Below are 57,415 nucleotides of genomic sequence, written 5' to 3' on the forward strand. Positions count from 1 at the left end.
ACGTCGGCGAAACCGTACTTGGAGACCAGCATGATCAACGCTGAGGCGAAGCCGACCAGCGTGTGTGTGCGCAGTCCGGCGCTCTTCTGCCGGATCTCACGCTCCAGCCCGATCAGGGCGGACAACAGCAGGGCTAGGGCCAGTTCGCCTATCTGGACCCATCCCTGGCCCGTGAGTCCTCCTGCGGCGCTCGCCAATTCCACTCACGCCTGTATCCCCACATACGCCCCATTAACACCTTCGATCGACAGTTAGGTGGATATCACCGCCGAGCCGTGCTGGGCTCGTCCCGGCCTCCGCGGGCGTGTGCCGCACCCTCAGAAACGCGAGGAAGCGCCGGGCCCCGAAATTGTCCTAGCCCTCCGCCATGATGGCCCCTCTCGTACCCGCGCACGCGATCTCGAAGGAGCCGTCTTGCCCGCCAACGAAACCGCCGAATGGTCCGATCTCAGGTGGAATGCCTGGGACGACCTCGTCCTTGTCCGCGCCAGGCTCGACGCCGGGGCCGACCCGAACGAGGGGGCCCACACCTTCCTGCGACCGCTGCACGCGGCGGCTGAGTTCGGTTCACCGGAGGTGGTCGCCGAGTTGGCCGGCCGGGTCGATGACGTGGACGCGGAGTGCGAGGGCCGTACCGCGCTCTGGGAGGCGGTCTTCCACGACCGGCCGGACAACGTCACTGCCCTGGTCGCCGCCGGGGCGGACCCGTGGCGGCCCATGATGGGCGGCTGGTCGCCCGGCCGGCTCAGTCTGGCGGGCCCCACGCCCGGCCTGTTCTTCCCGTTCCCCCGGGGTCATGCCCGTCTGACGGAGGCCGAGAGCGCCGCCGTCGTGGAGGCCGACCGCCTGACCGGCGTGCTGGGCGGGTTCGGCTACGACGGTTACAGCCTCGCGTGCGTACGCGGTGTCAGCGCCGACGAGGCGGCACGGCGCTTAGCCGCCGAACCCGCCGACGAGGAGCAGCTGGAAGAGATCATGGAGGACCCGTTCGACGAGGAGGCCATGCGGTTCATCGGCCTCGCCGACGTGCCCGGCGGCTGCGTCGTCAGCCAGCAGTCCGGCTACATGGCCTCCACTCCCGGCGTCATGAAGGCGCTGTCGGCGGGCACGGTCGCCTACGGCATGTTCGCCAGCCCCAAGAGCGGCAACCAGGGCTGCGCCTACCGCGACGGCGAGGTCGTCGCCAGGGACACCCACCCGGGAGGCAGCCGCGTGCCCGGCGACGACCCGGCCGAGGAGGTCCTGCTCAAATACCTGTACGTGGGCTACGCCGTGGCCTACTGCTATGCCGGCGCGGGCCTGCGACCGGCCGACGACCACTCGTTCGTCGCCCCGGACACGCACGTACGACTGCCGGAAGGCGACTACTGGCACTGACCGGCCCAGCGGACAGCGGCTCGCCGGTACGGGTCAGCCGCCCAGATCGGACAGGTCGAGCACGAAGCGGTAGCGGACGTCGTTGCGCTGGAGACGGTCGAGCGCCTCGTTGACCCGTTTCGAGGCGACGAGTTCGATGTCGGCGGTGATGCCGTGCCGGGCGCAGAAGTCCAGCATGGCGGCCGTCGCCGGGAGGCCGCCGCTGCCCGCCGAGCTGAGCTTCTTACGTCCGGCGAGCAGGTCGAACATCTCCACGGTGACCTGTCCGAGGTGGCCGACGTGGCTGAGCGTCCCGTCCATGGCGACCAGCCGCAGATACGGGCCGAGGTCGTGCGGGACGGCGATGGTGTCGATGATGACGTCGAACCGGTCCCTGGCCGCGGCCATCTGCTCCGGATCCGTGGAGACGACGAGGTCGTGGGCGCCGAGCCGGCGGGCGTCGCCGGCCTTGTCCGCGGACCGGCTGATCACCGTGGTGACGGCGCCCAGCGCCACGGCGAACTTGACCGCGAGATGGCCCAGCCCGCCCAGCCCCGCCACGGCCACGCGGGTGCCGGGGCCCACGCCGAGGCTGTGCAGCGGCTCCCACACGGTGATCCCGGCGCAGAGCAGCGGCGCGGTAGCGGCGGGGTCGAGGCCGGTGGGCAGGGGGTGGGCGAATCGCTCGCGGACGACGTACTCGCGGGAGTAGCCCCCCAGGGTCGTCGATCCGTCGTGGCGGTCGGTGCCGCCGTAGGTCAGGGTCGGGAACTCGTGGCAGAAGTTCTCCTGGCCGGCCTCGCACATGGCGCACACGCCGCAGGAGTCGACGATGTTGCCGACCGCGACCTTGTCACCCACGGCGAAGCGGGTCACCTCGGGCCCGGCCTCGGTCACCTCGCCGGTGAACTCGTGGCCGGGCACCACAGACGCGCTTCTCTCGCCGTCGCGCAGGGAGTGCAGGTCGGTGTGGCAGACGCCGCAGTAGTCCACGCGTACGGCGAGGTCGTCGGGACGCAGGTCGCGCCGCTCAAGAGTCACCTGCCGCAACGTCGCCGCGCGGCCGTCCGCTCGCCATCCTGTGGTGGCTCTCATGTCAAGCTCCTCTATAAACAGACTGTTCGGTTTATTCAACCGTAGCCACCTCTCGGCCCCTAAAGCAAACCGACTGTTCTGTTTGGTAGTCTGACCGGCATGGCCGATCAGCCGCTGACCTCCCGTGGCGCCGCGACGCGCAAGCGCATCCTCGACGTCGCGACCCAGGAGTTCGCCGAGCACGGGATCGCCGGGGCGCGCGTCGAGCGCATCGTGGCCGCCGCGCGCACCAACAAGGCGCAGCTCTACGCCTACTTCGGCAGCAAGGAAGGGCTGTTCGACGCCATCTTCTTCGGCTCGCTCGAGCGGATCGTGAACGTCGTCCCGATCGACGCCACCGACCTGTCCGACTGGGCCGTGCGGCTCTACGACGAATATCTCCGCCGCCCCGACCTCATCCGGCTGGCCACCTGGGCCCGCCTGGAGCGCCGCCCGGCCGGCACCCTCGTCGAGGAGCACCAGCGCATGGACGACACCAAGTTGCGGGCGATCGCCGAGTCGCAGGCGGCCGGCATCGTGCGGCCTGGCGATCCGTTCGACGTGATGGCCATGGTCATCGCGATGTCCATGGCCTGGTCGCCGGTCAGCAACGTCTACGCCGCGACCGCCGACGAGGCTCCTGAGCTGCACGAGCAGCGCCGCGCCCTGCTCCGCGAGAGCGTCAGGCGCGCCGTGATGACCGGCTGAGAGTTTCCTCCTGTCGCCGGCGATCTGCCGCTGTCCGTACACATGATCGTCGCCGGCGATCTGCCGCTGTCCGTACACATGATCGCCATTCGTCCGGTCCAGGCTGCTGTCCTGAGCCCTATGAGTCGCGCCTGTTCAGCAGTTTGGGCAGGGCCGCCAGCGTGGCCGCGCCCGCGCCGCCGCCGCTGAGCAGGGCGCCCGGCCATTCCGCGCCGCCGGCCAGGACGAGCGCGCAGGTGATCGCGGCGATCATGAACGCCAGGGTGAGCGTGAGCAGTTGGTGCGTGGTGAACATCGTTCCTCTTCCTTCAGGTGAGGTCTTCGGCCCAGAAGTCGATGAGCTCTTCGGGGGTGAGGTCGTCAGGGCGTGCGGCGGGCGGGGTTCGTCCCGTCGCGAGCACCCAGGTCGTCAAGAGCGTCACCAGCAGGTGCTCGTCCGCGGGGCAGGGAGCGTCGGCGCAGTACGCGATGCTTGACGGGCGGGCCGTGAGTAACGCCATGGGACGATGGCCTCCCGAAGAGCGGTGATGAATGCGGCCAACCCTGCATCGCCGTGAAGGTCGCCGACCAGCCGTCCAAACGTGCTCGGACGGAGCCGGACAAGGCCGAAAACGAACCGCCAGCACGCAAATTTCCGATGTCGTCCGACTTCATCCGGATTTATCCGGAAACGGGGCCAGCGATTGGGGTAAAAACCCAGGCGGCTCGCCGGATCGAGGGCCGGAGCTGCTCTTGGGGCAGATGAGATGCCGGCGATCTGGAGTGGCCACAACGACCGGACGAGATGGAATCTGTGAACATTCGTAGATTGCGAGACTATTTCTGGAAACATGGCGGCATCGGATCTCCTTTCGACGCCACCAAGGACGATGACTGACATTCCTCGGGCAGGAGCCCATTTCGCCTTCATAGCCGCGCTCATCGAGCTGCGGGAATCGGCCGGCCAGCCGAGTTATTCAGAGATGCACCGGTTGTCACGCACGCCGGACATCCCCAAGGAGCTGCCTCCGAGCACCCTCAACGACATCCTCAACGGCAAGCGGGAACGCCTGCCCGACTGGAAGCTGGTCGCCTCCTTCGTGATGGTCTGTCATCGCCACGCCGAGCAGACCGGCCTGCCCACGTACGCGCTCGGCACCGTGGAGCAGTGGCAGACCCACTGGCGCATCGCCAGGAACAGGCCCCACGCCACCGGCTCGTACGATCTCTTCACGACGCCCGCCGACGAGGCCGAGCGGCGTACCACCAGAACCGCCGCGCTCCTGGTCCGCAGGTCGGCCGAGGGCGACGTCGAGGCCGCCTACCGACTGGCGATCATCAATGTGCTGACCGACGAGCCCGCGGCGGCCCACTACTGGATCCACATCGCGGTCGAGCACCGTCATCCCGGCGCCCAGGCCCTCGCACTCCATCCGCACCAGCTCGAGTTCGCCGCGAACGTGTCCTTCTCCTATGGGCGCGCCTACGAGCAGGAGGGGCCGGCCAAGCGCGACCTCGCCAGGTTCTACTACCGGCTCGCCGCCGAGCGTGGCCACCCGCGCGCCGCCGAACGCCTCCGGGTGCTGCGTGCCGTCCCGTTCGGCAAGCTGCTCCCCGCGCCCGTCGCCACCGAAGACCCGGCCCGGAGCTGAATGATCCCAGCGCCCCGTACTTCTTTTACCTGTGAAAGTTTCAGGGGTACAGGCACCAGACCACGGGCGGCCACCGCAGGTGGGAGCAGCGAGCAGGGTCGCGGAACCGAACGTGATCTTCATGCCCCTTCACCGTTCTCCGGCAGGTCTATAGCGTTTGGCACCCCCCAACCGCCTGCTTCGAGGTAGGTCATGAAGAGAAAGCTCCTCGCCTTGTGCGTCGCCGTGCTCGCGGCCGTCGCGTCGGTCCTGGTGGTGTACCTCCAGCCCGCATCCGCCGCCGCCGGCCTGCGCGTCAGCGGCACGAAGATCGTTGAGGCGAACGGCCAGGAATTCATCATGCGGGGCGTCAATCACCCCCACGTCTGGTACACCGGCCAGACCAGCTCGTTCGCCAACATCAAGGCCACCGGCGCCAACACCGTGCGCGTGGTGCTGGGCAGCGGCAAGCGGTGGGGCCCGTCCAACGACGTGGCCAACGTCATCTCCCTGTGCAAGCAGAACCGGCTGATCTGCGTACTGGAGGTGCACGACACCACCGGGTACGGCGAGGAAGGCGCCGCCGCCTCGCTCGACGAGGCGGTCAACTACTGGATCACCCAGAAGAGCGCCCTGGTCGGCCAGGAGAACTACGTCGTGATCAACATCGGCAACGAGCCGATCGGCAACACCAACGCCGCCCAGTGGACCGACGCCACCGCGAACGCGATCAAGAAGATGCGCGGCAACGGCTTCGAGCACCTGCTCATGGTGGACGCGCCCAACTGGGGCCAGGACTGGCAGTACGTCATGCGCGACAACGGCCAGACGATCCTCAACGCCGACACCCAGCACAACACGGTGTTGTCGATCCACATGTACGCCGTCTTCAACACCGCGGCGAGCATCGTGGACTACCTCAACCGGTTCAGGACCAACGGATGGCCGCTGGTCATCGGCGAGTTCGGCTGGCGGTTCAGCTCCGGCGAGGTGGACGACGAGACGATCGCGGCCGAGGCGCGGTCGCGGGGCCTGGGCTACATCGCGTGGTCGTGGAGCGGCAACACCGACCCGATCCTGGACATGGCGCTCAACTTCGACCCGAACCAGCTCAGCACCTGGGGCAAGAGGATCGTCGACGGCCCCAACGGCATCAGGGCGACCGGCAAGGAGGCCACGATCTTCGGCGGCCCCACGCCCACCATCACGCCGACCGTCACCCCGACGGTCACGCCGACGGTCACGCCGACGCCACCCACCGGCGCGTGCTCGGCCACCTACAAGGTGAGCGGTCAGTGGGGCGGCGGGTTCCAGGGCGACGTCCGGGTCACCGCGGGCAACGCGGCGATCAAGAGCTGGACCGTGACGTGGGCCTTCGCCAACGGCCAGGCCGTCACCAACGTCTGGAACGCCACGATCAGCAGCAGCGGGCCGAACGTGACCGCCCGCAACGTGGGCTACAACGGCAACCTCGGCGCCGGGGCGAGCACGACCTTCGGGTTCCTCGGGTCGTGGAACGGCAGTAACAACGTGCCCACGCTGTCCTGTACCGCGAGCTGACGACCGGAGGCTCACCCATCGGGTACGGAGGAAGACCGAAAACCCGGGGCGTCGTACTCAACCGCATCAGGGCGGCGCGCACGATCAGCCGGATCGAGCTCGCCGCCAGCTCCGGAGTGACCCCGGCGACCATCACGCACGTGGTCCGTGAGCTCATGGACCACGGGCTGGTCGTCGAGGCCGGGCGCGGCGCTTCGACCGGCGGCAAGCCACGGACGCTGCTGCGGCTCAACCCGGGCGGACGATACGCGGTGGGCGTCCTGTTCGAGCGCAACCTGTGCGTCGTCGTCATGGTGGACCTGACCGGCCGGCAGGTCGCGCGGACCTCGTTCCCCGGCACGTCGCTGCTGCCGCCCGAGGAGGCCCTCTCGCAGGTGGCCGCGCGGGTGGAGGACCTGATCGGCGCCGCCGGAGTGGAGCGGGACAAGGTGCTCGGGGTCGGGCTGGTGACCTACGGACCGCAGGACCGGCAGGCAGGCGTGCTGCTGACCCACCAGCCGACCGCCGACTGGTACGAGTACCCGGTCGCGCCCCGCCTGTCGGAGCTCCTGGGCCTGCCGGTGCTGCTCGACAACGACGCGGCGGCCGCGGCCATTGGCGAGTACTGGCTGGGGGCGACGCGGTCGAACACCTTCGCCTGCGTGTACATGGCCAGCGGGATCGGCGGGGGCGTCGTCCTGGACGGCGAGGTGTACCGGGGTGCCTCCTCCAACGGCGTCGAGATCGGCCACGTCACCGTCGACCTCGACGGAGGCCCGTGCGACTGCGGCAACTACGGCTGCCTGGCGAACTACGCGGACCCCCATGCGATGATCAAGCAGGCGGTGGCGACGCCGAGCCTCGGCCGCCTGCGGCTCGATCCCGCCGACCCTGACGTCATGACCGGTTTCGGGCGGATCGCGAGCGCGGCCGGCGCCGGGGACCCGGCCGCGCGTGCCCTCGTCGAGCGCTCCGCCCGTCATCTGGGCACCGCCGCCGTGACCATGATGAGCCTGTTCGACCTCGACCTGATCGTGCTCGCCGGGCCCAGCCTGGCCGCGGCGGGCCCGATCTACCAGTCGGTGGTCGAGGAGGAGGTGCGGCGGCGTACGTTCGCCCGCAGGGCGCATCCGGTGCGGGTGGTCACCTCGGTCAGCGGGTCGGACGCGGCGGCGATCGGTGGCGCCGTCCTCATGTTGCAGAGCGAGCTGACCTTCCTGGACCTGGACGTGCCGGGCTGAAGATTTCTTCGCGCGTGATGTCGATCCGCTCCCCCTCCGCTCGACGCGTCAGTGAGAGCACGACAACACATAGGAGATCTGATGAGCACCGTGGTGATGCACAACGTCGTATCGGTGGACGGCTTCATCGCCGACGCGAACGACGAGGTCGGCCCGCTGTTCGACTGGTACACCAACGGCGACACCGAACTCGCCGGGGGCATGAAGGCCTCGAAGGTCTCGGTCGAGTACGTCAGGCCGGTGTGGGACGGCATCGGCTGCATGGTGATCGGGCGCCACCTGTTCGACATGACCAACGGCTGGGAGGCCAGGCCGTCGGCGGGCGAGCACGTGGTCGTGGTGTCGCACCGGCCCAAGCCCGACGGCTGGCACCCCGAGGCGTCCTACCACTTCGTCGGCGACGTGACCCAGGCGATCGCCAAGGCCAGGGAACTCGCGGGAGATCGCAACGTGGCCGTGGCGGCGGGCGAGGTCGGCGGCCAGGCCTTCGCCCTCGGCCTGGTGGACGAGGTGGCGATGGACGTCGTGCCCGTGGTCTTCGGCTCCGGCAAGCGCTACTTCGGCTCGGCCGACGTCCAGCACCTGCTCGAAGACCCGCACGTGGTGATCCAGGGCGACCGGGTGCTGCACCTGCTCTATCGCGTCCGCCGCTAGCCCATGCGAATGTGCCCCCGGGTTCCGGAGGCACATTCGCGTTCGGCTAGGCCGCCACACGCTCTTCGACCCGCTCACCACGCTCCTGGACGGGAACCAGCCGGGCGCCGAGAGCACGGGCGGCGATCACCATCGCCGCCGCGGCCAGCACGATGTCCTTGAAGATGTACTGCGCCTCCAGCGTCGGCGCGCCGGGGAACAGGTCGGTGAAGAAGAGCACGTACGGTGCGAAGAACCCGCCCAGCGCGCCGGCCATCACCACCAGCCCGGTCTTCAGCAGCCTGCCGGTCACCAGCGTAAGGCCGATGAAGACCTCCATGCCGGCCACCACGAACTGGGCCGCGTATCCCGACAACATCCCCAGCGACAGCTTCTCCAGCGTGGCCACCGACAGCGCCTCCGCCGGGCTGACCCCTGGAAAGAACTTGAGCGTGCCGAAGGCCACGAAGACCAGCCCGAGGCTGACGCGCAGGATGTCGATGCTGTGCCGGGCCAGCCAGCCGGCCAGTCTTGAGATCATGGTGGTCATTTCGTACTCCCTGGTCGATGCCGTTTCGTCTTCGTTCAGAGTCGCGAAATCGGCGGCCGGGAACGTCCGGCTGAGGGAGACACTTTGCCTACGCCGTCGTATGTACGCCGGGGTAAGCGCATACCGCCACAGGCTTCAGGGATTCGCCCTAGGGGATGGAGAACCGCCACGTCAGAGGCTTCAGAGCGAGGTCCTGCGGCTGGGGTGGTGGTCCCTGGTGTCGTAGTCGAGACGGGCCTGCTCGACCTTGTCCAGGTTGACCGACCACTCGGAGAGCGCCGCGAACAGCGGGGCCAGGCTTCGTCCCAGGTCGCTGATCTCGTACTCCACCCGCGGCGGGACCTCGGGATGGTAGGTGCGCACGACGAGCCCGTCGCGTTCCAGCCGCCGCAGCCGTTCGGTCAGCACCTTCGGGGTGATGGTGGTGATGCGGCGTTCCAGCTCCACGAACCGATGCCGGCCGTATTCGTTGAGCACCCAGAGGATGGGAGTGGTCCAGCGGCTGAAGACGACGTCGACCACCGGAGTGATCGGGCACGCCAGCTCCGGGGCGACGTCGGTGGTTGTGTCGTTGATCACAATCAGCCCTTCTTCCCATTACTTTCCTCTAGGTACCTACTATCACAGCCCTAGTAGCTTCCACTCATCGACGACTGGGAGTGAACAATGATTGTGGTAACGGGATCCACGGGCAACGTCGGACAGCCGCTCGTGCGTGCGCTGGTCGCGGCCGGCGAAGAGGTGACCGGGGTGTCGCGGGGAGTCTCGCCGCAGCCGGCCGGGGTGCGTCACCATCAGGCCGACCTGGCCCGGCCGGAAAGCCTCAGGCCCGCCCTTCGCGGAGCCGAGGCGTTGTTCCTGCTGACCTCCGCCGACTTCATGGCGAACGGCGATCTCGGCGAGGTTCTGAGTGTCGTGCGGGAGGCCGGCGTACGGCGGGTGGTGTTGCTGTCCTCCCAGGGCGTGGGCACGCGACGCCATCCCTCGGACCTGGAGGACGCCGTCAAGCGGTCGGGGCTGGACTGGACGATGGTGCGGCCGGGCAACTTCGCATCCAACGCCTTCCAATGGGCCGATTCCGTCCGTACCGAACGGGTGGTCTCGGCGCCGTTCGGCGACGTCGCGCTGGCGGCCGTGGACCCGGCCGACATCGCCGAGGTCGCCGCCGTGGCGCTGCGCGAGCCGGGCCACGAGGGCGGCGTCTACACGCTGACAGGACCGGTGCCGATCTCACCCCGGGAGCAGGCCGCGGCGATCGGGGACGTCCTGGGCGAGCCGGTGCGGTTCGTCGAGCTGAGCCGCGCGGAGGCGCGGAGCCGGATGCTGACCTACATGCCCGAGCTGGTCGTGGAGGCCACCCTCGGCGTCCTCGGCTCACCGTCGGCCGAAGAGCAGCAGGTGAGCCCCGACGTGGAGCGGGTTCTCGGCCGTCCGGCCCGTCCTTTCGCCGAGTGGGTGGAGCGCAACGTCGCGGCCTTCAAATAGGCCCGCGTTGTCACAGATCGGTACCCTGTTCTGTCTGTCTGACGGACCGTATGTTCGCGGAGCGACAGGAGCATGAACCTTGCCATCACCCGGCACCACGATCCGGATCCGGGTCCGGATGAGCGCTCGTGCCATCGACGAGCCGCACCGCGCGTCGAGCCAGCTTGAGCTGCTGTTCGACCTCACCTTCGTGGTCGCGGTCGCGGCCGTCACCGCGCAGCTCGCGCACGGCATCGCCGAGGGTCACGGCCTGGCCGGGCTGGTGCCGTTCCTGCAGGTGTTCTTCGCGATCTGGTGGGCGTGGATGAACTTCACGTGGTTCGCCTCGTCCTACGACACCGACGACGTCCCCTACCGGCTGCTGACCATGGTGCAGATGGCCGGCGTTCTGGTCCTCGCCGCCGGAGTGCCCGCCGCGGCCGCTCACTCCGACTACGGGATCATCACGCTCGGCTATCTCATCATGAGGGTCGGGCTCGTCGCCCAATGGGTGCGGGCCGGTCTCGAAGACCCGGAGGGCCGCCGTACCGCGCTGCGCTACGCGGCCGGCATCAGCGTCCTGCAGGTGGGCTGGCTGCTCCGGCTTCTCCTCGCGGACACGGGCTTTCTGCCGCCGGCCGCCCAGGTGCCGTCCTTCGCCGCCCTGGTCGTCCTGGAGCTCCTGGTGCCGCGGTGGGCGGAGCGGGTCAGGGCCACCAACTGGCACCCGCACCACATCGCCGAGCGTTACGGGCTGTTCACGATCATTCTGCTCGGTGAGAGCGTGCTGGCCGCGAGCAGAGGGGTGGAAGGAGCGCTCGAAACGGGCGAGGTCAGCGGGCCCTTCCTCGTCATCGCCGGCTCCGGTCTCGTCCTGCTGTTCGCCCTGTGGTGGTTGTACTTCCTCGGCCCGGCGGGAGAAGGGCTCAGTGACCGCCGTCATCGGTCGTACCTGTGGGGGTACGGCCATTACGGCATCTTCGCGGCACTGGCGGGCCTCGGCGCCGGGCTAGAGGTGGCGGTGGAGCAGAGCGGGCACCACGTCGCGGCGTCGCCGACGGCGCTCGGGTACGCGATCGCCATCCCGGTCGGCGTGTACCTCGCCCTGCTGTGGACCGTGCACGTGCTGGTCATCGCCGAGCCCCTCATCTTCCCCGCCGGGGTCCTGAGCTGCGTCGCCGTCGTCCTGTCGCTGCCGCTCGCGGCACCCTGGATCGGCGTGGCCGCGGTGGTCGCGGCGATCGCGGCCATCTGCGTCCTGCTGCTCGTCGTCACGATCTGGAGCGCGACCGCCGGTTCACGATCGTGAGCCCTGGACGGACTTGGTCTCCAGATACTCCTCGAGGCCGTGCCGGCCGAACTCGCGACCGTTGCCCAGCACCCCCAGGTCGGCCTGCTCGAACTGCACTGCCAGACGCTGATCGACCCCGACCAGTCCCAGATGCTCGTCGTCTGCACCGCGTCATCGGGCGACGAGAGCGCCGGCAAACCGCGTCTGCAGTCCGTCATCGGTGAGCAACTCATCTAGTTGTCACAAATCACGCCGCTGCCTGGTCCTGCTTCTTGAATTGTTTTCGTCGGAGCGGTCAAAGGAGCACCATGCACTCTTCGGAGCGGCGGATCGCCACGTCGGTCCTGGTCATCGGCACGGGAGGGGCCGGGCTGCGGGCCGCCATCGAGCTCGCCGAGCGCGGGGTCGGCGTCCTGGCCGTGGGCAAACGGCCGAAGGCGGACGCGCACACCTCGCTCGCCGCGGGCGGCATCAACGCGGCGCTCGCCACGATGGACCCCGAGGACACCTGGCAGCAGCACGCCGCGGACACCCTGAAGGAGAGCTACCTGCTCGCCAACCCGGAGACGGTGCGCATCGTCACCGAGGGGGCCGCGCGGGGCATCGACGATCTCCAGCGTTACGGCATGCCGTTCGCCCGGGAGCAGGACGGGCGCATCTCGCAGCGGTTCTTCGGCGCCCACACCTACCGGCGCACCGCGTACGCGGGGGACTACACCGGGCTAGAGATCCAGCGCACCCTGATCAACCGGGCGGCGCAACTCGACGTGCCCATCCTCGACAGCGTGTACATCACGCGTCTCCTGGTCCGCGACAACGCGGTCTACGGCGCGTACGGGTTCGACGTCACCGACGGCAGCCGCTACGTCATCCATGCCGACGCGGTGATCCTTGCCGCCGGCGGTCACACGCGGATCTGGCGGCGCACGTCCTCCCGCAGGGACGAGAACACCGGCGACTCCTTCCGCCTCGCCGTCCTCGCGGGTTGCCGCATCCGTGATCCCGAGCTGGTGCAGTTCCACCCGTCCGGTCTCATCTCACCCGAGAACGCGGCCGGCACGCTCGTCTCCGAAGCGGCGCGGGGCGAGGGCGGGATCCTGCGTAACCAGCTCGGCGAGCGGTTCATGTCCCGGTACGACCCGGAGCGCATGGAACTGTCCACGCGGGACCGCGTCGCGCTGGCCGCGTACACGGAGATCAAGGAAGGCCGCGGGACCCCGGACGGCGGCGTCTGGCTGGACGTGTCGCATCTGCCGCGCGAGACGATCATGACGCGGTTGCCCCGCGTCTACCAGACGCTCCTCGAACTGCAGATGCTCGACATCACCAAGCAGCCGATCGAGATCGCGCCGACCGCGCACTACTCGATGGGCGGCGTCTGGGTACGCCCCGAGGACCACGGCACGGGCGTGGACGGCCTGTACGCGATCGGGGAGGCGGCCAGCGGGCTGCACGGCGCCAACCGCCTCGGCGGCAACTCGCTCATCGAGCTCCTGGTCTTCGGCCGCATCGTCGGGCAGGCGGCGGCCGAGCACTCCGCGGGCCTCGAAGCCCAGCGCCGCTCGGCCGAGGCGCTCGGCGCGGCACGGGCGGAGGTGGACGACCTCCTGGCCGCCGACGGCCCCGAGAACGTGCGGTCACTGCAGCGGACCCTGCGCGACATCATGACGGAGCACGCCGGCGTGGTACGCGACGAGAGCGGCCTGCTGAAGGGCGTGGCCGAACTCACCGCGCTGGAGGCGCGCATCGGCGACGTCGGTGTGCACCCGGACATCGCCGGTTTCCAGGACCTGGCGCACGCCTTCGACCTGAAGTCCGCGGCGCTGGCCGCCCGCGCCACGATCGAGACCGCGCTGGAACGCCGGGAGACCCGCGGCTGCCACAACCGCTCCGACTACCCCGAGCTCGACCCGGCGCTGCGGGTCAACTTCGTGTGGTCCGGTCCCGGATCGGTGGAGAGGGAGGACATCCCGCCGATTCCCGCCGAGATCGCGGCGCTCATGCGCGAGGTCTCGAGCGCCGGAAAGCTCGTCGAGTAGCGATCATGAAAGGACAGTCACGATGAGGCAGCCGCGGGCTCGGCGAGGTCGGCGGCCTGCTGCTCGGCGCCCACCACCGCCACGAGCTCAACGCGCTGATGCACGGCTCGGTCAGCCAGAGCGTCCTGCACCACGCCGCCTGCCCGGTGGCGGTCATCCAGGTCCTGCGGTAGGTCGCCGGTTCATCGTCGCAGGTCAATGGGTATGTCCCGGATCGTGCGTCATGGCTTCTTCGCGGCCTGAGAAGAATTTCGCGGCAGTTGTCACAAGCTCGGGCACTGCCTTGTCTTAGCTAGCGACCGGGTTGCGAGAGATGCCCCCCGGCGAACAGAAGGGGATCACCATGAAGATCGTCGTCATCGGCGGAACCGGCCTGATCGGCTCGAAGGTCGTGACGAAGCTGGGCGAGCACGGTCACGAGGCCGTGGCGGCGTCGCCGAACACCGGCGTCAACACCCTCACCGGCGAGGGCCTGGCCGAGGTGCTGACGGGCGCGCAGGTGGTCGTCGACGTGTCGAACTCGCCGTCCTTCGAGCCCGCCGCGGTGCTGAACTTCTTCGAGACCTCCACCGGCAACCTGCTCGCCGCCGAGGCGGCGGCCGGCGTCGGCCACCACGTCGCGCTCTCGATCGTGGGCACGGAGCTGATGCCGGAGAACGGCTACTTCCGCGCGAAGATCGCCCAGGAGCAGCTGATCGAGAAGTCGGGAATCCCGTTCTCCCTCGTGCACGCGACCCAGTTCTACGAGTTCGTCCGGGCCATCGCCGACGAGGCCACGGACGGCAACGAGGTCCGGATCGCGCCCGTGCGCTTCCAGCCCATCGCGGGCGAGGAGGTCTCGCAGAACGTCGGCCGGGTCGCGGCGGGCAAGCCGCTGAACGGCAGGATCGAGATCGCCGGGCCCGACCAGTACCAGATGGATGAGTTCTTCCGCCAGGCGCTGACCGGCCTGGGCGACCCGCGCGTGGTGGTCACCGACCCCAACGCCCTCTACTTCGGCACCACGCCGGGCGAGCGGACGCTGGTTCCCGGTGACGGCGCGACGCTCGGGACGATCCACTACCGCGACTGGGCAGCCGCCCAGAACGCCGCAGGAAGGTAGATCCCATGACCGGCAAGCCGAGATCCGACGCATGGAAGACGGCGCTGACCGTGGTGCAGGAGGCCGAGCCGCCGTACATCCCGGAGGGGGCGCACGCGACGACCTTGGTCATCGAGTACCCGCCCGGCGACCCGGGGGCGCCGCCGCACCGGCACTTCGGCCCCGCCTTCGGCTACGTCCTGGAAGGCGAGATGTTGCTGGAGCTGGAGGGCGAGCCGGAGCGGATCGTCCGCGCCGGTGAGGCGTTCTGGGAGCCCGGCGGAGACGTCATCCACTACCAGGACGGCAATGCCCGCGACGACGTGCGCCTCCGTTTCACCGTCACCATGCTGTGCGAACCCGGCAAGCCGATGCTCGTCCTGGTGGACGAGGAAGAACTCGCCCAGCGCGAGGACCGCCGGGCCCCGCGCCCGTCCTGAGCGAGGATCGACCCCATTGCCTGCGGGCCGACGCAAGAGTCTGCGACCGAACAGGAGTTGTGTGGTGACCGCGGTGGCGATGGTCGCTGAGTTCGACGACGTCGCGGGCTGGACCGCCGACGCCGTCGAACAACTCGGGGAACGGCACGCCATCCCCGCCACCTGCCGCGGCAGCGCGAGTCCGGCCGCGCTGGCCTGGCTGGCCGAGGCGTGCGAGTTGTCCCCGGGGATCAGCCTGCTGGACGTGGGCGCCGGCGCCGGCGGGCCGTCCGCCTGGGCCGCCGAGCGGTTCGGGGTCCGGCCGATCCTGCTGGAACCGATGCCGGCCGCGGGCCGCGCCGCCGCCCGCCTGTTCGGGCTGCCGATCCTCGCGGCGGACGGCCGGCGGATCCCGCTCCGTACGGGGTCGGTCGACGCCGCCTGGTGCCTGGGGATGTTGTGCACCGTCCAGGACAAGGCGGCGGTGCTGGAGGAGATCCACCGGGTGCTGAAGCCCGATGCCTCCCTGGGGCTCCTGGTGCTCCTCGCCCATGGCCCGCAGACTCATCCGGCCCCCGAAGGCAGCTACTTCCCCACCGAGCGAGAGCTCTCCGTGCTGCTCGACGACACCGGGTTCGAGCTTCTTGAGCAGATCGACCAGCCCGGCGAGGCCCCGCTGTCGTGGTCGCGACGTGCCGAGCAGGTGGCGGCGTTCGTCGCGACCCGCCACCGGACCGACCCCGCCTACACGCTGGCGGCTCATCAGGGTGAGCGCTTCACCCACCTGTTCGCCTCCGGCCAGATCGCCGTACGGCTGATCCACGCGATCAGCCGATCTGCCGGACATCCACTGAAGCCACGTATGGAGGAAAGATGAGCGCTCAGAACGGCGAGGACGAGGTCCTGTACGAGCTCAAGGTCGAGATCGAGGTCGAACTGGCCGAGGCCGAGGCGAGCCGTCCTGAGGAGGAGCTGGAACTGCCGGTCGCCGACTGGCTGTTCGACCCGACGGACGTCGAGCGCGAGGAGATCGGCCTGCGGGGTCTGCGCGACGCGGTCGAGGCGCTGGAGGACGACTCGCGACCGGGCGGTCACGTTGCCTGAGACGCGGATCGACACCCTCGACAGCCTGCGCGAGCACCTGCAGTGGGCGGTCGAGCTGGAGCACGCGACCCTGCCGCCGTACCTGTGCGCGTTGTACTCGCTGGACCCGGAGCGGAACCCGGCGGCCGTCGAGGTGGTGGGCAGCGTCTTCGCCGAGGAGATGCTGCACCTGGCGCTGGCCGCGAACCTGCTCAACGCCGTCGGCGGCCGGCCACGGCTGGACACACCGGAGATGTTGCCGCCACACCCCCGGCGGCTCCCCCACGGCTCCCTGGAACTGTCGCTGGTGCCCTTCGGCGCGGAGGCGCTCGACATGTTCCTGCGGATCGAGCAGCCGGCGCCGCCCAGCGCTCCGCCGGAGGGCGACGACTACGAGACGATCGGGCAGTTCTACGCCGCGATCGAGCAGGGACTGCGTCACCTGTGCGACCGGCTCGGCGAGCAGGCGGTCTTCGGCGGCGACCCGGCCCGCCAGGTGAGCGCCACCCACTTCCGGCACACCGCCGGGCGGCTGATCGCGGTGGACGGCCTGAAGTCCGCGCTGGCCGCGCTGGAGGAGATCGTCGAGCAGGGCGAGGGTACGGCGCGCGGCGAGGTCTGGGACGGCGACCAGGACATCTTCCACCCGGAACGGGACGAGGTCGCCCACTACTACCGCTTCCAGGAGCTCAAGATCGGCCGGCGGTACCGGCGGGGCGACACCCCGCAGTCCGGGCCCACCGGCGAGACGATCTGGGTGAATCCGGCCGGTGTTCTGCCGATGACGCGCAACCCGCGTCCGGCCGAACCGGGCAGCGCGGTGCGTACCGCGCAGGAGGAGTTCAACCACACCTACTGCGCCATCCTCCATCTGCTGGAGCAGGCGTTCAACGGCAGCCCGAAGCTGCTCGCGGTCGCCACCGGCACCATGTACGCGCTCAAGGCCCAGGCCAGGGCCCTGATGCGACTGCCCGACGGCGAGGGCACCACGGCGGGCCCTACCTTCGAGTACGTCACACCCGAGCGGCGTCAGTGGAGCGTCGGCGACGGGCAGCGGATCGTCGTCCTGCGTGACGGCCCGTATGTCGTGTACGGCGGCGTACCGCTCCGGCGCAAGCGCAAGATCGTCTCCTCGGCGAACAAGGACGCGCTGACCTGGAAGACGGGCGAGCCTCTGGAGACCGAGGACACCTACGCGCTGTGCCGCTGCGGCCGTTCGGGCTCCAAGCCGTTCTGCGACGGGACCCACGCCGTGATCGGGTTCGACGGCACGGAGGGCGCGGAGATGCGGCCGTACGAGGAGTCGCAGCACGTGCACGACGGGGTGGGCATCTCGGCCCAGCGGGTCGGGGAGCTCTGCGTCCACGCGGCCTTCTGCATCGGCCGCACCAGGCCGATCGCCGCGATGCTCGCCGACACCGAGGACAGCGACGTGCGCTCCGCCGTCATGGGCCGCATCGACCACTGCCCCTCCGGCTCCTACAGTTACGCGCTCGAACGCGGCGGCGAGACGATCGAGGCCGACCTACCGCGGGCCGTCTCGGTGCTGGCGGAGGAGGACGGTCTGGCCAGTGCGCTGTGGGTCACCGGCGGGGTGCCGGTGGTGCGGTCGGACGGCCGGCCGCAGGAGACCCGCAACCGGGTGACGCTGTGCCGCTGCGGCCACTCCGGCAACAAACCGCTGTGCGACGGAACCCACCGGGAGATCGGCTTCCGCGAGGAACCCTCGCCGTGAGCAGGCCTTGTTCCGTTTCCCGCGGGAGCGACTGAGGTAAGTTGATCTCAACGCAGCGACGACCCGGGTGGACATGAACGTGAACTCCTTGGACCAGGCGGCGTCCGCGTTCATCGAGTTGCGGCCGCACCTGTTCGGCATCGCCTACCGGATGCTGGGCAGCGCGGCCGAGGCCGAGGACATCCTGCAGGAGGTCTGGCTGCGCTGGCAGAACACCGACCGCTCCGCCGTCGAGAACCCGTCGGCGTTCCTGGCGACGATCACCACCCGCCTGGCCATCAACGTCGCACGGTCCGCCCGCGCCCGCCACGAGACCTACGTCGGGCCGTGGCTGCCCGAGGCCGTCGACACCAGTCTCGACCCCACCGTGGGAGCCGAACGCGAGGAGGCTCTCGAACTCGCGGTCCTGCTGCTGCTGGAAAGGCTCACCCCGACAGAGCGGGCCGCGTACGTGCTGCGTGAGGCCTTCGTCTACCCCTACACGCAGATCGCGGAGATCCTCCAGCTCAGCACGGCCAACGCCCGCCAGCTCGTCAGCCGCGCCCGCAAGCACGTGGCCGGGGCGCGGCACGAGCCCATCGACAAGGCCGAGCACCGCCGCCTCCTGAAGGTCTTCCTCGACGCCGCCCAGACCGGGAACCTCGGCGCCCTCGAAGACCTCTTCGCCGCCGATGTCGTCAGCACCTCCGACGGCGGCGGCATGAGAGGCGCGGCACGGATCCCCGTGATGGGCGGCGACCGGGTGGCGAAGTTCGTGAGGACGTTCGCGCCGCGGCTCTGGCCGGGCGAAGAGGTCACGTGGGTCGAGGCGAACGGGCGCGCCGGTGTGCTCGTACCCCGAGACGGCGGCGCTCTCATGCTGCTCACCATCGAGGCCTCGCCCGAGGGCATCCATCACCTCATGTGGATCCTCAACCCGGCCAAGCTCGACGCCTTCGAACGATCGCGCTCGAGAAAAAATCATTTCGGTGTCACATAGCGGCGGGCTGTCCGGTCATAGCTGCCACCACCGAAAGGACAGAGGAACCTATGACCGACGTTGGCGCCGAGTCGCTGGCGGAGATGCTCGACGAACGGCAACACCTGCTCGAGGTCGCCGTGTGGATGTTCGGCTCGGAAGTGACGGCCGACCGCATCGTCCAGGAGACCTATCGCCGCTGGTACGACCTCGACGACGGGGAACGCGCCGGCATCGCGGTGCCTCGTGCCTGGTTGACGCGGGTCGCCGGAAGCATCTGCCTGGAACTGCTCGCCGACCCCGCCCGCGTCCCCGGTGGCCCGGTGCGTCACCCCGGGCCCGTCCCCGGCCTGGAACAGCTTCAGGTCAGATTCAGCCAGGCGATGCTCGCCAGGCACGACCAGGTCGCGCGCCGGTTCGCCGCGGCCTGCGAGACGGGGGACGCGGCGGGGCTGCGTTCGGTCCTGGCCATGGACGCGCTCGTCGTGAGCGACGGTGGCGGCAAACTGCGTGCTCCCCTGCGCCCGATCCACGGCGCGGACGCGGTGGCCCGGTTCGTCATCACCTTATTGGCGGGCGGACCCGGCCCCGAGGTGGAGCTCGGGTCCGTGAACGGCCGGACGGGTCTGGTGCTGCGGCGCGGCGGCCAGGCCGTGGCGGTGGTCAGCGTGAGCGTCGCGGAATCCGAGGTCACCGCCGTGTGGATCGTGCTGAACCCCGACAAGTTGAAAGGGTGGCACCGCCCATGACCGGCGTGCCCCCGCCCGAGGATCCTCGCGCGCCGGCGTTGTCCACCGATCACGACTACGGCGGCTCGGCGTTCAAACCGCTCTACACCACACGCGTCGCCGTGAACGGCGGCAGCTCCGCGCACGGCCGGGCGAGCGGCCGGGTCCGCTCCGCCGACGGCGCCCTCGACGTGGAGCTGCGGATGCCCGAGGAGCTGGGCGGCGACGCCACCGGCCCGAACCCCGAACAACTCTTCGCCGCCGGGTACGCCGCCTGCTTCCACGGCGCCCTCAGCCTGCTGGCGCGCCGGCAATACCTCGATCCCGGATCGATCTCGGTGGAGGTGAGCGTCGCCTTCGGCCGCGACCCCGCCGACGGCGGTTACCAGCTCAGCGCCGACCTCGTCGTGACGTGGCCGGGGATCGAACCTGGCACGGCCGACCGGCTGATCGACAAGGCGGCCACGCTGTGCCCGTACGCCAAGATGACCCGTCAGGGCATCCCGTCCACCATCACTCTCGCGCCATCAAAAGGATCTAAACCCTGAGAGCAGTAGGTGCCGCATATACCGTGAAAGGTGATCTCTGGGGAACTACAGAGGGAGATGATCTTGTGACGGTCTCAACGATTGTGGCGGCCGGCTTCGTCATCGCGATCGCGTTCATCGCCGTGCGGGCGGTGTGGTCGTTGCTCACCGGCCGGCCCTCCATGCGGAGGGGGTCCGGCTACCCCGGATTCCCACCTGGCGGCCATTCGAGTATGCCTGGCGCGGGCGGCGGCTGGGACGGCTCCTCGGGCGGCGACGGAGGTGGCGGCGGAGGCGGGGATGGCGGCGGCGGAGGTGGCGGTTGCTGACCGGCCTGAGGCGCCACCCGCCACGGCCAGTAATAACGATTGAAATTTCATGATTCGTCCATTCTTAATACAGGACTTTCGCTGATAGTCGGTTTACGCTCCCCGACATGCGAGTTAAGTCCCGGATCCTGGCGATCCTTGTCGCGGTCGGCGTCGTCGCCGGCTCGATCGCCACCCTCTCCTCACCCTCCATGGCCGCGGCCCCCGGCACCGTGGTCATCAGCCAGGTCTACGGCGGAGGCGGCAACTCCGGCGCCCCCTTCTCCAACGACTACGTCGAGCTGTTCAACAGGACCGACGCTCCCGTGTCGCTGGAGGGCTGGTCCGTGCAGTACACCAGCGCCGCCGGCACCGGGAACTTCGCCGCCAACAGGACCGGCCTGGCCGGCACCCTCGCGCCCGGCCAATACCACCTCGTGCAGCTGGCCGCGGGCACCACTCCCAGCGGCGCGCTGCCCCAGCCGGACAGTGTCGGCTCCATCAACATGAGCGGCAGCGCGGGCAAGGTGGCGCTGGTCCGCTCGGCCGACGGCCTGGCCTGCAACGGCTCCTCCACCCCCTGCGCCGACGACCAGCTCGCGCTGCTCGCCGACCTGGTCGGGTACGGCGGCGCGAACTTCTTCGAGGGCACCCCCGCCCCCGCCCTCACCAACGCCACCGGCGCGTTCCGCAAGAGCGGGGGCTGCGCCGACGCCGACGACAACGGCGCCGACTTCGAGACCGCGGCGCCGGCGCCGCGCAACAGCGCCACGACCGCGGCCCCCTGCGGCGGCGGCGAGCCGACCCCGACTCCCACCCCGACTCCCACCCCGACCGAGAGCTGCGACACCCCGCCCACGCACCAGATCTCCCAGGTGCAGGGCAGCGGCGAGACCAGCCCGGTCAACGGCCAGAACGTGCGGGTCGAGGGCGTCGTCACCGGCTCCTTCCAGGGTGCGGGCGGACTCGGCGGCTTCTACGTCCAGGCCGCCGCCCCGGACGCCGACCCGGCGACCTCCGAGGGCCTGTTCGTCTTCTCCTCCTCACCGGTCGAGACCGGCGACCGGGTGCTCGTCTCCGGCAAGGCGATCGAGTTCAACGGCCTCACCGAGATCTCACCGGCCACTGTGGTGAACGTCTGCGGCACCGGCACGATCAGTCCGGCCAAGCTGAGACTGCCGCTCAAGAGGGACGTCACCTTCGAGCGGTACGAGGGCATGCTCGTCGCCACCGGCGACCTCGTCGCCTCCGAGATCTTCAACCTCGCCCGGTTCGGCGAGATCACCCTCTCCGAGGGCGACCGCCTGTGGCAGCCGACCGACCGCGAGGGCGTGGACACCGAGAAGGACGCGCGGCGTACGATCCTGCTCGACGACGGTTCGGGCGCGCAGAACCCGCCGACGCTGCCCTACCAGACCAAGGGCTCGAACACCGTCCGGATCGGCGACGAGGTGAAGGACCTGACCGGCGTCCTCACCTTCGGCTTCGACGTCTACCGCATCCAGCCGACCGAGCCGGTGGTCTTCAGGGCCGAGAACCCCCGCCCCGCCCGGCCGGAGAAGGTCGGCGGTGACATACGCGTGGCCAGCCTCAACACGCTCAACTGGTTCACCACGCTCGGCTCGCGCGGCGCCACCACCGCCGGGGAGCGGGACCGCCAGCTCGCCAAGCTGGTCGCCAACATCACGACGCTCGACCCCGCCGTGGCCGGGCTGATGGAGGTCGAGCGGAACGACGACGTGGCGCTCAACGCCCTGGTGGACGCGCTCAACGCCAAGGCGGGCGCGGGCACGTACAAGGCGATCACGCATCCCAATCCGGGCACCGACCTCATCCAGACCGCGCTGATCTACCAGCCGGCCAGGATCACCCCGGTCGGCCCCGCGCGGTCGTCGTCCGACCCGATCTTCAACCGCCCGCCGCTGGTTCAGACGTTCGCGAAGGGCCGCACCAGCTTCACGGTGCTGGTGAACCACTTCAAGTCCAAGGGCTGCACCGACGTGGACGGCCCGGCCACCGGCGACGACGCCGACCAGGGTGACGGGCAGAGCTGCTACAACGCCAAGCGCGTCAAGCAGGCCGGGGCCGTACTGGACCTGATCGACAGCCTCCGGTTGAAGAACCTGCTCGTCCTCGGCGACATCAACGCCTACGGCGAGGAGGACCCGATCCACACCTTCGAGGACAGCGGGCTGACCAGCCTGAGCAAGAAGTACGTCAAGAAGGACGACCGCTACAGCTACGTCTTCGACGGCCTGTCAGGCGAGCTCGACCACGTGCTGGCCGACAAGGGCGCGCGCAAGCTGGTCACCGATGCCACCATCTGGCACGTCAACTCCGACGAGGGCCGGTTCATGGACTACAACACCGAGTTCAACCCGCCCTACCTGTACGCGCCCGACCCCTTCCGCTCCTCCGACCACGACCCGCTGCTGGTGGGCCTGAAGCTCTGAACGAGCGCGGCCGCGGCGGGCACCCCCCGCCGCGGCGGGACATCCTGCTGGTAGGTTCCGTTGGCGGTGGGCATCGAAGGGAGACAGGGTGGGCCTCCGACCGGCAGCCGTCGTCCTGGCGATGGTGGCATTGGCCGGATGTTCGGCAGTCCCGGCCACCGGCCCTACCGGTGGCGTCCCGTCCGTAGCGCCGCCCGAGGGCCGCTGGCGGGTGGTCCACCGGCAGAAGGGCCTGGACCACGACGCCGAGTTCCTGGACATCGCGGCCACGGGCAAGGACGGCGCGTGGGCGGTCGGTGAGCGTACCTTCGGCACCGACGGCCACGAGGCGTTGCTGGTCCGGTGGGATGGCGAAGGCTGGCGGCGGCTGTCGAAGGAGTTGCCGAAGCCGGCCCGATACGTCACGCTCACCGACGTGGCCGCCTCGGATCCGGGCAACGTCTGGGTCATCGCCGAGGACCAGGAGGGCGGAGAGTCCGGGCTGCTGCACTTCGACGGGCGGCGCTGGTCGTTCACCCCCGACCGGGCGAGCGCCTCCGAGGTGGTCGCGCTGAGCGGAGGGCAGGCGTGGACGTTCGGCGACGGGTGGGCCCGGCACTTCGACGGGCGGCGCTGGACCAGCCAGGCGATCCCCATCGCCACGCGCGCCGCCTTCGCGCTCTCACCACGGGACATCTGGGCGGTCGGCGCGGTGGACCCGGCGCCGGGCGACGCCTACGCGCAGTCGGAGCCCGCCGTCGCGCACTTCGACGGCCGGACCTGGCGGCGGGTGCCCCTGCCCACGCTGTCGCCGCCCGGCTCGTCCGAGGCGGAGTTGTCGGCGGTGCTGGCCCCGGCCTCCGACGACGTGTGGGCCGTGGGCGGGTACGACACCGACGACGGCGCGTACCACCCGCTGTCGTACCGGTGGAACGGCACGGCCTGGCGGGCGGCCGCCGTCGAAGGCGGGCGGCTGACCGGGATCGCCCGCGGCGGCGATGGCGTGGTGTGGATCGCCGGCCAGCGGTTCTTCTCCGAGACCGTGAACAGCTACCGGCTGCTGGCCGGCGCGGGCGGGCGGTGGTCGCGGACCACGCCTCCCGCCCCGGTGACCACGATGACGGCGCTTCCCGGCGGTCAGCCGCTGTGGGCGATCGGCCAGAACGTGATCACGGAGTATCAGGCGCCCGGTTCGACGGGATGATGCCTCGCCGCGGCGGTCGTGCCAGCATGCTCGATCATGTTGGCATACGAGACGAGTGACGAAACACTGGCCGCCATCGCCGACCGGCACGGGATCACCGCCGAGCAGGTGCGGCCCCTTCCCACAGGAGTGGCCAACCGTGTCTACCTTCTCGGAGACGACCTGGTCCTGCGCATCCCACGGACCAAGCGGTTCCTCCTGGACCTGGTCAAGGAGGCCGCAGTGATCCCCGTAGCCCTGCACGCGGGCGTGCGCACCCCGGAAGTCGTCGCCTTCGACGACACCTGTTCCGTGGTGGACGTGCCCTACATGGTGCTCACCCGAACGCGAGGAGTAGATCTCGCAGACCTCGAACTGCCCACCGCCGACACCGAACGTGTCTTCCGGCAGGTGGGGCGGGAGTTGGCCAAACTCCACCGGCTGTCCCCTGCCACCGCACCGGCCCTTGCTTCGGTCCCCGTGGAGAACGGCGCGGCGGACCCCTGGGCACTCACCGACCGCCTTCTCGAGGAAGGCTGGATCGACGCCGAGATCGCCCGCTGGCTCACCGGCTGGTTCGACCGGATCTCGGCGCATCTCCCCTCGAACCCGCCCACGGTTCTGGTCCACGGCGACATCGCTCCCCAGAACCTGCTCGTCTCCCGGACGCCGGCTCAGCTCAACGGGATCGTGGATTGGGGCGATGCCGAATGGGCCGACCCTGCCGTTGACTTCGCCAAGGTGCCCCTCCCCCGCATCCCGGCCATGCTCGACGGCTACCGGCAGGAGAGCGGCCAGGGCACCTCGACGAGTGCGCCGATCTGGGAAGCTCGTGTGCTGTGGTACCACCTCACCTGGGCTCTCGGCCGCCTGGCGGATCCGGCTCCACGCCCAGGAGAACGCCACTGGACCGCCCCTCCGGCGAGCCGGCTCCTGGGTCTGCTCCGCTTCTTCACCTCGGCTCCGCCGGCCCCTTGGGCCGACCTCGCCGGTCCTGGCTGAGCGGGATCAAGGGCCCTGAACCCTGCCGGGGTCGTGTCACGTGCCGTTCCGGCCGCCGCGCAGTGTGGCCCGGTCCGTGTCGTCCCACCGCAGCGGGGTGCCGGCGGCGACGAGGGCGGCGAAGCCACCGGGCATGGCGCCGCCGTCCTCGGCCATGATCGTGACGGTGTACATGCGCTCGGTGGCGGAGGTGTTCTCGATGCGGTGCACCGAACCGGGCGGCAGGATGAGCACGTCGCCGGGGCCGATCGTCACCGAGTGCTCGTCGCTGTGCGCGATGCCATGGCCGGTGAGCACGACGAAGATCTCGGTCGAGTCGGGATGGGAGTTGTCCGGCTGCGCGCCGCCCGGCTCCCAGACCTCGAAGAAGACGCTGGTCGGCGACCCGTCGGCGGGGCCGGCCAGGAGGGCGAGGCGGACGGTGTCCTGGGGGGAGATCAGCTGCGGTACGACCTCGTCGAGCCGGCGCAGGATCGGGGCGGTGCTCATTCGGTGTCCTCCTTGGTCAGAGCGGCGAGCAGGTCAGGGGTGGAGGCGGTGAAGCCGTAGCACTGGCGGACGTTGTAGACGGTCGCGTCGTGGCAGTACGACGGCGAGGTGGTGGCCGAGGCGTCGGTGAGCATGATGACGTCGTAGCCGAGGCAGGCGGCGTCGATGAGGGTGGCGTACACGCACTGGTCGGAGTTGACCCCCGCGAAGATCAGCGTGTCCTCCGGGAACCGGCCACGTCACGGGGTCGAGGAGACGGCATGATGGGGTGATCGCGGAGACGGCGTGATGGATGATCGCGGCTTCACGAAGGAGCTCCAGTCATGCGACTGCACATCGACACCGACTTCGGCAGCGATCCCGATGACGCCTGTGCGCTGGCGATGGTGCTCGGCTGGCCGGGGGCCGAGGTGGTGGCGATCACCACGACCGCCGATCCGGACGGGCGGCGAGCCGGCTACGTCACCCACCTCCTCGACCTGGCCGACCGGCCGGACATCCCGGTCGTGGCCGGCAGCGGCGCCTCGCTCACCACAGGCCGGGCCATGGGCGAGCTGCCCGACCACGAGCGTTACTGGGGCGTGCCGGTCGCCGCCCGCCCCGCGCCACCGGGAGCCGCGACCAAGCTGCTGGAGCGCAGCATCGAGCTGGGCGCCACTGTGGTGGCCATCGGGCCGTTCACCAATGTGGCCGCGCTGGGTGACCGGCTGGACGCGGTCCCGGTGGTCGCCATGGGCGGGTGGACAGGGCCGCTCGACCCCGGCCTGCCCGCGTGGGGGCCGCGGATGGACTGGAACGTGCAGTGCGACACCGATGCCGCCCGTACGCTCGCCGAGCATGCCCGGCTCACCCTGGTCACGCTCCCACTGGCGTTCCGTGCGCACCTCCGGGCCGCCCATCTGACCCGGCTGGCGGCGTCGGGCCCGCTGGGGGAACTGCTGGCCCGTCAGTCGCGGGCGTACGGCGCCGACGCCGGCATGACCGACCTCGGCCGCGCCCACACCGCGCTGCCCGATGACCTGCTCAACATCCACTGGGACCCGGTCGCCTGCGCCGTCGCGCTGGGGTGGCCACGAGCCGTGGTGGGCGAGCAGCGTCTGCGAACCGTCGTCGAGGACGGCGTGCTGCGTTTCGAACCGGCTCAGGACGGGCGAGCCATCCGGGTGCTCGCCGACCTCGACGGCGAGAGCTTCCCCGAGATCTGGATCGCCGCCGTCGAGAACGCCGAACCAAGATCCACCCCAGACCGGTCAGGAATGGAGAAGCCAGGAAAGCGGCTCCGACCATAGCGTTGTCGGCATGGAACTCACCCTTCACTACTGCTACATCACCGTCGACGACGGCGACAAGGCGCTCCCCTTCTACCGGGACGTGCTCGGCCTCGAAGTGCGCAACGACGTCAAGTACGAAGGCGCGCGCTGGCTGACCATGGGCCCGCCTTCGCAGCCGGACATCAACATCGTCATCGAGACCGTCAACGCCGACCCGAACGCCTCCCAGGAGGACCGCGAGGCGCTCACCGAGCTGCTCGCGAAGGGCATGCTGCGCGCCGTCGTCCTCGCCACCCCCGACTGCGACACCACCTTCGAGAAGATCCGCGCGTCCGGTGCCGAGGTCCTGCAGGAGCCGACCGACCAGCCGTACGGCGTCCGCGACTGCGCCTTCCGCGACCCGGCGGGCAACATGCTCCGCTTCGCCCAGTTGCAGAAGTGACGACCCGGCGGCGCGGAGGGTCGTGACGGACTCATCCGCTCGGCAACATCGCCCGGGCCCGCGCCAGGTCGCCGAGGGCGTGCGGCAGGTCGGTGAGGCGATCCTCCATCGCCTCCAGGTCGGTGACCAGGGCGCGGGCCGGCACGTCGCGCTCGGTGAGCATCCGCGCCATCCAGCCGATGAAGGACGTGAACAGGTCGGGATCGTCCACGTACACGGCAGCCCTCAGGAAGTCGACGATGTACGCGATGTCCTCGGCGGTGTGCCCGGGTCGTTCCGCACCCTCGGGCCCCTTCTCGGGGACGAGCTCTCCCATGACGTCTCTGACCAGGTCCGCCGCGCGGTCGGTGAGCAGGGCGTACTCGGGGTCGGCCAGGTGCGGCGGCCGGCCCGCGCTCAGGCCGGGCGCGGAGCGTCGTGGCAGCGGCCCGCCGTCGAGCAGGCGGGCGGCGGCCCGGGCGTCGGGCGCCCAGGCGTCGGCCCCGAGCAGACGGGCGTAACGGCCGTCGGGACCGAAGGCGGCGCCGCCGACGAGCACCGGCGCGCCCGCCGCCTGGCACGCGGTGATCGCCGCGTGCGCGGCGGGCAGGCGGGTGGCGAGCGAGCCGGACAGCGCGACCGTGTCGGGGGCGGTCCTGTGCACCTGCGCGATCAGGTGCGGGGTCGGCACATGGGCTCCCAGGTAGTCGACCCGCCAGCCGCGCAGCCGCAGTACCTCGCTCAGCAGCCGGGCGGGGAACGTGTGCCACTCGCCGTCGACGCACGCCACGGTGAGCCGTCCCTTGAGCGGCGCGGAACGCTGGTCCGGCGTGGTCTGAGTGTGGGCCAGGACGGAGAGCACGCGCTCGTTGACGGCGGTCGCCGTGTGCTCCTGGGCGACGGTGAGGCGGTTGGCCAGCCAGTCCTGGCCGACGCGGGCCTGCGCGACGGCGACGACGTCGAGGAACATGGTCTCCAAGGAGACACCGGCGTGCAGCGCGGCCCGGGCGCCGGCGACCGCGGCGTACTCGTCGCCGGCCATCATCGCCGCCCACAACGCTTTGACGTGCCGTTCGATGTCGTCCTTCACGCCGTCGGCCCTTCCGTCGCCCCCGGCGCGCCGATGGCGACGATCGCTATGTCGTCCTGCTCCCGATCGCCTCCCCACTGCGAGGCGAGCATCTGCACGCGTTCGGCCAGTGCGGCGATCGGCATGCCGACACACCCCTGTAGTTCCTCCCGCAGCCGCTCGTAGCCGAACATCTCGTCGCCGAGCGGCCCGCCCCTGGCCTCGACGACGCCGTCGCTATAAAGCAGGCACTTCTCCCCCGGCCGCAGGAGCACCGTCTCGGTGACGCTGGAGACCTGCTCCAGAAGGCCGATCAACGTGCCGTCCGCACGAGCGACGTCCACGCTGCCGTCGTCGCGCACGATCATCGGCGGCGGATGTCCCGCGCTGGTCAGCCGCAGCTCGACCTGTGTGCCGCGGCGCTCGACCGCGGCCAGCACGAGCGTGACGTAGCGGAGGCCGTCACCGGCGAGCAGCACGTCGTTGAGCTGTTCCAGCACACGCTGGTGGTCGTCGGCCAGCGGCAGCAGGGCGCGCAGCGTGTCGCGGATCTTCCCGGTGAGCACGGCGGCCTCCAGCCCCTTGCCGGAGACGTCGCCGAGCACCACCAGCGACGCCCGCCCCGAACCGGCGGCGGGGTAGACGTCGTAGAAGTCCCCGCCCACCCGCGCGCTGTCACCCGCCGCCCGATAGCGGGCCGCCACTTCGACGCCGTCCAGGTGCGGCATGATGGGCGGCAGCAGGCCGGCCATCAGCATGTCGGTGATGGACTCCTGCTCGGCGTACAGGCGGGCGATCGAGATCGCGGTGCCCGCCCGGGCGGCGAACAACCGCGCGAACACCTCCTCCTGCTCGGAGAAACCGGCCGAGCGGCGCAGCAGGATCAGTGCGCCCACGGACATGCCGTATCCGAGCAGTGAGATCACCACCGCGCCACGTATCCTGCCCGGCCGCTCACGCAGCACCCAGCCGGGCACCTGCGCGGGGTTGATCCAGCAGGCCGGCACCGGCGGGAATCCCTGGAGCGCCTCCGCGAGTCCCGGCATCGTGCGCGGATCGAGGCTCATGTTCTTGCGTACGGCGTCACCCTGCGAATCGCAGTAGGCGATCTCGTAGCGGCGGCTGCCCAGCGGCATGACGACCAGTGCGGCCTCGGCGAGATGCCGCACCGCCAGTCGCGCGGCCGCCTCCAGGCAGCGGTCGAGGTTGAGTGAGGCCAGCAACTCGGTGGCGGCGTCCACCATGGACGCGGCGGAGTCCCGCTCGGCTCGCAGCGTCTCCATGGCCTGCTGCTGTCCGGTGACGTCGATCAGCCACCAGGTGACGCGGCCGCTGTCGGCGTACACGGGATGCGCCTCGAACAGCCGCTCCCCGATCGGTCCGCGAGCCGGCTCGCGTCCTGGGCCCGCCGGGCGGGCGGAGTGCACGCGGTGGGCACGCGCGAGCCACGGCGGAGCGACACCGGTCGCGCCGCGCAACAGCGATCGGGCGGCCTCGTTCACCTGCTCGATGGCGCCGGAGGCGTCGGCGACCAGCATCGGGTACGGCGAGTCCTCCCCCAGCATGCCGATCCTGCCTCGTTCGCGATCCCCTACGAGATCATTCACTCTACTGACCAGAAGTACATGGCTTTCTCGACGGAGAATCCTGGTTGTGCCATTTTTCGGCGCAACCAGGCCGAAGCTTCCCGGGCCGCGTGCCTGCGCCAAAGACGCATAAGGTACGTCGATGGATGAACTGAGTCGTCTGTTCGGCTTGGCCGCTGACCACGCGGCCGGTTTCCGGCGCTCGTTGCCTGACCGGCCGGTCGGCGTACCGGTCGATCAGGACGCGCTTACAGAGGCGTTCTCGGGCCCGCTGCCCGCCGCCCCCACGCCACCTGAGCGGGTGCTGGCGGAGCTGATCGCCGCGGCCGAGCCCGGCCTGGTGGCGAACGCCGGCCCGCGCTACTTCGGGTTCGTCGTCGGAGGGGCGTTGCCGGCGGCGACCGCGGCCGACATCCTCGCCGCCGGTTGGGACCAGTTCGCGACCAACGCCGTCACCTCGCCCGCGGCCATCGCGGCCGAGGCCGCCGCCGGCGCCTGGTTGAAGGAACTGCTGGGGATACCGTCGCCGGCCTCGGCCGGTTTCGTCACGGGCTGCCAGGCGGCCAACACCGTCGGGCTCGCCGCCGCCCGGCACCAGGTGCTGGCGGACGTGGGCTGGGACGTGGAACGACGCGGGCTGCTCGGAGCGCCGCCGATCCGGGTCATCGCCGGGGAGGAACGGCACGTGACCATCGACCGGTCGCTGCGCCTGCTCGGCCTCGGGGCGGACGTGGTGGAGCCGGTGCCCGCCGGGCCGAACGGCGCCATCGACCTCGCCTCGCTGCGCAAAGTGTTGCGGGAAGGCTCCCCCGGCCCCGCCATCGTGTGCCTCCAGGCCGGCAACGTGAACACCGGCGCCTGCGACCGGCTCAGGGAGGCGTGCGAGCTGGTCCACCAGCACGGCGGCTGGGTGCACGTGGACGGGGCCTTCGGGTTGTGGGCCGCGGCCAGTCCCGCGACCCGGCATCTGGTGGACGGGCTGGAGCTGGCCGACTCCTGGGCCTGCGACGGTCACAAATGGCTGAATCTCCCGTACGACTCCGCCTTCGCGTTCTGCGCACGGCCCGGCGCGCACGCGGCGGCGATGTCCTACACCGCCTCCTACCTGGTCGGTTCGGGCGGCGTGCCGCTGGGGGCGGAACTCACCGCCGAGTCCTCGCGCCGGGCCCGCGGGTTCGCCGTGTGGGCCGGGCTGCGCGAGCTGGGGCGTGACGGGGTCGCGGCGCTGGTCGACCGTTGTTGCGCGCTGGCCCGCCGGTTCGCCGCCGGGCTGACCTCGGCCGGGTTCGAGGTGGTGAACGAGGTGGTGCTCAACCAGGTGCTGGTCGGCTTCGGCGACGACGCGCGTACGGACCGGGTGGTGGCGGCGGTGCAGGCGGACGGCACCTGCTGGGCGGGCGGCACGACCTGGCGGGGGCGGCGCCTCATGCGGATCTCGGTCTCGAATGCCACCACGACCGAGGCGGACGTGGACCGCTCGATCGCCGCGATCACCCGCCTGGCCACCTTGTGAAAGGCGGAGGGATCAGCTCTCCGGCGGCTCCTGGCGAAGAGGGAAGTGGCAGGCGACCTGGTGTGCCGCGCCTTCGAGCGGCGGCTCCGTCGCGCAGATGTCCTGCGCCAGAGGGCAGCGGGTACGAAAGCGGCACCCGGTCGGCGGGTTGACCGCGCTCGGCAGCTCACCCCGGATGGCCGAGCCAGAATCGGCGGCGCGGCCGGGGTCAGGCGTGGGGACGGCGTCGAGCAGCGCCTGGGTGTAGGGGTGGCGCGGCGAGCGGACCACCTGGTGGGCGGGACCCACTTCGACGAGTTTGCCCAGGTACATCACGCCGATGCGATCGGCCATGTAGTCGACCACGGACAGGTCGTGGCTGATGAACACGTACGACAGGCCGAGGTCGCGCTGCAGGTCGCGCATGAGGTTGAGCACCTGCGCCTGAACCGACACGTCCAGCGCGCTGACCGGCTCGTCGGCCACGATCAGGCGGGGCCGCAGCGCCAGCGACCTGGCCAGCCCGATGCGCTGCAGTTGCCCGCCGGAGAACTCGTGCGGGTAGCGCTCCAGCGCCCGCCGCGGCAGCCCGACCTGGTCGAGCAGCTCGCTCACCCGGGCGCGCCGGGCGTCGCCGTCGCCTGCCCGCTGGATCTCCAGCGGCTCGGTGAGGATGGAGTCGACGCGCATGCGCGGGTTCATGGCCGCGTAGCTGTCCTGGAACATCAGCTGCACCTGCCGGTGCATGCGGTGCCGCGCGCCCCGGTCCAGGGTGGTGATGTCGGCGCCGTCGACGACGATCTCGCCGCTCGTGGGGGCTTCGAGGCCGGCGACGAGACGGCCGACGGTGGACTTGCCGCACCCGGACTCGCCCACGATGCCGAGCGTCTCACCGGGCTTGACCTGGAAGGACACGCCGGCCACGGCGCTGACCCGCCCGGCGGCCCTGCGCATGCCCGAGCCGCCGGCGTCGTACTCCTTGACCAGGTCCCGCACGGTCAGGATCGGAGCGGAGGCGTCGGACGCGGCGCGGGTGATGACGGACGGCGCGGCGATCGTGACGGGCCCGGTGACCGGGTGCAGGCAGGCGAACTGGTGCCCGTCCCCGGTGAGGGTGACGTCGGTGGTGCGGCATTCGTCGGTGGCGAAACCGCAGCGGGGCGCGAACCGGCAGCCGGTCAGGGGCCGCGACAGGTCCGGCGGCAGGCCGGGGATGCTGTAGAGGCGACCTTCCGCGGCGGACTCGGGCAGGGCGCGCATGAGCGCCTCGGTGTAGCGGTGGCGCGGCGAGCGGAACAACTCGGCGGTCGTGGCCGTCTCCACCACGCGTCCCGCGTACATGACGGCGACCCTGTCGGCGCGGCCGGCGATCACCCCGAGGTCGTGGGTGACCAGGATGACCGCCATCTTGAACTCTTCGCGCAGGTCGTCGATGAGTTCGAGGATCTGGCGCTGGGTGGTGACGTCCAGCGCCGTGGTGGGCTCGTCGGCGATGAGCAGGCGCGGGGAGCGGATGAGCGCCATGGCGATGACCACGCGCTGGCGCATGCCGCCCGACAACTGGTGCGGGTAGTCGTCGACGATCTTGTCGGGCCTGGGCATGCCGACCCGGCGCAGGATCTCCACGGCCCGCTCGCGCGCCTCGGCCTTGCCCATGCCCTGGTGGACGCGCAGGGGTTCGGCGACCTGGGCGCCGATGCGCATGGTGGGGTTCAGCGAGGTGAGCGGGTCCTGGAAGACCATGCCCATCTCGACGCCCCGCACCCTGCGCAGCTCCTGGGCCTCCATCCCGCGCAGGTCGCGGCCGTCGAAGAGGATCTCCCCGCCGACGACGCGGCCGCCCGCCGGCAGCAGCCCCATGATCGACAGTACGGTCATGGTCTTGCCGCTGCCCGACTCGCCCACGATGCCGAGCGTCTCGCCCTGGCCGACCTGGAGATCGACGTGGTCGAGCGCGTGCACGGCGCCACGCCGCAGCGCGATGTCGGTGCTGAGGTCACGCAGCCGCAGCAGCGGCTGACCGGGTGCCTCCATGTACGAACCTCCTGCTAACGCCGCCGGAGGCGGACCTCGAAGACGTCCCTCAGCCCGTCGCCGATGAAGTTGAAGGCGAGGACGATGAGGATGATGGCGATTCCCGGCGGGTACAGCAGCCACCAGTGGCCGCTGAAGGTGTCCGACAGGCCGTCGGACAACATGCCGCCCCAGTTGGCCGCGGGCGGCGGCACCCCCAGGCCGAGGAACGACAGGTAGGCCACGTACAGGATCGCGTCGGCGACCTGGAAGGTGGCGTTGACGATCACCGTGCCGATGGCGTTGGGGATGATGTGGCGGCGCACCGCGCGCCCGCCGGTGCCGCCCATGCCGCGCATCGCCATGACGTACTCGCGGGTGCGCAGGGTGAGCGCCTCGCCGCGGACCAGCCGCGCGGGGCCGAGCCAGGCGAAGGCGCCGATGATGACGATGAGCATCGACACGGTGGGCGTGACGATCGAGGCCATGAGCATGAACAGGAAGAGCGCGGGGATCGACATCATCGCGTCGACCACCCGCATCATGATGGCGTCGACCCAGCCGCCGGCGAACCCGGCGATGGCGCCCCAGATGGTCCCCACGACCGTGGCCAGCAGGCCGGCGGCCAGCCCGACCACGATGGACGTCTGCCCGCCGAGCATCAGGCGCCCGAGCTGGTCGTAGCCCACGCCGTCGGCGCCGAGCGGGAACCCGGCCGCGCCGGGGGCCAGGAAGACCTTGGTCAGGTCGGTGTGGACCTGGTCGGTCCGGTAGAACAGCGGCCCGAGGAAGCTGAAGGCCGCCAGCAGGACGAAGATGCCCAGGCCCACCAGGGCGAGCCGGTTCTCGCTGAAGACCTCGAGCCCCTGGCGCCACATCCCGCGGACGGGCGCCTCGTCCTCGTGCGGGGTGGCGGTCATGAACGGCCTGCCTTGAGTCGTACGCGCGGATCTACCGCGGCGTAGAGCACGTCGGCGACCAGCGCGCCGAGCACGGTGGCCACCGAGATCAGCAGCGTGACGCCGAGCAGGATCGGATAGTCCCGCTTGAGCGCCGCCTGCCAGAACAGCAGCCCCATGCCCGGGTAGTTGAACAGCCGCTCGACCACGAGGGCGCCGCTGAACAGCGCGGGCAGATACATGCCGAGCAGGGTGATGACGGGGAACAGGCCGTTGCGCAGGGTGTGCCCGACGATCACGCGGCCTTCCGACAGGCCCTTGCTGCGTGCCGTACGGACGTAGTTCTCATTCAGGTTGTCGACCATGGACGAGCGGATGTAGCGGGAGTAGACCGCGACGGTGAGGATCGTCAGCGTGAGCGTGGGCAGCACCAGCCCGGCGGGGTCGGCCAGCACCTCCGCCATCGTGAAGCCCTGCGGGGCCTCGGGCGGCAGGACCGGCCACACCTGGGAGAACAGAATGATCATCATGAGACCCATGAAGAAGATCGGTGTGGCGTACGCCAGCAGCGACAGCCCGTTGATGGTGTAGTCGGGCCAGCGGTTACGGCGTACGGCCTGGATCACGCCGAGCGGGACGGCCACCACGACCGCGAGCAGCGTGGAGGCCAGCGACAGCAGCATGGTCTTGGGCAGGCGCTGGTTGATGGCCTCGACGACCGACTGGTTGAGCTGGAAGGAGTAGCCCAGGTCGCCGCGGACCAGCCGCTGCAGGTACAGCGCGTACTGTTCCCACAGCGGCCGGTCGTATCCCATCTCGTGGTCGAAGGAGGCGATCTGCTGCAGCGTCGCTTCCTTGCCCAGGATGGCCCTGGCCGCGCCTCCTGGCAGCAGGTGCAGGATCACGAACGTGATCAGCGTCACCAGGAGCACGATGACCAGGGCCTGGCCCAGGCGCGTGAGGAGGTACCGGGTCAACGCTCAGCTCTTCCAGGACCAGTCTTGGAAGTACATCAGGTTCATCGGGTCCTGCGGGTCGACGCCCTGCAGTTCCGACTTGTACGACGAGATCTGGTAGACGGGGTTCGGCATCCACAGCACCGGCAGGTCCTTGGCCAGGAAGTCGTTGTACTCCTGCAGAGCGCCGGCGTCGGCGGAGAACTGCGCCTTCTCGATGAGCTTGTCGGCCTCGGGGTTGCTGTAGCTTCCGAGGTTGACGGGGGCGTCGGTCTGGAACAGGCGCTCGCCGGAGGCGAAGGCCGGGTAGTACCAGCTGCCCTGGGAACCGAAGAACGACATGTCCCAGTCGCACTTGGACTCGTCTGGCTTGCAGGCGGGGGTGACCGCGACGGAGTCGGGCACCTCCTTGATGGTGAGCTGCACGCCGACCTTCGCCATCGAGGACTTGATCTCGGCGAACATCTTGGTGGCCGCGGAGAAGCCCGACTGGCTGGTCACGGTGAAGCTCAGCGGGGTGCCCTTGGCGATGCCCTCACCACACAGGGCGGGGTCGGCGCAGGTGGTCTGCCCGTCGGGGGCCACCGTCCAGCCGTGGCTCTCCAGCAGTTGCTTGGCCTTGGCCGGGTCGAAGGGGTAGACGCAGCCCTGGCCGCTGGGCGAGCCCTGCTTGGCCGGCACAGGACCGCAGGTGGGCGCGGCCATGCCGGACCAGATGACCTTGCTGATCGTGGGCTGGTCGATGAGCATCTGCAGCGCCTGGCGCAGGTACGGCTGCTCGAACAGCACCCCGGTCTTGGGGTTGTTGAAGTTGAGCTGCAGGTAGGTGATCGACCATCCGTACCAGGGAGAGGTCTTGTAGCCCTTCGACTCCAGGTAGGACTTCTGCGACAGGTTGGCCGGCGGGATGTAGCCGTAGTCGATCTGCCCAGCGCGCAACACGTTGAACTCGGCGTCGTCGCCGGTGAACGGCCGCAGCACGACCTTGTTGATCTTCGGCTTGTCGGTGCCCGAGTAGGTGTCCTGCTTGGCCAGGACGACCTCGCCGCTGGGCACGTAGCTCTCCAGCTTCCACGGGCCGCTGTTGGTCTTCCACAGCGGGTTCGTCGCGTACGACTTGGGGTCCTTGGAGGCGGCGGTCAGCTCCTCGAAGGTCTTCTTGGCGTCGCCGCCCTTGTCCCAGGCGTGCTGGGGCAGCGGCACGATGCGGTTGAGCTGGTTGCCGACGAACCAGGCCGCGTTGTACGCCTTCGTGGTGGTCACGGAGAACGTCTTGTCGTCCTTGACCTTGAAGGCGGAGATGTTGTCGGGGAAGCCGCCGGGCTTGTACGAAGCCCACTTGTCCTTGTTGGTCGTGACGAGATCCCACCAGAACTTGATGTCCTTCGTGGTGATCGGCTTGCCGTCGGACCAGGTGTTGTCCTTGAGCGTGATGGTCAGCGTCTTGCCGCCGTCGCTGACCACGGGCGGCTCCGCCAGGGAGCGGTCGGGGTTGACGTTGTCGGGGCTGGATCCGTCGAGCTTGAAGCTGTACAGCTTGCGGTACAGGGCGGTGCCGAAGATCTCGTTCTCGCCCTGGGTGAAGCCGGGAGCTGAGATCGGCAGGATCCAGTTCGGCGTGCGGAGGGCCACGGTCACGGTGTCCTTGCTCTGCGCGCCGCCCTGCTGCGAACCGCCGCCGGCGCCCGCGCTGCAGGCGGTCAATCCGAGCCCGATGGCCACCACGCCGCTCACGATGCGGGTTCTCGTCCCCATTGTTCTCCTCGAGACGTGCGCGTGCCCTCCAGGGGCCCTTCAGTCCGGAGAATGTATAGAGGTACAAGTAGTAAGTCAATGCGAAAAATCCGCTTTGTTCGGCACACTTATTTCGGGATAGAGTCCGCGGCGGCGATGTCTTTCGATGATCGTCTTCGTGCTCGATGATGAGCATCCGTGGTGCTCGTCTGGGAGGAGAGGCATGTCGGACCCCGCTAGTCTGCGTGAGCAGGCCTTGGGCCTGCTGGCCAGCGGCAAGGCCGCCTCCCGCGCGGATCTGGTGGAGACCCTGCAGGTGGCTCCCTCGACGGTCTCCAGCGTGGTTCGCCGCCTGCTGGAGGAGGGCACGATCCTGGAGGAGGGTGTGGGCGTCTCGACCGGCGGTCGGCGTCCCAGGATCCTGCGGCTGCGCCAGGACGGGGGCGTGTTCGCCGTGACCGAGCTGGGCGGCCGCCATGCCCGCGTCGGCCTCTGCTCACCCTCCGGAGCCCTGCTGGCGGCGCAGGAGTTCGTCGTCGACATAGGAGCCGGCCCCAAAGCGATCTTCGACGAGGTCACCGCTGCCTTCGACGGCGTCAGGACCGCCCACGCGCCCGGCCGGCGGCTGCTGGCCGTCGGCATGGCCCTGCCGGGACCGGTGGACTTCCCGCACGGCCGGCTCATCGGCCCGGCCCGCATGCCGGGCTGGAGCGGATACGACGTCCAGAGCGACCTGCGCGAGCGCTTCGAGGTGACCGCGGTCGTCGACAACGACGCCAAGGCCGCCGCGATCGGCGAACACGTCACCCGCGGCGAGCGCGGCGACATGATCTATGTCAAGGCCGGCACCGGCATCGGCGGCTGCCTGGTCAGCGGCGGCCAGATCTACCGCGGCGGGCGTGGCCTGAGCGGCGACGTCACCCACGTGCGCGTGGCCGACAGCGGCGAACGCGAATGTTCCTGCGGCAGCCGCGGCTGTCTGGAGACGGTCGCCAGCGGCGCCGCGCTGGTCCGCGAACTGGCCAGGCGCGGCCTGCCCGTCTCCAGCACGCGCGACGTCCTCGCCGCCGTCGCCAACGCCGACCCGGCCGTGGTGACACTGGTACGCCAGGCCGGCCGGCTGCTGGGCGTGGCCCTGTCGGGCCTGGTCAACTTCCTCAATCCCGACAGCGTCGTCATCGGCGGCGTGCTGTCGAGCCAGGACGTCTACGTGGCGGCCGTCAAGGGCATGCTCTACGAGCGCTGCCTGCCGCCGCTGACCCAGTCGTTGTCCATCGAGGCGAGCATCGCCGGCCAGGACGCGGCCCTGATCGGCCTGGGCCGGCTCCTCCGCGAAACAGCCGACATCCGCCCCTCCTAGAAAGCGCCACCGTGTCCCTGCGTATCGCCGTCTGCGGCATCCACATCGAGTCCAGCACCTTCTCGCCCCACCTCAGCGACGCCGCCGACTTCGAGGTCACCCGCGGTCAGGCGCTCCTCGACAGGTACGACTGGCGCGGCGAGCCATGGGCGGCCGAGGTGGAATGGGTGTCGCTGGTCCACGCCCGCGCCCTGCCGGGCGGCGCGGTCGAACCCGCCGCGTACGACGCCTGGCGGGCCGAGATCGTCAAGGGCCTGGCCGACGGCCCGTTCGACGGCGTGCTGCTGGACATCCACGGCGCGATGAGCGTCGTGGGCCGCCAGGACGCGGAAGGCGACCTCATCACCGCCATCCGCGCCGTGATCGGCCGGGAGCCGCTGGTGTCGGCGGCGATGGACCTGCACGGCAACGTCTCCCCCACCCTGTTCGACGGCTGCGACCTGCTGACCTGCTACCGCACCGCGCCCCACGTGGACGTCTGGGAGACCCGCGAGCGCGCCGCCCGCAACCTCGTCGACGCGCTGGGACGCGTGGGTTCACACGCGGCGGATGGCGGCCGGCCGCACAAGGCGCTGGTCCACGTGCCGATCCTGCTGCCGGGTGAGATGACCAGCACCCGCGTCGAGCCCGCCCGCGGCCTCTACGCCCGCATTCCCGACATCGAGGCCAGGCCGGGCGTGATCGACGCGGCGATCTGGATCGGCTTCGCCTGGGCCGACGAGCCGCGCTGCACCGGGGCGGTCGTGGCCACAGGCACCGACGCCGCCGCCACCGAGCTGGCGGCGCGCGAGCTGGGGCAGGCGTTCTGGGACGCGCGCGAGGAGTTCGCCTTCGTCGCGCCCACGGGCTCCATGGACGAGTGCCTGGACGTGGCGCTGAAGGAGGGCTCGGCCCGGCCTTACTTCATCAGCGACTCCGGCGACAACCCGGGCGCGGGCGGCGCCGACGACGTCACCTACGCCCTGGAGCGCATGCTGGCCAGGCCGGAGATCCGCGACGGCTCGGCCCGCGCCGTCTACGCCTCCCTGTTCGACCCCGAGGCGGTGGCGCGCATCGGGCACCTGCCGATCGGCTCGCCGGTCAGCGTCCGTGCCGGCGGTCGCGTCGATGCCCGCCTGCCGGGGCCGCTGCTGCTGGAGGGCACGCTGGAGGCGCTGGCCGACGACCCCGACGGCGGGCGGGTGGTCAGTGTGCGCGTCGGGGGGCTGAGCGTGTTCCTGACCTCGCGGCGGATGCAGTACCGGCTGCTGGAGTCGTACCGGCGTCTGGGTGTGGACGTCGCCGGGGCCGACGTGGTCACGGTCAAGATCGGGTACCTGGAGCCTGAGCTGTTCGAGGCGGCCGCCGACTGGATGCTGGCGCTCACGCCGGGAGGCGTGGACCAGGACCTGCAGCGGCTGCCCTACCGGAACCTGAGGCGGCCGATCTTCCCGCTGGACCGCGATGCCGCGTTCTGACGAACGGTCCGTTCTGACGAGCGATCCGGTTTGATGGGCGGTCCGTTTTGACGAGCGGTCCGTTTTTGGGCGGTCACCTGCCGCGCATCACCGCCGGCTCGTGACGGCGCAACATGCGGGCCACCAGGAATGAGCAGACGACGCCGAGGACGGCCAGGACGCCCATGTCCAGGATCCACGTCCCGAAGTCCTGGCTCCACAGGGGGTCGGGCGGATCCTGGATGTGCGGGATGAGCTGACCCACGTCGAGCGTGCCCGCCAGCGCGGCCAAAGCCCAGCGAGCCGGTACGAGCCAGGAGAGCTGCTCCATCACCGGCTTGCCGTCCAGGTGCACCAGCGCCCCGCAGAAGACGAGCTGGATCAGGGTGACGAGCACGAGCAGCGGCATGGTCGTCTCGCTGGTCTTGGCCAGCGCGGAGATGAGCAGGCCCACGGTCATCGCGGTGAACGACAACAGCGCGACGGCGAGCGAGAGCTCGGTCAGCGGCGCCGTGAACACCCCCGTGTCGTACGTCTCGACGTTCAGCATCGCCACGTAGGTCAGCACCACGCCCTGCGCCACGGTGATCAGGCCGAGCACGAGCAGTTTCGAGCACAGATAGGCCGACCTGGACAGCCCGACCGCCCGTTCTCGCTGGTAGATGGCGCGTTCCTTGACTAATTCGCGCACGGCGTTCGCGGCGCCGGTCAGGCAGCCGCCGATGCACAGGATCAGCAGCAGGTTCGCCGCGTTGCCGTTGCTGTTCGGCGGGCCCATCAGGTTGCCGGTCGGGACGACGCGGGCCAGCAGGCCCATCACGATCGGCAGGGCGACGGTGATGCCGAGGAACAACCGGTCCGCCACGATGCCGCGGCAGTAGCGGCGTACCAGCGTGCTGAGCTGCTCAGGCCAGCTCTGCTGTTTCGGCGGGGCCTCCCGTTGCTCCGGGGCTCGCGACGAGACCGGCTGGATCATGTCGGCCGCGATGTACTTCTGGTACGCGGGAGAGCGCGCGTACTCGCCGGCCCAGTCCCTGGCCGGGTCGTCGAACGCCAGGAACACATCCGCCCAGTCGGTGAAGCCGAGGAACGGCAGCGCCTCCGCGGGCGGCCCGAAGTAGGCGATCTTCCCGCCCGGCGCCATCACCAGGAGCCGGTCACAGATGTCCAGGTTGGCGACGCTGTGCGTGACGACGGCGACCGTACGGCCGTCGTCGGCCAGGCCCCGCAACATCTGCATCACCGACTTGTCCAGCCCCGGGTCCAGCCCGGAGGTCGGCTCGTCGAGGAACAACAGGGACGGCTTGGTCAGCAGTTCGAGTGCCACGCTGACGCGCTTGCGCTGGCCGCCGGACAACGAGGAGATGCGGTTGTCCTTGCGGTTGTCGAGCCCGAGCTGCTGGAGCACCTCATCGACGCGCGCCTTGCGCTCGTTCTGCCTGGTGTCGTCGGGGAAGCGCAGCTCCGCGGCGTAGATGAGGGCGCGGCGCACGGTGAGCTGGTTGTGCAGGATGTCGTCCTGCGGCACGAGGCCGACGCGCGAGCTCAGCTCGGCGTAGTCGCGGTAGAGATCGCGCCCGTCGTAGGTGACGACGCCCTGGTCGGCGGGGCGCAGCCCGGTGAGCGCGCGCAGCAGGGTGGACTTGCCAGAGCCGCTGGGGCCGATGACCGCCAGCAGGCACTTCTCCCCGACCGGGAACGTCACGTGGTCCAGGAGCACCTTGCCGCCGCCCACGACGACCGTGAGGTCGTGCGCCTGGAGGCAGACCTCGCCCGTGTCGGCGTACTCCATGAGCGTGTCGCCGACGAGCTGGAACGTCGAGGGCCCGATGCCGATGAGGTCGTTCGGGGTGACCCGGGCCTGCTGCACGCGCCGGCCGTTGACGTAGGTGCCCATGCGGCTGCCGACGTCGACGATCTCGTGGCCGCCGGCCATGATCCGGAGCTCGGCATGCCGCCTGGACACCCTCAGATCGGTGACGACCATGTCGTTCTCTGGCGCCCGGCCGATGCGCACGACCTGCGCGCCGCCGACGTCCCTGACGGCGGCCGGCTCACGCCACTGGCCGGTCCGCGGGAAGCGGACCGTCATCCCGTGCGCGGGAGCCGCCCGGGCGGGAAGCGCCTGAGCGGGAGGGGCCTGAGCGGGGGACGCTTGAGCAGGGGGCGCCTGCGCGGGAGGCGCCTGCGCGGAGCGCGCCTGAGCGGGGGGAGCCTGAGCGGGAGGCGCCTGCGCGGGGCGCGCCTGGGCGGGGCGCGCCTGGGCGAGAGGTGCGCGTGCGGGAACCGTCTGGGCGGGAGGCGCCTGAGCGGGAGCGGGAGGCGCCTGGGCGGCCATGCGGAAGGTGATCACTCCGCCCTCCGCCGGATCGCCCAGGACGACCCTGGTTCCCGGGCCGACGATCACTCGCTGGACGCGGTGGCCGCCGTGGTAGGTGCCGCCGCTGCTGCCCATGTCCTCCAGGATCCACTGGCCGCTCTCGAACCGGAGCACGGCATGCGCCCGCGAGACCCGGTCGACGTTGATGACGACGTCCGACCTCGGATCGCGGCCCAGCCGGTACGAACGGCCCGGATCGAGGGGCACGGACACGCCATGGCCTTCGATGACAAGCTGCGTCACGAGAGCGCCTTTCTCACGGGGGGACATCGTCGGGCTCGAACAGTAGACACGGTCCCGGAAAGAAGGCAACGTTTCCACGATTTCAAAAATGCTCGTACCGTGATCTTCTCGACACACCCCCGACGGTGAGCTGCCCGGCTATGGCTTCCGCCCCAGGCCGCCCACCATCACCCACGGCAGATCCCGCAGGTCCGCCTCCCCTGTCCGCCAGCTCCGCACGTCGGTGAGACCGGGCTCCACCAGGTCGAGGTCACCGAAGAAACCGGCGATCTCCGTACGCGTGCGCGGCGTCAGCGGACTGCCCGCCAGCCGGAACCCCTGCTTGGCCGTCGTCATGACGTGCTCGGGCGACTCGTCGGCGGTGTGCGAGATGAGCAGATGGCTGCCGGGCGCCAGCTCCTGCCGGTATTCGGCCACGATCGCGGCCGGATCCTCCTCGGCGGAGACGAAGTGCAGGATCGCGGCCATGAGCACCGCCACGGGCCGCCCGAAGTCGATCAGCTCCCGGGTGAGCGGGTCGTCGAGCACCTCGCGCGGCCTGCGCAGGTCGCCCTTCACCACTTTGACGTGCTCATCGGTGGCCAGCAACGCCCTGGCGTGGGTCACCACCATGGGGTCGGCGTCCACGTACACGATCCGCGCGTCCGGGGCGCCGGCCCTGGCCACCTCGTGCACGTTCTGCTGCGTGGGCAGGCCGGTGCCGATATCCAGAAATTGCCGGATGCCGGCCTCTTGCACCAGGTAGCGGACCGCGCGCCCGAGAAAGGCCCGGTTGTCGCGAGCCGTCTGCGGCGCCTGCAGGTTCTGGGCCAACATGACCTCGGCGGCCCGGCGGTCGGCCGCGAAATTGTCCTTGCCACCCAGAAGGTAGTCGTAGATGCGCGCCCCGTTGGGGATGTCGTTGTTCACTCCGAGTACGGCCGAGCGCTCGTCCTCAAGCACCGATCCCCCAAGTCCGCATCGCGGGATTATGCGGGCAACTCTGCCATAGTGCGGGCCGCTCGGAAGGTGCCCGCCGGAAGGTGCCCGCCGGAAGGTGCCCGGCCGGAAGGTGGCCGACCGGAAGGTGGCCGACCGGAAGGTGGCCGACCGGAAGGTGGCCGACCGGAAGGTGGCCGACCGGAAGGTGGCCGACCGGAAGGTGGCCGACCGGAAGGTGGCCGACCGGAAGGTGGCCAGCCGAGCGATGTCGCCGCCGATGCGCGGGCGGCGGGGCGGCCTGGATCGCCGGCACCCGACGAAAGTCAGGGTGCGCTCCAGCCGATCGTCCACTGTGTGGCACCTTGTCCGGCTCCTACCGTTCGTACCGCAATGAACGAAGAGCGGAGAAGGAACCTGATGACGGTACGGAAGGTCGCGGCGGTCGCCGGTCTGGTCGGCGTGTTGCTCACCACGGGCATGACGGCGGCGAGCTCGTCGGTGAAAGCCCCGGAGGCCGGGGAACTGAGCGCGACCGCGATCGACGCCTACATGCGGAACTATGTCGAGCGGACCCGGCTCCCCGGCGCCCTGGTCGCCGTCACCAAGGGCGACCAGGTCGTGCACGTCGCGGGTTACGGCCACACGGCCGGCGGCGAGGCGATCGGCGAGGACACGCCGATGCCGCTCGCCTCGGTCTCCAAGTCGTTCACGGCCCTGGCGGTGCTGCACCTCGCCGACCAGCGAAGGATCAGCCTGGACGCCCCCGTACGGAAGTATCTGCCGGAATTCACCATGGCCGACCCTCGCGCCGCGAAGATCACCGTGCGCGAGTTGCTCCAGCAGACCTCGGGGATGAGCGACCAGACCTTCCCCGAGCTGACGCTCCCCGCCCCGGACACGCTCCAGGACGCTGTCGCGATGTTGCGAACCGCCCCGCTCACCACCGAGCCCGGCACCAGGATGGCCTACCACAACCCCAACTACGCCGTCGCGGCGCGGCTGGTCGAGGTGGTGGCCGGGGTGCCGTTCGCCGAGTACATGGCCTCGACCGTGTTCCGCCCGCTCGGCATGACCGCCACCAAGACGGTGAACACCACCGAGGACCTCCCCGGCCGGGGCGCCGGTTACGTCCGCGCCTACGGCCGGCTCATCGAGCGCTCCCATCCGAAGTGGTTCCTCAACGGCTCGTTCGGGGTCGTCAGCACCGCCGATGACCTGGCCAAATGGCTGATCGCGCAGAACGGCGGCGGCCGGGTCTTCCCCAGCACGACCGTGAAGACCGCCCAGACCCCGTCCGGCGTGGACGGCAGCACGTACGGCATGGGATGGTACGCCGGGAAGAGCGCCGGCGGCGCGCCCGAACTCCAGCACACCGGCTGGCTGCTCAGCCACAACTCCGCGCAGACACTCCTCCCCACCAGCCGGTACGGCATCGCCGTCGTCACCAACACCGGGATGATCTCCGGTGACGACGCGGTCCTCATCACCGACGGCCTGATCGACATTCTCGAGGGCCGCCCCGACGCGCAAGCGGTCCCCTTCACCACGACCGCGGACCCCTGGCTGGCCGGCCTGACCCTGCTCAACCTCGCACTCGGCGCCTGGGGAAGCTACCGCGCCCGCCGCTGGGCCCGCCGCCGCGCGGGCCGGCCTCTCTGGCGTGCGCTCGTGCGGCTGATCCCCTACGTCCTGCCGATCGTGTTCTTCTTCGGCCTCACCGATCTGTTCGGCTTGCTGCTGAACAGGGTCGGCACGCTGGAGCAGGGCACCTATGTGTGGCTCGCGCTGTACGTCTGGGCCGCCACGGGCGCGCTGGCCGCCGCCGCCGTCATCGTCTCCCGCCTCATCCACACCGTACGCGCCCGCCGGACTCCGGGCTGAGCCGCCGGCGATGCCAGGAGGCTGGTGATTTCCCTGATGCTGACGCGGCGGTCCCGGCGGAGACTTCTCGCCTACGCCCCCGAGCCTGCGGACGGCGCAGCGCGGGTCACCTGCTGCCCGCCGATCACGCGGAGGCCGTCGCCAGAGCCCGCACCACCCCGCTTCCCTGATTCGTGGGTGCTTGCCTACTCCGCACGATCGACGGATTTTGGAACCATGTCGTACGCGTCCGCTGAAGCGGTCATCCGGTTATCACTTCCAGCCGCCCCCGGAGGTGACCTCTCATGACGACGCGCGTGGTCATCGCCGGGGCCGGCATCTCCGGGCTGACAGCGGCCCTGAGCCTGCACGCCGCCGGGATCACCGAGGTGACCGTCCACGAGGCGGTGCCGGAGATCCACCCGCTCGGCGTCGGCATCAACATCCTCCCGCACGCCATCCGCGAGCTCATCGAACTCGGCCTGGGCGACCGCCTGGCCAGGATCGGCGTGGCGACCGCGGACCTGACCTTCCTCACCCCGCGCGGCCAGCGGATCTGGTCCGAGCCGCGCGGGCTGAACGCGGGCTACCGGTGGCCCCAGTACTCGATCCACCGGGGCCGGCTGCAGATGATGTTGCTGGAGGCGGTACGCGAGCGCCTCGGCCCAGGGGCGGTGGTGCTGAACTCCCCCATCACCGGCCTCCACCACGACGCGGACCTGCTCATCGGGGCCGACGGCATCCGCTCCAGCGTCAGGCAGGCCCTGTTCCCCGGCGAGGGCGAGCCGCTGCCGGCCGGCGACGTGTTGTGGCGCGGCACCACCTACACCAGGCCGTTCATGACCGGCCAGTCCATGATCATGGTCGGCGACGGCACGCAGAAGCTCGTCATCTACCCCATCGCACCGCCCGCCGACGGCAGGCAGCTGATCAACTGGGCCATCCAGCGCAGGGCGCACGTCGAGGGGGTGCCCCGGGGCGACTGGAACCAGCGCATCGGCGTGGAGAAGGTCCTGCCCCACGTGGAGGGCTGGCACTGCGACGAGCTGGACCTCTCCGCGCTCATCGCCTCGGCCGAGCAGGTGCTGGAGTACCCGCTGGTCGACCGTGACCCGTTGCCGTCCTGGTCGACGGAGACGGTGACGCTGATGGGCGACGCGGCGCATCCGATGTACCCGACCGGTTCCAACGGCGGCACCCAGGCCGTCATCGACGCCCGTGTCCTGGCCTACGCGCTGGCGAACGACCTGGGCCTGAAGTTCTACGAGGACCAGCGCCGGCCGGTCACGAACAACGTCGTGCTGGCCAACCGTAAGGACGGGCCTGAGGTCATCCTGCGGCTGGCCCACGAGCGCGCCCCGCGGGGTTTCACCGACATCGAGCAGGTCATGCCGCTGGCCGAACGCGAGGAGATCGCCCTTCGTTACAAGAAGCTGGCCGGCTTCGAGCCCGCCACCCTCAACGCGCGCCGGAGCTGGTCACTGTGAACGACTGTCGTGTCGTGTTCATGACATGGCGGGATCTCGCCTCCGCAGAACATTGAATCGAACACACTTCCTGGGCGAGGCTGCTCGACGGCGTTCGCGGCGCCGTCGAAAGCGATGGCCGGGCGCCGTGTGTTTGGAGGCCCGGTGCGGCGCGATCCCCTGTTCACCCGGTTGCGCCGTGGCGCGTCGCTCCTGGCCGTCACGTTACTGACCCTCTCAGGAACGGTCGCGCCCGCCCACGCGGAGCCCCCTTCCGAACTGTCGGCGCGGCTGGCCGCGGACGGCGTCACCGACTTCTGGGTGGAGTTCAAGGAGCAGGCCGCGCTGAAGTCGGCGGCGGCGATCAAGGACTGGTCCAAGCGTGGCGCGGCCGTGGTGGAGCAGTTGCGCTCGACCGCCGAGTCCAGCCAGGCCGGGGCGCTCGGCCTGCTGCGGGACGCGGGGGTCGAGTACACCTCCCTGTACATCGACAACTCCCTGTACGTACGCGGCGGCTCCGCCGAACTGGCCGGGAAGCTGGCCGCCGATCCGGCGGTCGAGCGGGTCCGGCTGCCGCGCACGTACACGTTGCCCAAGCCCGCCCCCGGCGAGCGCGTCGCCGCGGCGGGACCGGTGGAGTGGGGCGTCAGCGCCATCCACGCCGACCAGGTGTGGAGCGAGTACAAGACGACCGGCCAGGGCGTCGTGGTGGGGAACATCGACTCCGGGGTGGACTTCACCCACCCCGCTCTCGCCGGGTCCTACCGAGGGAACAACGGCGACGGCACCTACACCCACGACTACAACTGGTACGACCCCGCCAAGATCTGCGCCCAGGCCGCGCCGTGCGACAACTTCGGGCACGGCACGCACACCATGGGCACGATGGCGGGCGCGGACGGCATCGGCGTCGCGCCCGGCGCCCGCTGGATCGCGGCCAAGGGCTGCAAGGACTTCCAGTGCGGCGACCTGACGCTGGCGCAGTCCGCGCAGTGGATGCTCGCCCCCACCAAGGCCGACGGCTCTGACCCCGACCCGGCCAGGCGGCCCAACATCCTCAACAACTCCTGGTCCTCCGCGCCGGGAGACCCGTGGTACCAGGACTACGTACGCCAGTGGGTGGCGGCGGGCATCTTTCCGGCCTTCGCGGTCGGCAACGACGGGCCCGCGTGCGGGACGCAGCACTCGCCGGGCGAGTACCCCGAGTCGTACGCCGTCGGGGCCGTCGGCCAGAACGGGAACGTGGCCGGGTTCTCCTCCCGCGGTGAGGCCGGGACCTCCGACAGCAAGCCGGACATCGTCGCGCCCGGCCAGAACGTGCGGTCGAGCGTGCCCGGCGGCGGCTACCAGGTGCAGCAGGGCACCTCCATGGCCACCCCGCACGTGAGCGGCGCCGTGGCGCTCCTGTGGTCGGCCGCGCCCGCGCTGGTCGGGGACGTCGCCGCGACCCGGGCCGTGCTCGGCGCCACCGCGCACGACCACGCCGACACCACCTGCGGCGGCACGGCCGGGGACAACAACGTGTACGGCGAGGGCATGCTCGACGTCTATCGGGCCGTCGGCGCCTCGCCCCGCACCGGCACCGGCGTCCTGACCGGCGCGGTCACCGACAAGAGCACCGGCAAGCCGGTCGCCGGCGTCCGCGTCACCGCCAAGGGCCCGCGCGTGCTGGACACCACGACGGGCGATGACGGCACCTACCTGCTCCACCTGGACGAGGGCGACTACGACGTCAGCCTGTCGCTCTTCGGCTACGACGCAACGGACCTCAGCGGTGTGCGGGTGACCCGCGACGACAGCATGACCAAGGACGTCGCCCTGTCCCCGACGCCGACGAAGGACGTGACCGTACGGGTCGTGGACGGCTCCGGCCACGGCTGGCCGCTCTACTCGGCCGTCTCCGTCGAGGGGGCCTCGCGTACGTGGTTCACGGCTCCCGGCGACGGCCGGGTGAGCGTCGCCCTGCCCGTGGGCGGCACGTACGAGGTCACCGCCACCCCGCGCTACCCCGGCTACCTGCCGGTCACCGCGCAGGTCGAGGCGGGCGCCGTCCTTGAGTTGAAGGCCGGGATCGACGCCACGGCCTGCACGGCCCCCGGTTACGCGGCCGGCGGCGGGGCCTGCGCGCCGGTGGCCGGCGGTCTCGTGTACGGAGCCGTGACCGACGCGAACACCCGCAAGCCGGTCAACGCCGCGACCGTCACGCCCGACGGCGGGACCGGCGGCGAGACCGTGGCCACCTCCGACGACCCGGGGCTGCCCGACGGGTTCTACCGGGTGTTCGCTCCCCTGTCGTCCGGCAAGCGGGTGCTCACCGCCGTCCAGCGCGGCTACCAGCCGGCCACCGCCCCCGTGAAGTCCGGGGCGGACCAGGTGACCAGGACCGACTTCGCGCTCAAGGCGGGCCTGCTGTCGATGACCACGGACGAGGTGTCGGAGGACGCCCGGCTCGGCGAACGGATGAAGTCCCGGCTGACCCTCACGAACCGGGGCACGGCGCCGCTGACGTACGACCTCGCCGAGTCGCGACAGAGCGCCGCCGTTCAAGGTGAGGGCGCGCCCGTAAGCCGGGTCACGACCCCCGGCCTCAGCCCCGCCGCGATCACACCCTCCACCGCGCCGGAGAACGCCGCACCTGCCGCGATCACGACGCCCGCCACCGCCCCGGAGAACACCGCCCCGGAGAACACCGGGCCCGAGACGGCCGGGCTGGACGCGGCGCCCTGGGCCGATATTTCCGACTATCCGACCACGATCAGGGACAACGCCGCCGGGTACCTCGACGGCCGTGTCTACTCCTTCGGCGGTTCCCTGCGCGGCGAGGGCGGCACCCCCGCCTCCTACGTCTACGACCCGGCCGCCAAGTCCTGGACACGGCTCGCCGACATGCCGGACGCCCGCCAGAAGCCCGCCTCCGCGTTCGTGGACGGCAGGTTCTACGTGGTCACCGGCTGGGGCCAGGACGGCACGCCCGCCACCCGTACCCTCATCTATGACCCGAAGACCGACGCCTGGAGCACCGGCGCGGACAACCCGCATCCGTGGGGCGCGGTCGGCTCCGCCGTGCTGAACGGCAAGATCTACGCGGTCGGCGGTTGCACCGGTGAGTGCCAGACCGCGACGGACCAGGTCACGGTGTACGACGTGGCGAGCGACAGCTTCACCGAGGCGGCCCCCTACCCGGAGCCGATCTCGTGGGCGGCCTGCGGCGGGATCGACGGCAAGGTCCACTGCGCGGGCGGCCTGGCCGAGGGACCGCACGGCACCCCGCACGCCTACGTGTACGACCCGGCGCGCAACGCCTGGTCCAAGTCCGCCGACCTGCCGCTGGACCTGTGGGCGAGCGGCTACGCGGTGACCGGCGGGCGGCTGGTGGTCGCGGGCGGCGTCACGAACGGCGGCAGCGCGCTGACCAACGAGGCGTTCTCGTACGACCCGGACGCCGACACCTGGACCGCACTCCCGAACTCCCGCAACGCCCTCTACCGTGGCGCCGCCACCTGCGGCCTGTACAAGATCGGCGGCGCGAACGGCCCGCGCGTGACCCCCTACGGCGAGGTGCTGCCCGGCTTCGACGGTTGCGACCCGGCGGGCACGGACGCGCCCTGGCTGAGCGCGGACCCGTCACACGGCACCCTGGCACCGGGCCGCAGCGCCCGCGTCACCCTGACCCTCGACGCCCGCGAGCTCGACCGGCCCGGGACGTACGAGGCGCGGCTGACGGTCAACGAGGACACCCCCTACCCGGCGCCGGGCATCGACGTGACCCTCAAGGCACAGGCGCCCTGGCACTGGGGCCGGCTGTCCGGAAAGGTGAGCTCGAAGGCGTGCGACGGTAAGACGGCCCCGCTGCCGGGGGCCACGGTGACGCTCCGGCGGGGGCGCGACACCTGGACGGCGAGCACCGACGCCGAGGGCCGCTACACGCTGTGGGCCCCGGGCGGCCTGCTGAGAAGCGAGGTGGCGGTGACGGCCGACGACCACCGGACGACCACGTTCGACGTGCGCCTGCTCCCGCACACCGAGGCGCACCACGACGCCACCCTGCCCCGCACCAACTGCTGACCCGCCCTGCCCTGGCCTAACCTGGCCTGACCTTAACCGGGAGGCCCTGACCGGGAGGGCCGGGGCTGACCGGGAGGGCCGGGGCTGACCGGGAGGGCCGGGGATCGGGCACGCGGGGCGCACCGGGCGAGACGTGGTGATGGCTCAGGTGGACGTCGCCGAGCTGCCCGTCCAGTCCTGCCACCAGGAGCCGACGACCCCGCGCTTGACCGCCAGCACGTCCTCGGCCGCCCACAGGAAGCGCCACCCGCGCTCGTCCTCCACCGCGCTCTCCATGAAGTGCCCCGGCACCCCCAGGCTCACCAGCTCCGCGATCGTCTCGCGCATCTGCGTCAGGCTCCCGAACCGCTCCGGCAGCAGGTCGAGTCAGGGGTCGGGATAGTGGCGGGCCTCAACGGGAAAGTCGATCGCCACGAACCTGTCCACGAGGTCCGGCCGCCGCGCCGCCAGCTGGTAGGCGTTGACGGCCCCGAGCGAATGCCCGATGACGGTCACCGGCCCGAGCCCCAGGCGCTGTCGACGTAGGCGAGCCGGACACCGGCGGGTGTGGTGAGGAATCGTGTCTCCGTCATGCTGCGTGACTCTAATCGAGTGTCTCGAATAGAGGCAACTCGATTAGAGATAAGCTGCTGCGCATGTTGGAGTTGTGCGTCCTGGGGTTCCTCTACGAACGGCCCATGCACGCATACGAGCTGAGGGCCCAGATCTCCGGCCTGTCCGGGCACATCAAGCCGGTGAGCGACGGCGCCCTCTATCCGGCACTCGACCGGCTGCGCAAGGCCGGCCTCTTGGACAAGTGGCCGGACCCCGGCGGCGGCACCAGGCAGCTTCTCTCGCTCACCGACGAGGGCCGGGAGGAGTTGCTCCGACGGTTGCGCGACCCGGCCGAGGTGGAGGTCACCGACCGCAACTCGTTCCTGATTCTGCTGGCCTTCCTCGGTTACCTGCCCGACCGCGCCGACCAGGCGGGCGTGCTGCGCCGGCGACTGGAGTTCTACGACCAGCCCGCCAGCTACTTCTACGACAAGGGCCGGCCGCTGCGGGCCGCCGAGATGACCGACAGGTTCCGCAAGGGCATGTTGTCGATGGCCGCGGCCACCAAACGGGCCGACATGGAGTGGCTGCGCAGGGAGATCGCCGATCTGGAGGCCGGCTGATCCTCGCCCCGCCGGCCGACACGCCCTGTTCGCCGAGGCATTCTCACAGTAGTCTCCTGTCTGATCCGGACTGCGGACCGCGGGAGTTGTGTTCATGCCGTCAGGAGCACTCGACGATGTCGAGGGTGGCCCTTCAGCGGAGAAACCCGCGTTGGGTGCGCTGTTACGGGCGTGGCGTGAGAGGGCGCTGCTGACCCAGGAGCAGTTGGCGGCGCTGGCGGGGCTCAATGTCCGGACCGTTCGCCGGCTGGAGTCCGGTGAGTTGCGACGGCCGCGCAGCATGTCGGTGCGACTGCTGGGTGAGGCGCTGGGACTGGACGCCGCGGAGCTGTCGATCCTGACCGCCGCCGCGAGCGGCATCCCGCAGAGCTCCCGCCCGGCGCGGGCGGCACCGCGGCAGTTGCCGGCCGATGTGGCGTTCGTCGGCCGGGCAGCGGAGCTGGCCCTTCTGGACGAGGCCGGCGGCGCGACCACGGTGTTGATCACCGCCATCGACGGCATGGCGGGTGTCGGCAAGACCGCGCTGGCCGTGCATGCCGCGCATCTGCTGGCCGCCCGTTTCCCCGACGGTGATCTCTTCGTCGACCTGCACGGTTACACGCAGAGCATGACCCCGGCCGACCCGGCCGACACGCTCGCCCGCGTGCTGGGATTGCTGGGCGTCCCCGGCGAGTCGATCCCTCAGCACGTCGACGATCGGGCGGCACTGTACCGGACCCTGCTGGCCGAGCGCCGCATGCTGCTCGTGCTGGACAATGCCGCCGACGAGGCGCAGGTGGAGCCGCTGCTGCCGGGTGCGGGCGGCTGCCTGGTGCTCATCACGAGCCGACGGCGGCTGGTCGGCCTGGACGATGTCCGTACGGTGTCGCTGGACGTGCTGCCGGTCACCGACGCGATCGCGCTGTTCTCCGACACCGCCGGGCCGGAGCGGGTGGCGGGCGTGCCGCGGGAGGCGCTGGCCGAGACGGTCAGGCGCTGCGGGCTGCTGCCGCTGGCGATCCGGCTGGCCGCGGCCCGGTTGAAGGCCCATGCGGCGTGGAGCGTGAGCCATCTGCTCGAACGGCTGGAGGAGCACCAGAGCCTGTTGAGCGAGTTGCACGCGGGCCAGCGCAGTGTCACCGCCGCGCTCGACCTGTCGTACAGGGAGCTGACCGTTGCCGAGCGGCGCGCGTACCGGCTGCTGGGGTTGCACGTCGGGCTGGACATCGCGGCCGAGGCGGCCGCCGCCCTGCTGGACACCACCCGCGAACAGGCCGTGCGGCTGCTGGATCGGCTGCTGGAGGCTCATCTGCTGCAGGAGCCGGCTGTCGGCCGCTACCGCCTGCACGACCTGATCCACGCCCATGCCGCCGCGATGGCGGCGGAAGAGGAGCCGGAGTCCGACCGGCGTGCCGCGCTGACCCGGCTGCTGGACCACTACGGCCAGGCCGCCTCGGCGGCGATGGACCGCCTCTATCCCTACGACGCGGACATGCGGCCCCACCTGCCGGCCGACACCGTGTCCATGCCCGATGTGCCGAGCGCCACCGCGTGGCTGGACGCGGAGCTGGCCAACCTGCTCGCCCTCGCCCAGCACGCCGCCGAACACGGCTTCCCCGCGCACATCCGGCACCTGTCGGGCACGTTGCACCGATGTCTGCGCACCCGCGGCCGTTACGCCGAAGCCGAGGCGCTGCATCTGCGGGCGCTGTCCGCCGCCGTGGACCCGCCGGGCGAGATGGAGGCGCTCCTGGGGCTGGGCGAGATTCGTTGTGTGATGAGCCGGTACGAAACGGCGGTCGAGGACACCATGCGCGCCCTGGACATCGCCCGCTCCGTCGGCCACCGGGCCGGAGAGCTGCGGGCGCTGCATGGCGCCGGCGCGCTGTACGCCTACCAGGGGCAGTTCGCGCCGGCCGTCGAAGCCTTCACGGAGTCGCTGGGCATCGCCCGCGAGATCGGCCATCGCACCGGTGAGCTGGACGCGTTGATCGACGCCGGCCAGGTCCACCGGCTGATGGACCACCATGAGGCCGCCGCCGACCACCTGACGCAGGCCCTCGAACTCGCCAGGACGATCGGGCACCGCACCTGTGAGTCGCGGGCGCTGCAGGGCCTCGGCCACAGTCATCTGAAGCTCGGCCGGCACCGGCAGGCCGAAGACTGCTTCTCGCAGGCCCTGAGCCTGGCCCGCACCACCGGGCACCGGCTCGGCGAGCTCACCAACCTCAACGGCCTGGGCCATGTGTACCGGTCGCAGGGGCTGCGCGAAAAGGCCCTCGACTGCTACCAGCAGGCGCTCGACCTCGCCCGCGAGATCGGCAACCGCAACTGGCAGTTCGAGGCCGTCCACGGCAGCGGCCGGCTGCAACACGACTCCGGGCGCTCCGGCGAGGCTCTCGAAAGCCACCGGGAGGCCCTCGACCTGGCCTTGGGCCTCGACCAGGCGAGCGATCAGGCCCGCGCCCACGACGGCCTGGCGCACGCCCACGCCGCCCTCGGGCACCACGACGCCGCCCGCCATCACTGGACTCAGGCCCTGGACATCATGGCCGCCCTCGGCGTCGACAGGACCGAGGAAAGAGGGGCCGACGCCGAGAGCATTCGTACGCACCTCGCCCGTCTCCCGCCGCCGGCTCCCGGGGACGAGACCTGATCCACCGTCCGCGGAGCGGCAGGTGTCTCAGGTCCCGCGTCGTCGCGCCGGGTCAGCCGTAGACGCCGAACTCCCACAACGAGTAGCCGTACGCGGTGCCGCGCCGGGTGAGGTTCAGCCGGACATATCTGGCGGACACGTTCAGGTCGATCTCGTCGAAGCCGCCGTCACCGCTGGTGGTGGTGTGGGCGTTCGCCCAGTCCGTGCCGTTGGCCGAGGTCTGGAGCTGGTAGGACGCGCCGTAGGCGGCCTCCCAGCCGAGCTGGACGTGCCTGATCGCGCTGCTCTGGCCGAGATCCACCTGGATCCACTGCGCGTCGGCCCACTCGCTGGCCCAGCGGGAGGTGAAGCTGCCGTCGGTGGCCCGGCCGGGGGTGAACGGGCCGCCGTCGCCGGTCGCCTGGGAGGTGGAGGCGGTGGTCGGCTTGCCGCGGGCGAGGTTGGTCCCGGCGATGACCGGCGGCACCACGCGGAACGATCGTTGCTCGATGCCGACGTTGCCCTGACCGTCGAAGGCGTAGACGTACACCTTCCACACGCCCATCGTCTCCGGCGCCGTCACCGAGAACGTCCCGGGGCCGGTCTGGGTGAACCGCGCGTTGGTGAGGCCGCGGTTGCCGGTGATGTGCTTGTCGCCGAGCATCAGGTTGTAGCGGATCAGGTCGTTGTCCGGGTCGGACACAGCGGCCTGGACGGTGAACGTCTTACCGGCCGGCACGGCGGTCTGCGAGCCGACCGTCATCGAGGTGATCTCCGGCGGCGTGTTGCCCGTGGCCTGACCGGTGTAGGCGCGCTTGAGCGCGTGGAAGCCGGGCCGGCGCCAGCCTCCGGGCGTGGTGTTGAGCCAGACGCCGCCGAAGTCGTTCTCCAGGCCGTAGTGGAACTCGGTGACGCCGAGCGCCACACCGGCGTGGCCTCTGATGGCGTTCCAGCTCGCGGTGTACATGTCCCGCTTCTGCAGGTCGCCGGGTTCGTCGGGGACGCCGTTGACGTCGTTCGGCACCTCCCACTCGCCGTCGGGGCCGGCCTCGGTGACGATGTACGGCCTGGTGTGGCCGCCGTTGATCCAGTCCTGCCTGATGGTGCCGATGGCGCCGTAGGAGTTGACGGCGAGCAGGTCCAGCGCCGGGGAGTGGGCCTTGTAGTAGGTCCAGGCCTGGGTGTAGGCATCGGTCGAGGTGACCGGGTGGTTCGGGTCGGCGGCGTGGATCGCCGCCGCCACCTCGTTGACGAACCTGGCGTAGGCGACCCGCCGCTGCTCGACCACGTCGGCAGGCAGGCCGTGGTCCTGCATGGTGAGGATGACCTCGTTGCCGACGTCCCACATCAGCACGCCCTGGCGGTTCTTCAGGGCGTTGACGCGGGCGACGATCTCGTTCTTCACACTGGTCTTGTACGCGGTGTCGTTGACGTAGTCGGCGCCCTGGTTCAGCCAGTGCCCGACGACGACCTTGATGCCGTACCGGGCGGCGGTGTCCAGCAGGGCCGGGGTGTGGGTGTCGTCCACGCCCCAGATGCGGATCGTGTTGACCCCCATGGCCTGCAGGTCCCGCATGTAGCCGTCGGCGGCGGCCTGCGGCGGGCCGTAGGTCATCCCCTTGATCAGGTACGGAGCGCCGTTCACCGTCAGCCGCCAGTCGCCTTGGCCACCGGTCACCCTGACGACGCTCGGCCCCACGGGTACGGGCGGGTCGCTCATCGCGGCGGGGACGGAGCCGGTCTGCCTGGAGACCGCGATCCGGTCCACGCTCAGCACGCCGCCGGAGGTCGTGGCGGCGGACGGCGTCGTGACGCCCGCGATCGCGTTCGGCAGGGAGCCGCCGATGGCCAGGTCGAGGCGCAGGTAGAAGCCGTGATGGACGGCGGCCTTCCAGGCGGTGACGCCGACCTGGCTCTCGCGCACGACCCACGTCTGCCTCCCGTCGAGGTAGAAGCGGATCTCCTCGTCGGTCTTGGTCCTGTCGATGACCTGCGCGTACTCGTGATAGTCGCTCTGACAGCCCCCGCAGGTGGCGAAGCCGCTGGTGCGGCCGTTGTACTCGTTGCACACCCCGTCGGGGGCGGTGCCGCAGTGCAGGGTGTTGGCGAGTTGGTCGCGCCCGTTGACGCCCGTCATGATGTCGGTCTCGCCGACGCCCGGCCAGTTGGTGTAGTTGCCCCGGTAGGCGGCGCCGGTCGCGCGGAATCCGGGCCAGTAGCCGAGGGCGCTCGCGACGTCGGGCTGCTTGAGCCGGGCGCTGAACCTGAGCAGCTCGCCCGGTCTCGGCTCGAAGTCGGTGCGCTGGGTCTCGATCCTGCCGGAGGTCCAGCTGCCCGCGCCGTCCTTGATCGCCTTGATGTTCAGGTGGCCCGCGCCGTCGAGGAAGACGTTGGCGGTCGAGGCGGTCATGGTCTCGACCTCGCCGGTGCCCCAGTTCGCGGCCCCGCCCGGGTAGGAGGTGCCGGTGCGCGGGAGCCAGTTCGCGGCCGACGGCGAGGTGCCCGCCGGGCCGGTGAAGTCGTCCTGCCACACCTCGGTCCACGGGTCCCCGGGGGTCTCGCTGGTGCCGTAGATCTGCATTTCCCAGAGGGAGTAGCCGTAGCCGGTGGCGCGGGTGGTGCCGTACATGCGTAGGTAGCGGCCGGTGGCGGTGATGGTGAGGGTTTGGGTGCCGCCGGTTCCTGTGGTGGTGGTGTAGGCGTCGCTCCAGGTGGCGGCGTCGTTGGAGGTCTGGAGTTTGTACGCCTTGGCGTAGGCGTTCTCCCAGGTCAGTACGACCCGGTTGATGGTCGCGGGGGCGCCGAGATCGACCTGCAACCACTGCGGATCGCTGAACGAGCTGGCCCACCGGGTGCCCGTCAGGTCTCCGTCGACCGCCGCCGCCGCACCGTAGGCGGCCCCTTCCGTGGACGAGGCCGTCGCCTGCCTGCCCTGCGAGAGCAGGCTGTCGGCCGCCGCCGGGCCGGGGAAGGCCAGAACGGACACGACCAGGGCCGCCAGAGCGACGATGATCACGCCTAA

At 70.5% G+C, this 57,415-nt stretch carries 52 protein-coding genes; 33 read left to right on the plus strand and 19 right to left on the minus strand.

The window, feature by feature from the left end:
- A partial coding sequence (locus ACFPZ3_RS18680; protein ID WP_379515406.1) for an MgtC/SapB family protein occupies positions 1-203 on the minus strand: 203 nt, incomplete at its 3' end.
- Between the two features lie 211 nt (positions 204-414).
- Here ACFPZ3_RS18680 and ACFPZ3_RS18685 point away from each other — a divergent pair.
- Positions 415-1,377 carry an ankyrin repeat domain-containing protein gene (locus ACFPZ3_RS18685; RefSeq protein WP_379515407.1) on the plus strand — a complete coding sequence of 321 codons (963 nt, stop codon included), beginning with the start codon at positions 415-417 and terminating at the stop codon, positions 1,375-1,377.
- 33 nt (positions 1,378-1,410) lie between these two features.
- On the opposite strand, the gene ACFPZ3_RS18690 is transcribed toward ACFPZ3_RS18685, so the two are convergent.
- Complete coding sequence (locus tag ACFPZ3_RS18690) at positions 1,411-2,451, minus strand: NAD(P)-dependent alcohol dehydrogenase (RefSeq protein ID WP_379515408.1); 1,041 nt, start codon at positions 2,449-2,451, stop codon at positions 1,411-1,413.
- Positions 2,452-2,550: 99 nt separating this feature from the next.
- Here ACFPZ3_RS18690 and ACFPZ3_RS18695 point away from each other — a divergent pair, with 99 nt between their 5' ends.
- On the plus strand, positions 2,551-3,138 hold the full coding sequence (locus ACFPZ3_RS18695) for a TetR/AcrR family transcriptional regulator (RefSeq protein WP_379515409.1): 588 nt from the start codon (positions 2,551-2,553) through the stop codon (positions 3,136-3,138).
- 118 nt (positions 3,139-3,256) lie between these two features.
- Here the strand turns inward: ACFPZ3_RS18695 and ACFPZ3_RS18700 are convergent, their stop codons facing one another.
- Together ACFPZ3_RS18700 and ACFPZ3_RS18705 are read right to left on the minus strand one after the other, a co-directional pair.
- A complete protein-coding gene (locus tag ACFPZ3_RS18700) occupies positions 3,257-3,433 on the minus strand; it encodes a hypothetical protein (protein ID WP_379515410.1) in 177 nt (58 codons plus the stop codon).
- 13 nt (positions 3,434-3,446) lie between these two features.
- Entirely contained in the window at positions 3,447-3,638 is a 192-nt protein-coding gene (locus tag ACFPZ3_RS18705; RefSeq protein WP_379515411.1) for a hypothetical protein, read from the minus strand.
- 369 nt (positions 3,639-4,007) lie between these two features.
- On the opposite strand from ACFPZ3_RS18705, the gene ACFPZ3_RS18710 reads away from it, so the two are divergent.
- The 4 genes from ACFPZ3_RS18710 to ACFPZ3_RS18725 all read left to right on the plus strand — a co-directional run bounded on the left by ACFPZ3_RS18710 (position 4,008) and on the right by ACFPZ3_RS18725 (position 8,182).
- A complete protein-coding gene (locus tag ACFPZ3_RS18710) occupies positions 4,008-4,769 on the plus strand; it encodes an SEL1-like repeat protein (RefSeq protein ID WP_379515412.1) in 762 nt (253 codons plus the stop codon).
- Between the two features lie 192 nt (positions 4,770-4,961).
- On the plus strand, positions 4,962-6,308 hold the full coding sequence (locus tag ACFPZ3_RS18715; RefSeq protein WP_379515413.1) for a cellulase family glycosylhydrolase: 1,347 nt from the start codon (positions 4,962-4,964) through the stop codon (positions 6,306-6,308).
- A 140-nt stretch (positions 6,309-6,448) separates the two neighbouring features.
- On the plus strand, positions 6,449-7,528 hold the full coding sequence (locus ACFPZ3_RS18720) for an ROK family protein (RefSeq protein ID WP_379515414.1): 1,080 nt from the start codon (positions 6,449-6,451) through the stop codon (positions 7,526-7,528).
- An 81-nt stretch (positions 7,529-7,609) separates the two neighbouring features.
- Positions 7,610-8,182, plus strand: coding sequence for a dihydrofolate reductase family protein (locus ACFPZ3_RS18725; protein WP_379515415.1), 573 nt, complete (start codon positions 7,610-7,612; stop codon positions 8,180-8,182).
- A 46-nt stretch (positions 8,183-8,228) separates the two neighbouring features.
- Here the strand turns inward: ACFPZ3_RS18725 and ACFPZ3_RS18730 are convergent, their stop codons facing one another.
- Positions 8,229-8,711: a DoxX family protein gene (locus ACFPZ3_RS18730; protein WP_379515416.1), complete on the minus strand. Its 483-nt coding sequence runs from the start codon at positions 8,709-8,711 to the stop codon at positions 8,229-8,231.
- A gap of 180 nt (positions 8,712-8,891) precedes the next feature.
- Positions 8,892-9,290 (minus strand): winged helix-turn-helix transcriptional regulator, encoded by a 399-nt coding sequence (locus ACFPZ3_RS18735; protein WP_379515417.1) that lies wholly within the window; start codon positions 9,288-9,290, stop codon positions 8,892-8,894.
- Between the two features lie 87 nt (positions 9,291-9,377).
- Between ACFPZ3_RS18735 and ACFPZ3_RS18740 the strand changes: the two genes are divergently transcribed.
- From ACFPZ3_RS18740 to ACFPZ3_RS18820, 17 genes are all read left to right on the plus strand, one after another.
- Positions 9,378-10,196 (plus strand): NAD(P)H-binding protein, encoded by an 819-nt coding sequence (locus ACFPZ3_RS18740; protein WP_379515418.1) that lies wholly within the window; start codon positions 9,378-9,380, stop codon positions 10,194-10,196.
- A gap of 118 nt (positions 10,197-10,314) precedes the next feature.
- The gene (locus ACFPZ3_RS18745; RefSeq protein WP_379515419.1) at positions 10,315-11,484 is read left to right on the plus strand and encodes a low temperature requirement protein A; all 1,170 of its coding nucleotides are present in this window, start codon (positions 10,315-10,317) and stop codon (positions 11,482-11,484) included.
- A gap of 39 nt (positions 11,485-11,523) precedes the next feature.
- Entirely contained in the window at positions 11,524-11,703 is a 180-nt protein-coding gene (locus ACFPZ3_RS18750) for an MmyB family transcriptional regulator (RefSeq protein ID WP_379515420.1), read from the plus strand.
- Between the two features lie 71 nt (positions 11,704-11,774).
- A complete protein-coding gene (locus ACFPZ3_RS18755; protein ID WP_379515421.1) occupies positions 11,775-13,505 on the plus strand; it encodes an L-aspartate oxidase in 1,731 nt (576 codons plus the stop codon).
- A 59-nt stretch (positions 13,506-13,564) separates the two neighbouring features.
- Positions 13,565-13,678 carry a universal stress protein gene (locus ACFPZ3_RS18760; RefSeq protein WP_379515741.1) on the plus strand — a complete coding sequence of 38 codons (114 nt, stop codon included), beginning with the start codon at positions 13,565-13,567 and terminating at the stop codon, positions 13,676-13,678.
- Positions 13,679-13,848: 170 nt separating this feature from the next.
- Positions 13,849-14,607 (plus strand): SDR family oxidoreductase, encoded by a 759-nt coding sequence (locus tag ACFPZ3_RS18765; protein ID WP_379515422.1) that lies wholly within the window; start codon positions 13,849-13,851, stop codon positions 14,605-14,607.
- A gap of 5 nt (positions 14,608-14,612) precedes the next feature.
- The gene (locus tag ACFPZ3_RS18770; RefSeq protein ID WP_379515423.1) at positions 14,613-15,026 is read left to right on the plus strand and encodes a cupin domain-containing protein; all 414 of its coding nucleotides are present in this window, start codon (positions 14,613-14,615) and stop codon (positions 15,024-15,026) included.
- 64 nt (positions 15,027-15,090) lie between these two features.
- The gene (locus tag ACFPZ3_RS18775) at positions 15,091-15,882 is read left to right on the plus strand and encodes a class I SAM-dependent methyltransferase (RefSeq protein ID WP_379515424.1); all 792 of its coding nucleotides are present in this window, start codon (positions 15,091-15,093) and stop codon (positions 15,880-15,882) included.
- On the plus strand, positions 15,879-16,109 hold the full coding sequence (locus ACFPZ3_RS18780) for a hypothetical protein (protein WP_379515425.1): 231 nt from the start codon (positions 15,879-15,881) through the stop codon (positions 16,107-16,109). Before ACFPZ3_RS18775 ends, ACFPZ3_RS18780 begins: the two co-directional genes overlap by 4 nt.
- Positions 16,102-17,823: a ferritin-like domain-containing protein gene (locus ACFPZ3_RS18785; protein WP_379515426.1), complete on the plus strand. Its 1,722-nt coding sequence runs from the start codon at positions 16,102-16,104 to the stop codon at positions 17,821-17,823. The genes ACFPZ3_RS18780 and ACFPZ3_RS18785 overlap by 8 nt, the downstream gene beginning before the upstream one ends.
- Positions 17,824-17,902: 79 nt before the next feature.
- Positions 17,903-18,802 (plus strand): RNA polymerase sigma-70 factor, encoded by a 900-nt coding sequence (locus tag ACFPZ3_RS18790; protein WP_379515427.1) that lies wholly within the window; start codon positions 17,903-17,905, stop codon positions 18,800-18,802.
- 50 nt (positions 18,803-18,852) lie between these two features.
- Positions 18,853-19,530, plus strand: a complete 678-nt coding sequence (locus ACFPZ3_RS18795; RefSeq protein ID WP_379515428.1) for a sigma-70 family RNA polymerase sigma factor family protein — start codon at positions 18,853-18,855, stop codon at positions 19,528-19,530.
- Positions 19,527-20,057 carry an Ohr family peroxiredoxin gene (locus ACFPZ3_RS18800; RefSeq protein WP_379515429.1) on the plus strand — a complete coding sequence of 177 codons (531 nt, stop codon included), beginning with the start codon at positions 19,527-19,529 and terminating at the stop codon, positions 20,055-20,057. Before ACFPZ3_RS18795 ends, ACFPZ3_RS18800 begins: the two co-directional genes overlap by 4 nt.
- Positions 20,058-20,122: 65 nt before the next feature.
- The gene (locus ACFPZ3_RS18805) at positions 20,123-20,365 is read left to right on the plus strand and encodes a hypothetical protein (protein WP_379515430.1); all 243 of its coding nucleotides are present in this window, start codon (positions 20,123-20,125) and stop codon (positions 20,363-20,365) included.
- A 107-nt stretch (positions 20,366-20,472) separates the two neighbouring features.
- Positions 20,473-22,797: an ExeM/NucH family extracellular endonuclease gene (locus ACFPZ3_RS18810; protein ID WP_379515431.1), complete on the plus strand. Its 2,325-nt coding sequence runs from the start codon at positions 20,473-20,475 to the stop codon at positions 22,795-22,797.
- 88 nt (positions 22,798-22,885) lie between these two features.
- Positions 22,886-23,980, plus strand: a complete 1,095-nt coding sequence (locus ACFPZ3_RS18815) for a hypothetical protein (RefSeq protein ID WP_379515432.1) — start codon at positions 22,886-22,888, stop codon at positions 23,978-23,980.
- A gap of 36 nt (positions 23,981-24,016) precedes the next feature.
- A complete protein-coding gene (locus ACFPZ3_RS18820; RefSeq protein WP_379515433.1) occupies positions 24,017-24,961 on the plus strand; it encodes a phosphotransferase family protein in 945 nt (314 codons plus the stop codon).
- Positions 24,962-24,997: 36 nt separating this feature from the next.
- On the opposite strand, the gene ACFPZ3_RS18825 is transcribed toward ACFPZ3_RS18820, so the two are convergent.
- Both ACFPZ3_RS18825 and ACFPZ3_RS18830 read right to left on the minus strand, forming a co-directional pair.
- Entirely contained in the window at positions 24,998-25,450 is a 453-nt protein-coding gene (locus ACFPZ3_RS18825; protein WP_379515434.1) for a cupin domain-containing protein, read from the minus strand.
- The gene (locus ACFPZ3_RS18830) at positions 25,447-25,665 is read right to left on the minus strand and encodes a cysteine hydrolase family protein (RefSeq protein WP_379515742.1); all 219 of its coding nucleotides are present in this window, start codon (positions 25,663-25,665) and stop codon (positions 25,447-25,449) included. Before ACFPZ3_RS18830 ends, ACFPZ3_RS18825 begins: the two co-directional genes overlap by 4 nt.
- Before the next feature lie 108 nt (positions 25,666-25,773).
- Between ACFPZ3_RS18830 and ACFPZ3_RS18835 the strand changes: the two genes are divergently transcribed.
- Positions 25,774-26,739 (plus strand): nucleoside hydrolase, encoded by a 966-nt coding sequence (locus ACFPZ3_RS18835; protein WP_379515435.1) that lies wholly within the window; start codon positions 25,774-25,776, stop codon positions 26,737-26,739.
- 10 nt (positions 26,740-26,749) lie between these two features.
- Positions 26,750-27,163 carry a VOC family protein gene (locus tag ACFPZ3_RS18840; RefSeq protein ID WP_379515436.1) on the plus strand — a complete coding sequence of 138 codons (414 nt, stop codon included), beginning with the start codon at positions 26,750-26,752 and terminating at the stop codon, positions 27,161-27,163.
- A gap of 31 nt (positions 27,164-27,194) precedes the next feature.
- Here ACFPZ3_RS18840 and ACFPZ3_RS18845 read toward each other — a convergent pair whose 3' ends face one another.
- Both ACFPZ3_RS18845 and ACFPZ3_RS18850 read right to left on the minus strand, forming a co-directional pair.
- On the minus strand, positions 27,195-28,232 hold the full coding sequence (locus tag ACFPZ3_RS18845; RefSeq protein WP_379515437.1) for a cobalamin B12-binding domain-containing protein: 1,038 nt from the start codon (positions 28,230-28,232) through the stop codon (positions 27,195-27,197).
- Positions 28,229-29,818: a SpoIIE family protein phosphatase gene (locus ACFPZ3_RS18850; RefSeq protein ID WP_379515438.1), complete on the minus strand. Its 1,590-nt coding sequence runs from the start codon at positions 29,816-29,818 to the stop codon at positions 28,229-28,231. The genes ACFPZ3_RS18845 and ACFPZ3_RS18850 overlap by 4 nt, the downstream gene beginning before the upstream one ends.
- Before the next feature lie 121 nt (positions 29,819-29,939).
- Between ACFPZ3_RS18850 and ACFPZ3_RS18855 the strand changes: the two genes are divergently transcribed.
- Complete coding sequence (locus ACFPZ3_RS18855) at positions 29,940-31,310, plus strand: pyridoxal phosphate-dependent decarboxylase family protein (RefSeq protein ID WP_379515439.1); 1,371 nt, start codon at positions 29,940-29,942, stop codon at positions 31,308-31,310.
- Positions 31,311-31,322: 12 nt separating this feature from the next.
- Here the strand turns inward: ACFPZ3_RS18855 and ACFPZ3_RS18860 are convergent, their stop codons facing one another.
- Genes ACFPZ3_RS18860 through ACFPZ3_RS18875 form a run of 4 tightly spaced genes read right to left on the minus strand, consistent with a single transcriptional unit; the run spans position 31,323 to position 36,912 of the window.
- Entirely contained in the window at positions 31,323-33,323 is a 2,001-nt protein-coding gene (locus ACFPZ3_RS18860; RefSeq protein WP_379515440.1) for an ABC transporter ATP-binding protein, read from the minus strand.
- 14 nt (positions 33,324-33,337) lie between these two features.
- The gene (locus ACFPZ3_RS18865) at positions 33,338-34,222 is read right to left on the minus strand and encodes an ABC transporter permease (RefSeq protein ID WP_379515441.1); all 885 of its coding nucleotides are present in this window, start codon (positions 34,220-34,222) and stop codon (positions 33,338-33,340) included.
- On the minus strand, positions 34,219-35,178 hold the full coding sequence (locus ACFPZ3_RS18870) for an ABC transporter permease (RefSeq protein WP_379515442.1): 960 nt from the start codon (positions 35,176-35,178) through the stop codon (positions 34,219-34,221). The genes ACFPZ3_RS18865 and ACFPZ3_RS18870 overlap by 4 nt, the downstream gene beginning before the upstream one ends.
- 3 nt (positions 35,179-35,181) lie before the next feature.
- Positions 35,182-36,912, minus strand: a complete 1,731-nt coding sequence (locus ACFPZ3_RS18875) for a peptide ABC transporter substrate-binding protein (protein ID WP_379515443.1) — start codon at positions 36,910-36,912, stop codon at positions 35,182-35,184.
- A gap of 202 nt (positions 36,913-37,114) precedes the next feature.
- Between ACFPZ3_RS18875 and ACFPZ3_RS18880 the strand changes: the two genes are divergently transcribed.
- Positions 37,115-38,251, plus strand: a complete 1,137-nt coding sequence (locus tag ACFPZ3_RS18880) for an ROK family transcriptional regulator (RefSeq protein ID WP_379515444.1) — start codon at positions 37,115-37,117, stop codon at positions 38,249-38,251.
- A gap of 11 nt (positions 38,252-38,262) precedes the next feature.
- The gene (locus ACFPZ3_RS18885; RefSeq protein ID WP_379515445.1) at positions 38,263-39,708 is read left to right on the plus strand and encodes a M81 family metallopeptidase; all 1,446 of its coding nucleotides are present in this window, start codon (positions 38,263-38,265) and stop codon (positions 39,706-39,708) included.
- Positions 39,709-39,781: 73 nt separating this feature from the next.
- Here ACFPZ3_RS18885 and ACFPZ3_RS18890 read toward each other — a convergent pair whose 3' ends face one another.
- Together ACFPZ3_RS18890 and ACFPZ3_RS18895 are read right to left on the minus strand one after the other, a co-directional pair.
- Positions 39,782-42,310 carry an FHA domain-containing protein gene (locus ACFPZ3_RS18890; protein WP_379515446.1) on the minus strand — a complete coding sequence of 843 codons (2,529 nt, stop codon included), beginning with the start codon at positions 42,308-42,310 and terminating at the stop codon, positions 39,782-39,784.
- A gap of 138 nt (positions 42,311-42,448) precedes the next feature.
- Positions 42,449-43,582, minus strand: coding sequence for an SAM-dependent methyltransferase (locus ACFPZ3_RS18895; RefSeq protein WP_379515447.1), 1,134 nt, complete (start codon positions 43,580-43,582; stop codon positions 42,449-42,451).
- Positions 43,583-43,648: 66 nt separating this feature from the next.
- On the opposite strand from ACFPZ3_RS18895, the gene ACFPZ3_RS18900 reads away from it, so the two are divergent.
- The 3 genes from ACFPZ3_RS18900 (at position 43,649) to ACFPZ3_RS18910 (ending at position 50,622) form a co-directional block, all read left to right on the plus strand.
- Complete coding sequence (locus tag ACFPZ3_RS18900) at positions 43,649-45,112, plus strand: serine hydrolase domain-containing protein (protein WP_379515448.1); 1,464 nt, start codon at positions 43,649-43,651, stop codon at positions 45,110-45,112.
- Between the two features lie 284 nt (positions 45,113-45,396).
- Positions 45,397-46,578: a flavin-dependent oxidoreductase gene (locus tag ACFPZ3_RS18905; protein ID WP_379515449.1), complete on the plus strand. Its 1,182-nt coding sequence runs from the start codon at positions 45,397-45,399 to the stop codon at positions 46,576-46,578.
- A 144-nt stretch (positions 46,579-46,722) separates the two neighbouring features.
- Positions 46,723-50,622 carry a S8 family serine peptidase gene (locus ACFPZ3_RS18910; protein WP_379515450.1) on the plus strand — a complete coding sequence of 1,300 codons (3,900 nt, stop codon included), beginning with the start codon at positions 46,723-46,725 and terminating at the stop codon, positions 50,620-50,622.
- A gap of 144 nt (positions 50,623-50,766) precedes the next feature.
- Here ACFPZ3_RS18910 and ACFPZ3_RS18915 read toward each other — a convergent pair whose 3' ends face one another.
- Positions 50,767-50,949 (minus strand): hypothetical protein, encoded by a 183-nt coding sequence (locus ACFPZ3_RS18915; RefSeq protein WP_379515451.1) that lies wholly within the window; start codon positions 50,947-50,949, stop codon positions 50,767-50,769.
- A 39-nt stretch (positions 50,950-50,988) separates the two neighbouring features.
- Positions 50,989-51,210, minus strand: coding sequence for an alpha/beta fold hydrolase (locus ACFPZ3_RS18920; protein ID WP_379515743.1), 222 nt, complete (start codon positions 51,208-51,210; stop codon positions 50,989-50,991).
- A gap of 47 nt (positions 51,211-51,257) precedes the next feature.
- Here ACFPZ3_RS18920 and ACFPZ3_RS18925 point away from each other — a divergent pair, with 47 nt between their 5' ends.
- Positions 51,258-51,779, plus strand: a complete 522-nt coding sequence (locus tag ACFPZ3_RS18925; RefSeq protein ID WP_379515452.1) for a PadR family transcriptional regulator — start codon at positions 51,258-51,260, stop codon at positions 51,777-51,779.
- A gap of 151 nt (positions 51,780-51,930) precedes the next feature.
- Positions 51,931-54,414 (plus strand): ATP-binding protein, encoded by a 2,484-nt coding sequence (locus tag ACFPZ3_RS18930; protein WP_379515453.1) that lies wholly within the window; start codon positions 51,931-51,933, stop codon positions 54,412-54,414.
- A 52-nt stretch (positions 54,415-54,466) separates the two neighbouring features.
- On the opposite strand, the gene ACFPZ3_RS18935 is transcribed toward ACFPZ3_RS18930, so the two are convergent.
- Complete coding sequence (locus tag ACFPZ3_RS18935) at positions 54,467-57,409, minus strand: discoidin domain-containing protein (RefSeq protein ID WP_379515454.1); 2,943 nt, start codon at positions 57,407-57,409, stop codon at positions 54,467-54,469.
- Between the last annotated feature and the right edge of the window lie 6 nt (positions 57,410-57,415).

This window comes from Nonomuraea insulae (assembly GCF_042656245.1).

Bases quoted from the DNA above. Each gene is read 5' to 3' on its own strand.
- ACFPZ3_RS18690 (WP_379515408.1), bottom strand. From the start codon at position 2,451: ATGAGAGCCACCACAGGATGGCGAGCGGACGGCCGCGCGGCGACGTTG.
- ACFPZ3_RS18695 (WP_379515409.1), top strand. From the start codon at position 2,551: ATGGCCGATCAGCCGCTGACCTCCCGTGGCGCCGCGACGCGCAAGCGC.
- ACFPZ3_RS18700 (WP_379515410.1), bottom strand. From the start codon at position 3,433: ATGTTCACCACGCACCAACTGCTCACGCTCACCCTGGCGTTCATGATC.
- ACFPZ3_RS18705 (WP_379515411.1), bottom strand. From the start codon at position 3,638: ATGGCGTTACTCACGGCCCGCCCGTCAAGCATCGCGTACTGCGCCGAC.
- ACFPZ3_RS18710 (WP_379515412.1), top strand. From the start codon at position 4,008: ATGACTGACATTCCTCGGGCAGGAGCCCATTTCGCCTTCATAGCCGCG.
- ACFPZ3_RS18715 (WP_379515413.1), top strand. From the start codon at position 4,962: ATGAAGAGAAAGCTCCTCGCCTTGTGCGTCGCCGTGCTCGCGGCCGTC.
- ACFPZ3_RS18725 (WP_379515415.1), top strand. From the start codon at position 7,610: ATGAGCACCGTGGTGATGCACAACGTCGTATCGGTGGACGGCTTCATC.
- ACFPZ3_RS18730 (WP_379515416.1), bottom strand. From the start codon at position 8,711: ATGACCACCATGATCTCAAGACTGGCCGGCTGGCTGGCCCGGCACAGC.
- ACFPZ3_RS18740 (WP_379515418.1), top strand. From the start codon at position 9,378: ATGATTGTGGTAACGGGATCCACGGGCAACGTCGGACAGCCGCTCGTG.
- ACFPZ3_RS18745 (WP_379515419.1), top strand. From the start codon at position 10,315: ATGAGCGCTCGTGCCATCGACGAGCCGCACCGCGCGTCGAGCCAGCTT.
- ACFPZ3_RS18755 (WP_379515421.1), top strand. From the start codon at position 11,775: ATGCACTCTTCGGAGCGGCGGATCGCCACGTCGGTCCTGGTCATCGGC.
- ACFPZ3_RS18765 (WP_379515422.1), top strand. From the start codon at position 13,849: ATGAAGATCGTCGTCATCGGCGGAACCGGCCTGATCGGCTCGAAGGTC.
- ACFPZ3_RS18770 (WP_379515423.1), top strand. From the start codon at position 14,613: ATGACCGGCAAGCCGAGATCCGACGCATGGAAGACGGCGCTGACCGTG.
- ACFPZ3_RS18780 (WP_379515425.1), top strand. From the start codon at position 15,879: ATGAGCGCTCAGAACGGCGAGGACGAGGTCCTGTACGAGCTCAAGGTC.
- ACFPZ3_RS18795 (WP_379515428.1), top strand. From the start codon at position 18,853: ATGACCGACGTTGGCGCCGAGTCGCTGGCGGAGATGCTCGACGAACGG.
- ACFPZ3_RS18800 (WP_379515429.1), top strand. From the start codon at position 19,527: ATGACCGGCGTGCCCCCGCCCGAGGATCCTCGCGCGCCGGCGTTGTCC.
- ACFPZ3_RS18810 (WP_379515431.1), top strand. From the start codon at position 20,473: ATGCGAGTTAAGTCCCGGATCCTGGCGATCCTTGTCGCGGTCGGCGTC.
- ACFPZ3_RS18820 (WP_379515433.1), top strand. From the start codon at position 24,017: ATGTTGGCATACGAGACGAGTGACGAAACACTGGCCGCCATCGCCGAC.
- ACFPZ3_RS18825 (WP_379515434.1), bottom strand. From the start codon at position 25,450: ATGAGCACCGCCCCGATCCTGCGCCGGCTCGACGAGGTCGTACCGCAG.
- ACFPZ3_RS18835 (WP_379515435.1), top strand. From the start codon at position 25,774: ATGCGACTGCACATCGACACCGACTTCGGCAGCGATCCCGATGACGCC.
- ACFPZ3_RS18840 (WP_379515436.1), top strand. From the start codon at position 26,750: ATGGAACTCACCCTTCACTACTGCTACATCACCGTCGACGACGGCGAC.
- ACFPZ3_RS18855 (WP_379515439.1), top strand. From the start codon at position 29,940: ATGGATGAACTGAGTCGTCTGTTCGGCTTGGCCGCTGACCACGCGGCC.
- ACFPZ3_RS18860 (WP_379515440.1), bottom strand. From the start codon at position 33,323: ATGGAGGCACCCGGTCAGCCGCTGCTGCGGCTGCGTGACCTCAGCACC.
- ACFPZ3_RS18865 (WP_379515441.1), bottom strand. From the start codon at position 34,222: ATGACCGCCACCCCGCACGAGGACGAGGCGCCCGTCCGCGGGATGTGG.
- ACFPZ3_RS18875 (WP_379515443.1), bottom strand. From the start codon at position 36,912: ATGGGGACGAGAACCCGCATCGTGAGCGGCGTGGTGGCCATCGGGCTC.
- ACFPZ3_RS18880 (WP_379515444.1), top strand. From the start codon at position 37,115: ATGTCGGACCCCGCTAGTCTGCGTGAGCAGGCCTTGGGCCTGCTGGCC.
- ACFPZ3_RS18900 (WP_379515448.1), top strand. From the start codon at position 43,649: ATGACGGTACGGAAGGTCGCGGCGGTCGCCGGTCTGGTCGGCGTGTTG.
- ACFPZ3_RS18905 (WP_379515449.1), top strand. From the start codon at position 45,397: ATGACGACGCGCGTGGTCATCGCCGGGGCCGGCATCTCCGGGCTGACA.
- ACFPZ3_RS18915 (WP_379515451.1), bottom strand. From the start codon at position 50,949: ATGCGCGAGACGATCGCGGAGCTGGTGAGCCTGGGGGTGCCGGGGCAC.
- ACFPZ3_RS18925 (WP_379515452.1), top strand. From the start codon at position 51,258: ATGTTGGAGTTGTGCGTCCTGGGGTTCCTCTACGAACGGCCCATGCAC.